This window comes from Vibrio sp. 10N.222.52.B7 (genome assembly GCF_041474275.1).
In the GTDB taxonomy this organism is placed as follows: domain Bacteria; phylum Pseudomonadota; class Gammaproteobacteria; order Enterobacterales; family Vibrionaceae; genus Vibrio; species Vibrio crassostreae_C.
Map to the genome: position 1 here is coordinate 1 of NZ_JBFRTU010000018.1, position 57,671 is coordinate 57,671.

The window sequence follows — 57,671 nt, forward strand, 5'->3', positions numbered from 1 at the left end:
AAAAAAGGGAAGCCATTGGCTTCCCTTTGCTGTTTGCTGATTATTTAGTCATTTTTTGTGTAGAAACGCTGTAGCTCTGTCAGGCCTTGCATCAACACAGGTAAGCGAGGGCTTACGTTTTTCAGGCGCTTGTAATTTTGGTCGTACAATTTGTAGTTACCAAATTTATCCAACACCGTTGTTTGCTGGTCAGTAACAAGAGCAAGTTCACGAGAGTCGCCCGCGAGAATCCACTTTCTGTTACGTTCATTAAACAGGCTGCGACCACTACTGAAATCTGTTGGGTTCGAAGATACACCCAATAGCTCTTGCATCAGTGTTACTGACACGTCTAGATGACTAGAACGGTGGGTGTATTCAGAAGCAGACTTGCCAGGCCAGCTGATAAACAGTGGTACTTGTAACTGATAACGACTGTAGTTGGAGTTTGCACCCCAGCTGTTGGTTTTGGTTTCGTTAAACTCAGTACCGTGGTTAGAGGTAATGATAACCACCGTGTTATCGGCAAGCTCTAAGCGTTCCAGTTCAGCGTAGATAGTTGCTAGCTGAGCATCGGCCGCTGTCGCCGACTTTTGATAGTCTGCTGCAAAACGCTCTGCTGTCGTTAGCGTAGAGTCCGACTCTGAACTTGAATCGTAGCTGGCGAAGTTATCCAGTGTGGTTAATTCAATAAAGTTAAACCAAGGGCGTTTAGCTTGCGGTGATTGAATCCAGTTAGACCAAGCTTTTATGGCACTCTGGTCATCATAAGTTGCTTGCTCTGGCATCACATCACGGCCTCGGAAGATGATATCCGAGTACAGTGCATCACTAAAGTTGTCGCCACTGAAAGCAGCGAACTTGTAATCGTGATTCTCTAAAACATCGAGCAATACTGCGCTTGACCCCTGAGCTTCAATGCTGCTTGCGTAGCTGCTCGGTAGGCCGTAGAACAAGCCAAAAATACCAAACATATCGTTACTTGAACTGTAGTGGTTGGTGAAGTTGATCGACTGTTGTGCGTAGGCATAGCTGTTTGGCATCGCTGTCGCATTAAGAGCGTCAGAGCGAAGGTTGTTCACACTCACCATCAGGATATTAAGATCATCACTGCGGCGGTTGTATTGAATTTTTTCTAGCGGGTAGCTAACTAGGTTTACATTCTCTTTGTTCGCTTCTAAACGCTCAAGGTACTCTTCACGGTCTAATAGGCCATGTTTTTCCATAAAGCTTTTCGCTGTCATTGGGTAAGACAGTGGGAAGTTCGCTTTCTGGCTAGTAATTGGGTTATAGAAGTACGCATCAGCCCACATGTAGGTCAAGTGGCTGCTGATGAAACACAAGAAGAAGACGGCAGTAATCGGACGGCCAATGTGTTTATGAGACAGTTTACGCTGCTTACGCCAAACCCACTCAGATAGACCGAGTTGCAGCAAGAAGATAAGCGGCATAACAATGAAGAGGTGCTGCAAATCAGACGTGAATGCAGATTCCTCTCCACTGAATAAAACCTCCCACACGACAGGCGTCAGGTGGAGGTTTATATTTTGATACGTTTGGGTATCAATCAGTAGGACAGTTAAACCTATGGTCGCGAAGATAACGGCAACCAAACGTAATAACTTCCTCGACGGAAGAATAAAAGTGAGCGGGAACAGCACTAATAGATAGAGCGCGAACACTAAAAAGCCAAAATGACCAACCCACGATGCAGCCAAATAGAATTGGCCTAGCAAGGTTTCTGGCCAAGCAGATTGAGTAATATAACGAGTACCAATCAACATCGCAGCAATGATGTTGAAAAATGCAAACCAGTGACCCCAACCAACCAGTCGAGATACACGATCGCTATATGAGTTTGCGCTGTCTACCATTTATAATTCTTTTATCCGTCAATCAAATTTAGTGAGACTTTTTATCTTCAAGAGAAGAAATTAAAGCCTCGGCAAATTTTTCAGCAATTCCTTTGCGTTGTGAAGCAGCAACATTCTGATTTAAGACATTGGTTGCGATATTTCCAGCGATCATCAGTGAAAGTTCTGGCGAAGCTTTGTGCTTAGTTAGTACAGCACCTACTTCAGCTAGGATTTTTTCAACTTGATCATCTGTGTATTTAGATATAATCGGCATAAGGACTCTAATAATGATAGTAAAAGCGGCTTATGATAACCTACTATGCACGACAACTGAAACCTGAACGGTAATATTTTCACTATGAGCCTTCACCTTTCCAACGTAATTTTACACCAGCTGAGCAAGAACGATCAGGATGAGCTGATTGTTAACTATCGTGCTGAATCTCTAGAAAACGATGCTTCATCTGAAAGCCTAGTTGCTGAACTTCACCGTGTTTTTAATTCAAAAGCAGGCAAAGGGTTTGGTTCTTTCAAATCTGACAGCGAATTCCAGCAGTGGTTGCATCAACTTCGTGCTGGTGAGACAAACTTTTACGATTTTTCTCAAAAGAGTGCGCAACATCTAAAAGACGAACTATCAAAGTACCCATTCGCTGACGAAGGTATCTTGGTAATGGCTGAATATCAGTCACTTGCAACAGATTACCTTTTCATTGGTTTATTGCCTTCAAACCAAAGCCTAAAGGTAACTGAAGGGCTTGATATTAGTGCGACTGACTACCTTGATATCTCAAAAATGGATATCGCGGCTCGCCTAGACCTTTCTACTTATGAGACTGATAAAGAGTCAAACCGTTACTTAACTTATATTAAAGGACGTGTTGGCCGTAAAGTCGCGGATTTCTTCTTAGATTTCTTACAAGCTGAAGTCGGTTTGGATGCGAAACAGCAGAACCAAGTACTGATGCAAGCGGTAGAAGACTTCGTTTCTGACTCTAAATTAGAGAAAGAAGAAGCGATCAGCTACAAAAAGCAGGTTGCGGATTACTGTAACGAGCAGCTTAAAGCGGGCGATGAAGTACAAGTTCGTGAACTTTCTGGTGAGTTGCCAGCAAGCACAGATGGCACAAGCTTCTTTGACTATACTAGTGAGCAAGGCTACGAGTTAGAAGACAGCTTCCCAGCCGATCGCGCAACTATGCGTAAACTAACAAAATTTGTTGGTGCTGGTGGCGGTTTGAATGTTAGTTTTGATAGTCTGCTTCTAGGCGAACGTATCTTTTACGATCCGGAGACAGACACGCTAACGATTAAAGGCACTCCACCGAACTTACGTGACCAACTGACTCGCAATAAGTCATAGTCCGAAGTTAACGGATAAAAGCGGCAGCAGGACGTTGTCGCTTATTTTGTGCTTAATCTTTTAGCTACGGTCATGGCTTCAAGTTAACACGCACAAGGAATATAGATGGAACAATCAGTAGCAAAGCCCAAACGCTTTAAAAAACCAGCCACCTTTTTGGTTGTGCTCTTGGCTCTGTGGTTACTTCCTTCATTGGCTCTTCTTAATCTAAGCCGTTCCTACACCAATTCTCTAGCTCAAATCGAAGAGCTCGGTATTCGAGTCAACGAATTGAGGCAATCGCTTTATTTCTCAGAACCGCTTCGAGTCTCTCGTATCAATGATCTCGCACTCGATGCTCAGTTGGTTTATTCGATCCGACTGCAGATTGAATCTGATTTCCAACACGCCTTGTTTCGTCCTGATGTCAACCAACTGTTGTACGTAGCTGATCAGTTCCTAGAAAAGTTCGATGAGTTCATTCCAATAGAAAGCCAAGTTCAAGACATCGTTGATAACATTAAGATCTTGCGTGCTGATAAAGAGCTTTCCCCTCAGCTAAAACCGCTCCTCAACGAATTCGGTGTTGTGGTATTTGAAGCCATGTATTCTGAAAATCAAAGTTCGTCAGCGACTTATCGCGCCTTTGATTCCATTCTAGAAAAATCTTATTCCTTAGAAAACGAAGAACAAGATGCACTCCAACAACTACTGGCTGATGCGTCAGCATTGTTGAGTGATTATGCTCAGCTTAACTATTTGGTTGATAAGATTAAGAAAAACTCAGTAAATGAACAGATCATAAAACTCGAAGCTGAGTTCCATGATCGTCAATTCAACCTATTGTTGGTGATGCTAGGCTTAAGTTTGGTGGCGATGAGCGGGATAGTGTTTTGGGGCGTTAGGTCCACAAAAACGATGAAAGAAGCAGACCAAGAACTCAGCTCTGAACTAGAAATTAATTCAAGTAAGGAAGACGCTTCTTATAGCGATGTTGTTTCCTCAGCAGTGAAACAAGCAGATAGTGACGCTTATGTATCCGAGAACAGGCCAACGCGCCAGTCTTCCGACTCTCAACCTCCGCAGAGCGTTAACGTTACAAGCCAACCCGTTGTACCGCAATACTCTATTCAGCAAGTCCCTGAACAGGCGCCAGTAGTAGAGAAACACGTTGCCAGTGTGACAGATTCAAAGCCTGCGATTGATATCGAAGACATGTTAGAAACGCTCGATGGTGATGCTGAGTCTGTCGAACTCTTGCTTGGTGTGTTTGTACAAGACCACGCAGGTGACTACGAGAAGTTTAAGTCTTTGTTGACCAAAGATGAAACCTCCGCGGCTCGCATTGTACATAGCTTAAAAGGCGTGGCTGGCAGTATTAAAGCGTCTCGGTTAGCCATCATTGCCGCAACCATTGAAATGACAATGAAGCAGTCCAGAGCGATCAGTGAACATGATTTAGCTGAACTAGAGCAGGCTATAAAAGCCTCTGTGGATTCTGCTCATGAATATTTAGACAGTCAGCGTTAACTTTTACAGGATTTTTGACAATACTCTGACGAAGCGCTCATACAATCAGCGCCCTTAGTCTTTGTCAGAGGTTTATATGTTACGAGTTTCGAGTCGAAGTTGGATGGTGTTGGTGCTTAGCATTGTGCTAAGTGGTTGTTCTCTCTTAGAAGTTAAGTTAGATAGTCAAACGACGCCTCTCACTCAACAAGAGTTAAATGCTCGGCTCATGACGCGTGAATACGCCAAGATGTTTTTTACACGAGTAGAAGACTCGGCTGATTTAATCGCGCAATTTTATCCTGCTGATGACACTTTACATCAATCTTATGTGTTGCTTTGGAAGATCCATGCAGAGCAGGGATTACAACAAGCGGCTTACCAAACTTCCCCAATGTCTGCGTTAATTGACTCGTGGGTTTTCACTGCCCAAATGAATCAGTTTTATAGCCAAGGCGATGGCGCGGACCTATTCGCGACGGATGATGCGGTAGAGGCTGCTCGTTTTCTTGATCAAGAAGCCGAGAAGCTGGCAAAGGGTGTATTGAGCTCGAGTGATTTCAAAAACAGCAAAGCGTTCGTTGCGCAGTTTGCTGCTAGCCACCCATTTAAAGACCTCACATTCAGAAGCACACCAGCTTACCGTGAATGGCTAAGTTACCTTGGTAAAGACGAATCGCAAATCGTTCAGAGCTTAGGCACCATGCCAGAAGCAATGAGTGACGCATCTGATCGTTTAAGCCTTATGGCTGACCAGACACCAAAACTGATGTCGTGGAAAGCGGAGTTGGTTGCATTGAATAGCTCACTAACGGGTGAAGACCTATCGATGACGCTGGAAAGCCTTCGTCAAACATCAGCAAGCATGCAAGACTTCATTGAGAACAATCCGGAGTACATGCAAACACTGGCTTCTATTATGTCGACAGAAATGCAACCATTGCTCAACGACCTCAGTGATAAAACCGACCAAAAATTAGCGATGCTGAGTGATGAACGTGTGGCATTAGAAAAAATGGTGACACGTGAGAGAGAAGCTCTAGTAGAGATGATTGCGAAAGAGCGCATCGAGATTGCCGGCATTGTGACTTCAGAAAGAGAACTGTTCACGCAAGACCTTGATCGCGTCTCTCAAGAGGTGGTGGTACTGGCGATTGATAAGCTAATGGAGTTAATCAAAGGTGTGATTATCTACTTCATCCTGTTTATCTTAGTAGTGTTCTTTGCACCGTTAGGCATCGGTTACTGGTTGGGTAAACGAACCGCCAATAAATAGATAAATAAGTAAATCAGCAGATCAAAAAAGAGCACTCTAGGGCGCTCTTTTTGCATTTATCCATTAACGTTTTGAGTTACGTTCGAAAGCGTTAGCTCCTGAACTTAAGCTTGTTGCTTGCTTAACTCGGTCGCTTCTTCAGCTTCAAACGTTGGTGCTGTTGGTTCACACTTATCAACGAACCAACCCATGTAAGATGTCACGATAGTCACGATGATACAGATGAAGCTTAACCACATGAACGGTGCGTAAGATAGCGTCGCAACACCAAGAATACTCGCCATGTAGATACCGTTATCACTCCACGGAACCATACCCGACGTTAACGTGCCACCAAACTCAGCATTACGCGATAGGTTCTTACGTTTGTAGCCTAAACGGTCGTAGTTTTTCGCACAGATTTTTGGTGTAAGGATTAACGATACGTACATTGCAGAACCGAATACGTTACCCATGAAAGCCGTACCAATTGTGCTAGTCGCTAGTGAACCTGCGCTGTTTACGCGGCGCTCAAACACCTTAGCGATTGTCTCTAGTACGCCCACTTTATCCAGTAAGCCACCGAAACCTAGACCAAATACGATAACCGCAACTGAACCTAGCATTGAAGACATGCCGCCACGGTTAAGAATCGAATCAATAAACTCTACGCCAGATGAGATTGAGAACGGTGCCCAAGCAGTGTTGAATGCCGTTAGGAAGTCGATATCTTGGATCATGACTGCCCAGATAATACCCAGCAGAGAACCAAAACTGATGACCGGGAATGAAGGCATACGGAAAGCCAACAGACCAAGCACGATAAGTACCGGAACGAATGAGTAAGGCGTGATGTAGAACTGAACTTCCATTGCTTTGATTACAGAGTCTACTTGGCTCATGTCAACGTTGCCCGCGTAGTGGAAACCAAACGCAGTAAACATGATGCCTGTAATCACGTAGCTGATTAACGCAACTGGAAGCATGCCCTTGATGTGTTCAACCACTTCAACACCAGACATTGAAGAAGCCAGAATCACTGAATCAGAAAGAGGAGACATCTTGTCACCGAAGTAACAGCCTGACAGCACGGCACCTGCAGTAATCGGTGCTGGAACACCTAGGCCTTGGCCGATACCCATCATCGCGATACCTGCTGTACCCGCAGCACCCCAAGAAGTACCGGTCGCCAATGCAGTTAGAGAACAGATGATCATGGTCGCTAAAAGGAAGATAGAAGGGTGGATAGCTTTCAGACCATAGTAAATGATAGTAGGTACGATCCCGCCTGAGATCCAAGTACCAACAAGAGCGCCAACGGCTAAAAGTATTAAAACCGCGCCTAAGCCATTGGATATTCCTTTGAGTGCTGCTTTTTCTAAGTCTTTGTATTGGTGTCCAAGACGAATACCAAGAACCATGATAATGAACCAGCCAATATACAAGGCAAGTTGAATTGGAAGGTCAAGCTTTGCAGTAAAGGAAAAAGCAAGGGATAGAAATAGTCCTAACGCGATGAATACCTGCAATAGGTTCGGTAGGCGAGTTTTACTCTGCTTCATAAAAGCCTCTTGTGATTTCGAGCATTTATAGCGCTTCGTTATAGTGTGTGGTGCAAAACGGACACTACAGTAATTAGTTTATTATATCGAAAAAATACGCCCAAGTTGTGATATTTGACTGTTAACTCAATCAATTGTGGTTTCATAATCTAAATTTTTGTTACATTCATGATTGTTACATGTTGAAATCTGTCGCACGTTGTTTTCGTTTTGTAAAATAAAACTCTGATTAACCTTGGTTTAAAAGAGGGATTTACTGTTTGTGATGAGCGTCGATTGAATCGACTTTGGCGATGTAAATGTTTGAATTTGACGATAATGGACGCTTAATCAATGAGGTGGAGATGGAATGTCGATACAGAGATAACTGCACGATTCATTACGTTCACTTAAAAGAAACGAAAAAGTTACACTTTTTGACAAAAAGCACTTGAGTTCTGTTTCTGAAAAACTTATAGATGGGGGAGAGCAATTTTTAATTTATACATGGAGAGTGAGCGATGAGAGTAGGTCTAGTTGGTTGGCGCGGTATGGTTGGTTCTGTACTGATGCAACGTATGGTTGAAGAGAAAGACTTCGACTTGATTGAGCCTGTTTATTACAGCACATCTCAGATTGGTATTCCTGCCCCTGTTTTAGGTGGTAAAGATGCGGGTCTACTTCAAGACGCTTTTGATATTGATAGCCTAAAACAGCTTGATGCTGTGATTACCTGTCAAGGCGGCGATTACACATCAAAAGTATACCCAGCACTGCGTCAAGCAGGTTGGAAAGGTTACTGGATTGATGCAGCATCTACTCTGCGTATGGATGCTGATTCAATCATCACTCTTGATCCTGTTAACTTGGCTCAAATCCAGCAAGGCATTCACAGCGGCACCAACACGTTCGTTGGCGGTAACTGTACTGTGAGCTTAATGCTTATGGCTCTAGGTGGTCTGTACGAGAAAGGCATGGTTGAGTGGATGAGTGCCATGACTTACCAAGCAGCTTCTGGTGCGGGTGCTAAGAACATGCGTGAGCTGATCTCACAAATGGGTGTGATCAACGACAGCGTAAGTTCTGAGTTAGCAAACCCTTCAAGCTCAATTCTTGATATCGATAAGAAAGTGGCTGATACGATTCGTTCATCTTCATTCCCAACAGACCAATTTGGTGCTCCGCTTGCAGGCTCACTGATTCCTTGGATCGATGTGAAGCGTGAAAACGGTCAGAGTAAAGAAGAGTGGAAAGCCGGTGTTGAAGCGAACAAGATTCTTGGTCTAGATGGTCAGCCAATCCCAATTGATGGTACTTGTGTACGAATCGGTGCAATGCGTTGTCACGCTCAAGCACTAACGATCAAGCTTAAGCAAGACGTGCCAATGGACGAGATCGAAGAGATCATCGCAACGCACAATGATTGGGTTAAAGTGATTCCTAATGACCGCGACATCACGGCACAGGAGCTAACACCAGCGAAAGTAACAGGCACAATGTCTGTACCTGTCGGTCGTCTGCGTAAGATGTCGATGGGTAACGACTTCCTAAACGCCTTCACGGTTGGTGACCAACTACTTTGGGGTGCTGCAGAACCACTACGTCGTACTCTGCGCATTATCCTTGCTGAGAAAGCGTAATAGGCAAGATTGCTTAAATTCTATTAGCTGATAAACCGAAAGGGTTGACGACAAACGTCAACCCTTTTTAGTTTATTGCTACCTCGTTATTCGGCCCTCGAAACTGCCCTTAAATCTCTTCGCATCTCGCTACTCGAATCTCGTGTCTGCTTTTATTTCTCGTCGGTGACGACACGCTTGTCTGGATCCGCTAATTCGCTAGCACAGTGCTTGCAATACATGGCGTCTGAATCATGACCCGCTCGGTTACAATTCGGGCACTTAACCAACTCTTTGTGCGAGTTCATCTCATTACTGAGTTCTGCAGTAATGATCCCGGTTGGCACTGCTAAGATAGAGTAACCCAATAGCATGGTCAGTGATGCTATGGCTTTACCAAGCGCGGTCTGCGGCACCATGTCACCATAACCTACCGTAGTGATAGTCACGATGGCCCAATAGATACTGTGAGGAATACTGGTGAAGCCATTGTCAGGACCTTCAATAACAAAGATCAAGGCGCCAAAGATAACCACCAAGATGCCGACGGTGCTAAAGAAGATCAGTATCTTTCGTCGTGCCATTAATAGTGAGCGCAACAGAATATTGGAATCTTGCAGGTAGCGAACCAGCTTTAGAATTCGGAAGATACGCATCACACGCAGCAGTCTCACCACACCCATAAATGAAGCGCCTGGGAAGATGATTGCTAGGTAGGTCGGAAGAATCGCCAATAGGTCAACGACACCATAAAAACTGGTGGCGTAAGATTTTGGCTTTGGGGAGCAATAGAGCCTTAACAAATACTCAAGAGTGAAGAGTGCAGTGAAGGTGTATTCGATATAACGCAGCTGTTGTGACCATTCGGTCATCACATTAGGGATGGATTCTAAGATCAGAACCAACAGCGAAGCCAAGATTGCAACGATCAGAGTTATATCAAATGCACGTCCGGCTGGCGTGTGAGTACCAAAGATAATGACGTACAAATGATGCTTGAGTGGCTTGCGTGACATAAGGAGAGGTTCGTCTTCTGTTAAATGCATTAACAGTCATTATACAAGCTTCATAATAACGAGGCGAGTGAAAGCCCAATTGCTTTACTCGCCTCATCTATATTTCAATATTGTTGCCCTTTATAGAGCAACCGAAATGTTGTTAAACGTTATGCCAAGCCTGGGAACAGATTACGTAGGCCATTGGCGATGAACTCGATGCCCAATGCGCCAAGAATCAGACCCATGATACGAGTGATCACGTTGATACCCGTTTGACCTAAAAAGCGAACGATAACCGGCGCTGAACGGAACAAAAGCCAAGAGCACGTTGCGAATGCGATGATGCTAATGCCGATGCCGACCGTATCAATAGCAGCAGGGTAGCGAGAACCATAAACAATGGTCGAGCTGATTGCACCTGGGCCTGCCATTAGCGGCATAGCAAGTGGAACAACGCCGATCTGCTCTTTGCTGATGTATTCAGACTTCTCTTGTTTGTTCTGCTTATCTTCACCGAGCTTACCGCTCATCATCGAAAATGCGATGCTCAATAACAGTAAGCCACCAGCAACGCGGAATGAATCCAACGAGATGCTAAACATATCAAGAAGCATTTGCCCTGCAACAAGTGACATAATCAAGATCACGGCAACAGCAATATTTGCTTGTAAGGCTGTCCTGTTCCTCTCTTCTGGCGGCATATGAGCAGTAAGAGAAACAAAAACAGGCATGATGCCGATTGGGTTTACGGCAGCAACAAGCCCAAGGAAGAATTGCATAAAAATTGCGAGTTCTAAGCCTTGCATGAGAGCGATCTCCAGTTAGCGTACTTAAGGTTGAAGGGTTGATCTGTGAATAGTTTAGGCGCGTAATGTAAGGGACAAAATCAATTTACGCGAATGAAAAAAACTAACTTGAAATGGGTGATTCTTTTTAGAAAAACTAATTGAATCTCACTTTTGTTTTAAGCCTGTTGCAAGCTAGTTGGTAGTGTTTCATTTTGTAATTTATTATTGAGTAACTGTTAACCGACGCACGAAATTAATAAAAATTATGTCAGAATCTAGCCCGTACAACGCTATGGATATACTCTCAGTAGCACGAATATAGCTGTATACATGTAATTTAACGGACTAAAAATGAAACTTTTTTACAGTTTATTACGCTATGTAGAAAAAAGTTGTCTGTTTGCTTGTTTTTTGCGCGAACGAAAAGTGTGAGTTTAATCTATATAAATCATGCTCTTAAGTTCATTTTTGCGATTGCCTTACTACTTTCTGGTTAATTCTTTTTGGGTAACTGATCTGGGTCAATTTTTTTCACACAGTGAAATAATATACTCAGCCCTGAAAGCAATTTACTAAGAACGCTGGTGTTTAAGGTTAACGGCAAGCAGCGAATTTAATAAAAAGTTTTTAATATTTATTATTTTAGGAGATCCACCATGCCTGTAACTAACTTAGCGGAACTTGATGCTCTAGTAGCTCGCGTTAAAGCAGCACAAGAAGAGTTTGCAACATTCTCTCAAGAGAAAGTAGACGCAATCTTCCGCGCAGCTTCTCTTGCTGCTAACCACGCTCGTATTCCACTTGCTCAACAAGCAGTTGCTGAATCTGGAATGGGTATTGTTGAAGATAAGGTTATCAAAAACCACTTTGCATCTGAATTTATCTACAACAAATACAAAGACGAAAAAACATGTGGCATCTTAGAAGAAGATGACAACCTAGGCACAATGACTATCGCTGAGCCTGTAGGTATCATCTGTGGTATCGTTCCAACAACGAACCCAACTTCTACAGCAATCTTCAAATCTCTAATTTCTCTTAAGACACGTAACGGCATCATCTTCTCGCCACACCCACGTGCAAAGAACTCAACTAACGACGCAGCGAAACTAGTTCTAGACGCAGCTGTTGCAGCGGGTGCTCCACGAGACATCATCGGTTGGATCGACCAACCATCTGTAGAGCTTTCTAACGCGCTTATGAAGCACGACGGTATCGCACTTATCCTTGCTACTGGTGGTCCAGGCATGGTTAAAGCAGCATACTCTTCTGGTAAGCCTGCTATCGGTGTTGGTGCTGGTAACGTTCCTGTCGTTATCGATGAAACAGCTGACATCAAACGTGCTGTAGCATCTATCCTTATGTCTAAGACTTTCGATAACGGCGTAGTATGTGCTTCTGAGCAAGCTGCAATCGTAGTTAGCGAAGTATATGACGAAGTTAAAGAGCGTTTCGCTTCTCACAAAGCTCACGTTCTATCTAAAGCTGACGCTGATAAAGTACGTAAAGTTCTGCTTATCGACGGCAACCTAAACGCTAAAATCGTAGGTCAACCTGCTCCAGCAATCGCTGAAATGGCTGGTGTTAAAGTTCCTGCTGATACAAAAGTACTTGTAGGTGAAGGTCTTGGTAAAGTTTCTTACGATGACGAATTCGCTCACGAGAAACTATCTCCAACTCTAGGTCTATTCCGCGCAGATGACTTCGAAGACGCAGTTGCTCAAGCGGTAACTATGGTTGAAATCGGTGGTATCGGTCACACATCTGGTCTTTACACTAACCAAGATACTAACGCAGACCGCATCCGTTACTTCGGTGACAAGATGAAGACTGCTCGTATCCTAATCAACATCCCGACTACTCACGGTGGTATCGGTGACCTGTACAACTTCAACGTTGCACCTTCTCTAACTCTAGGTTGTGGTTCATGGGGTGGTAACTCTATCTCTGAGAACGTAGGTCCTAAGCACCTTATCAACAAGAAAACTGTAGCGAAGCGAGCTGAAAACATGTTGTGGCACAAACTACCTAAGTCTATCTACTTCCGTCGTGGTAGCCTTCCAATCGCAATGAGCGACCTAGAAGGTAAGAAACGCGCATTCCTAGTAACTGACCGTTTCCTATTCAACAACGGTTACGCAGATGACGTAGTTAGCTTGCTTAAAGCACAAGGCATCGAAGTTCAAACTTTCTTCGACGTAGAAGCGGATCCAACGCTATCTGTTGTTGAGAAAGGCGCTGAAGCAATGAAGAGCTTCCAACCTGACGTAATCCTTGCTCTAGGTGGCGGTTCTCCAATGGATGCTGCTAAGATCATGTGGGTTATGTACGAGCACCCAGAAACTCACTTCGAAGAACTAGCAATGCGCTTTATGGACATCCGTAAACGTATCTACAAGTTCCCTAAAATGGGTCAAAAAGCTGAGCTTGTATGTATCACTACAACTTCAGGTACAGGTTCAGAGGTTACTCCATTCGCTGTTGTTACTGACGACAAGACTGGTGCTAAATACCCACTAGCTGATTACGAAATCACGCCAAACATGGCTATCGTTGATGCGAACCTAGTAATGAACATGCCTAAGTCTCTAACAGCGTTCGGTGGTTACGATGCAGTAACTCACGCTCTTGAAGCTTACGTATCTGTTCTAGCGAACGAGTACTCAGACGGTCAAGCTCTTCAAGCTCTTAAGATGCTTAAAGAATACCTACCATCAAGCTACAAAAATGGTGCGGCTGACCCAATAGCTCGTGAGAAAGTACACAACGCAGCAACTATCGCTGGTGTAGCATTTGCGAACGCATTCCTAGGTGTGTGTCACTCAATGGCTCACAAAATTGGTGCTGAGTTCCACCTACCACACGGTCTTGCTAACGCACTACTTATCTCAAACGTTGTACGTTACAACGCGAACGATAACCCAACTAAGCAGACTGCATTCTCTCAGTACGACCGTCCACAAGCACGTCGTCGTTACGCTGAAGTTGCTGACCACCTAGGCCTAAGCCAAGCTGGTGACCGTACAGCTCAGAAGATTGAACGTCTACTGACTTGGTTAGAAGAGCTTAAAGTTGACCTAGACATCCCACTATCTATCCAAGCTGCGGGTGTTAACGAGTCTGACTTCATCGCTAAACTAGACGAGCTAGCTGTTGAAGCGTTCGATGACCAGTGTACAGGTGCTAACCCACGTTACCCTCTAATCACTGAGCTAAAAGAAGTTCTAACAACTTCTTACTTCGGCCAACCATACGTTGAAGGCGAAACTTTCGAAGGTACTACAGTTATCCTTAAGAAAGCAGACCAAAAGCCAGCTGAAGCGAAAGCGCCAAAAGCTAAAAAAGAAAAAGCTAACGCATAATAAGTAAGCATTAGTTTTGAGATAAGTTTTCGCTAGCACGATACTTATCTATCGGGAAAAGATGAAAGCCCCAGTCGAGAGACTGGGGCTTTTTTTATGTTTGGTTCGTTTGTAAAACGGATTGAGAGGCAATAGCTCTGCTACTTAATATGAGCTGAGCCAGTCATGTTCAATTGGAATAGGGAGTTAAACCTCTGCCGCGACAACTCGCCCACTGAAGTAGTCATTCGAGACAATGTATTCGGTTGTTCTGGTCAGCTCGTCTTGCAGCTGCGCCCAGTGACATCGGTTGAGCTTGCCATCGGAGTTATGAACGGCGGGAACAACGCCACCGACTCGAATGCCAAAGGGAGTCAGCTCTTTCGCCCAACTATGGGTAAAGCCAGTGATCATTGAGTTTGCGCTCTCTAAGCCAGACACATCGTGAAAGTCATCATGAGATATCACATTCACAATCACGCCTTCCTTATCTTCCTCTCGCAATCTCTCAGCACTGATTTGCCCAAATGCGAACAGGGTCGATGCCATCGATGAGAGATCATTAATAAAGCTGCTCACAGGCTGATCGCCAATTAGGCTAGGCATTGGGGAGCTTATCCAGTTATTGACCAGCACATCGGGTGTCGTGTTGAAGGTGGTTTGAATAAAATCATATACGCTGAGAATCGCTTGGCTGTCATTGCCTTTGAGCGTGTAGTGGTAAACAGAGTCAGAAAACCGGGCACACTGTAGATACGTCGCTTTAAGTGCTTCCGTGTCTTTATCACAAAGGATGACGGTGGCTCCAAGGTTAACAAAGTGGTGAGCAATCGCCCCCCCCAGTCGCGAGCCGGCAGATGTCACCAATATGATTGAGCTTTTTATTTCCATCCCAGTACCTAAACAAATCGTCCATGTCGGATAAGGATGGGTTAAAATTTATACAACGGGTGTGAATTGGTTCAAACTAAGGTGTGCCAATTAATAAGTTTTTATGAACTTAGTGGCACGTCACATTTTGTAGTAACTTCAAGCGGTAACCGACATCAGGTGTTTTTAGGTTGCCTAAGGCTAGTGGTTCATATCATTCGTGTGAATACTTTGAAGTGTGCGAGTTAGTCGAAGAAGAGCTATGGATAGACAGCGAAAAAGGGAAAGGTAGGTGATCGCTATACTTGAGCTTGAATTTGATACCGACGTTGCGCGGTGGTTAGCTCATTGTAGAGCGTGGCATGTGGCAAATCAGGTAAATGCTTGTTTGCGAGTTTGCGTCGGTCATGACCAGAAAGGTTTTGGTAAACCTCTTCGGGTAAGTCGGCTGTATCTTCAGGCATGAAGGCAAGCGCTTCAGGTTTCAAGTAATGGCTGAGTTTGGCGCTGGCAAGGCTAGCTTGATGAAAATGATTAGATTGCTGAGCTGAAATCTCATATGAAGACTGGTTTGAACGCAGTTGTTGAGGTTCTGCTACGCCAAATTGTTTGCGCAGGTGATCTTCATTTGTCTCTGTGATTTCAATGGTGTCAATTGGCGTGCAATCACGGACATCATTAGAAAACATAGATAACAGCAACGCGAAATCTGCACGGCGACCTTGCTCAACCGCTTGGCTGATCCCGATGCCGAACTTCAGTTCGTTGATGATTCCTGCTTTGTCTAAAGTATGTATTTGCATGTCGCCTCTCATTGGATACACCTTTAACGGCATGGAGTCGGCAAACTTTAGTGTTTAATTACAGGCAAATAGAGAATTTATGTAGGGTTGGGAAGAAGGCTATCAATAGTTCGAGAAGTAAGCGCTATTGGCGGGTTTATTACGAAATGTTTAGATTTTGTGGAACACGACAGATACAAAAAAGCTCACGCCGAGGCATGAGCTTTCAATAGATAACTCGCTATAAATAGCGCAGCGTAAGCAATAATTACTTAGCTAGGTTCTCTTCTACGAAAGACCAGTTTACTAGGTTCCAGAATGCAGCCATGTAGTCAGGGCGAACATTGCGGAAATCGATGTAGTAAGCGTGTTCCCATAGGTCAACAGTTAGAAGTGGAGTAACACCTTCTTCTGTTAGAGGAGTAGCAGCGTTAGAAGTGTTAACGATGTCTAGAGAACCGTCAGCTTTCTTAACTAACCAAGTCCAAGAAGAACCGAAGTTGTTGATTGCTGAATCAGTGAATTTCGCTTTGAATTCTTCGAAAGAACCGAATGCAGCGTTGATAGCTTCTGCAACAGCGCCAGTTGGTTCGCCGCCCGCTTTAGGAGCAAGACAGTGCCAGTAGAACGTGTGGTTCCAGATTTGAGCAGCGTTATTGAAAACACCACCAGTAGAAGTCTTAACGATCTCTTCTAGTGTTTTGCCTTCAAACTCAGTACCTGGGATAAGGCCGTTTAGCTTAACAACGTAAGTGTTGTGGTGCTTACCGTGGTGGAAATCTAGCGTTTCTGCTGAGATGTGTGGTTCTAGCGCGTCTTTCGCGTAAGGAAGAGCCGGTAGTTCAAATGCCATTGCTCAATTCTCCATTGATATGAAAGAGTTAACTCTTTCGATTGCTTCCAGTGATATTATTATTCATGGCTCGCTATACTGCCAACCATGGTCAATTTGCTGACTTGCGATATAGTTTAGCAAGTTTTTACTTTATTAAAAGCTTATTTCATCACTTTTGTGTGAATTGTTAGCTTAGCTTGTTAACCGCTTTTTTTATATGGTTTTTATTCTTTTAGTTTGGGGTAGAATAAAGGCAATAAAAGCCGTAATCCATTAACGAGGAAGCAATGGAAACTATCGATAAAATCAAACAGCAAATTGAAGAAAACACTATTCTACTGTACATGAAAGGTTCTCCTAAGCTACCTAGCTGTGGTTTCTCTTCTCAAGCGTCTCAAGCTCTAATGGCATGTGGCGAAAAATTTGCTTACGTAGATATCCTACAAAACCCTGATATCCGTGCAGAGCTTCCTGCTTACGCACAGTGGCCAACTTTCCCACAACTTTGGGTTGAAGGTGAGCTAATCGGTGGTTGTGACATCATTCTTGAGATGTTCCAAAAAGGCGAACTTCAGCCAATCATCAAAGAAGCAGCGGCTAAAGTTGCTGGCGATGACGCTGAATAAGTTCTAGCCTTTGCGCTGAATAGTTAAATTGAGGGGCCTTAATCAGGCTCCTTTTTTGTTTGAATTGATCGAATCATTGACTCGATAAGGAATGAACAATGAACGTAAAACTTCATTATGTGCATGATCCAATGTGCAGCTGGTGTTGGGGTTACAAGCCAACACTTGAGTTATTGAAACAACAATTGCCTGCGAGCATTGAGTTTAACTATGTAGTGGGTGGTTTGGCCCCGGATTCTGATGAGCCAATGTCAGAAGAGATGAAAGGCAAGCTGCAAGCGATTTGGAAGCAGATCGAAGCTAAGTTGGGTACTGAGTTTAACCATGATTTTTGGACAGAGTGCCAACCTGTTCGCAGTACTTACCCTGCGTGCCGTGCCGTGATTGCTGCAGGTTTTCAAGACCACTACGAAGCGATGCTTGAAGCGATTCAACATGCTTACTACCTTCGTGCGATGTTGCCACATAGCCAAGACACACATTTGCAGTTGGCTGAAGAGCTAGGTATGAATGTTCAACAGTTTGAAAATGACCTTTCTAGCAAGTTATTGGAAAGTGAGTTAGATGACCAGCTAGGCTTTAAAGAAGCGATGGGTGTATTTTCTTACCCGACCTTAATGCTTGAAGTGAACGGCATCTTTAGTGAAGTTGAATTGGATTATCATTCAACGGAAGCGACGCTTAAGTCTATTCGCGAAATTTTAGTGAGTAATGCTCCCGCTGCGTAATTCAGCGAGAGTCATCTGTATTCGCAATGATTTCTAAGGCTTACTCATCAGAGTAAGCCTTTTTTGTTTGGTGTCGCTAGTTCAATGAGAGTGAGCGGAAGGAAGAGTAGAATGAATCTCAGAGACAAAAAAGACCGCACGAGGCGGTCTTTATAAAAGTGAGTGTAGGGCTCTTTAACTACAAACCTAATTACAGAACCATGGCTGCAATCCAACCGAATACGATCAGTGGGATGTTGTAGTGCAGGAATGTTGGAACTACGGTTTCCCATACGTGCTCGTGTTGACCATCAGCATTTAGACCAGACGTTGGACCTAATGTTGAGTCAGAAGCCGGAGAGCCCGCATCACCAAGTGCTGCAGCTGTACCTACTAGAGCGATTGTTGCCATAGGCGAGAAGCCAAATGCTGCTGCTAGTGGAACGTAGATGGTAGCAAGGATCGGAATCGTAGAGAACGAAGAACCGATCCCCATTGTTACTAATAGACCAACGATGAGCATAAGCAGTGCTGCTAGAGGCTTGTTGTCGCCGATGCTTGTTGAAAGTGCTTCAACCAGAGATTCAACGCCACCTGTTTGCTTCATAACTGCAGCGAAACCTGCCGCTGCAATCATGATGAAACCGATCATTGCCATCATGTGAACGCCCTTGGTGAAGACATCTTGTGTCTCTTTCCAAGCAATGACGCCACCGAAGGTAAATACCATGAAACCCGCTAGAGCACCGATGATCATAGAGCCCGTCGACAGTTGAACTGTTAGCGCAGCTACGATACCCGCCGCTGCAACTAAGATGTGCTTCTTGTTGATCTCTTTCACTTCTGTTGAAACAACAGTGTGAGAGGTTTCTTTGTATTGGCGAGGCTTACGGTAAGTAAAGAATACTGCAGTAAGGAGACCGAAGATCATGCCTGCTGCTGGTAACAACATTGCCATAGGTACTTGGCTTGCTACAACGTTTTCAAGACCATTGTCGTGAAGGTTTTTAAGCAGGATGTTGTTTAGGAAGATGCCACCAAAACCAATCGGTAACACCATGTAAGGTGTAATCAGACCAAAAGTCAGCACACACGCAACTAGACGACGGTCTAGGTTCATTTTTGCGAATACGCCTAGTAGAGGTGGGATTAAGATTGGGATGAAGGCGATATGTACCGGAATCACGTTTTGCGAAGACATGGTCACTAAGATCAACGACGCAAGCATGCCGTATTTAAGACCAGTCGATGCTGCACTGTTCTCTTTGCCGTGAATGCGTTTGATAACACTTTGAGCAAGGAGATCTGTGATACCAGAACGTGAGATAGCTACAGCGAATGTACCAAGCATAGCGTAGCTAAGTGCAATCGTTGCACCGCCGCCTAATCCACTTTCGAAAGCCGCGACTGCGTCGTTCAAGCTCATACCAGAGGCTACGCCACCGATAATTGCACTGAACGTCAGAGCAACGACTACGTTTACACGCATCAAAGCTAAAACAAGCATGATGCAAACTGAAATTACAACAGGATTCATATTATTCTCGGGATGTTGTGTTTTTATGAAGGCAATACGAAAAAACGTTTACCGACTCTATTTTTTATTCTTCGTCAACAAGAGGCCAACCACCAAGGGCTTTCCATTTGTTTACAATGCCGCAAAATAACTCTGTGGTTTTTTGCGTATCATACAAAGCAGAGTGTGCTTCTTTGTTGTCAAATTCCATCCCTGCAGTGCGGCAAGCTTTAGCCAAAACGGTTTGACCGTAGGCAAGACCACTAAGAGCTGCAGTGTCAAAAGTAGCAAATGGATGGAAAGGGACGCGTTTAAGCTTACAGCGCTCACTTGCCGCATTAACGAAGTTCAAATCGAATGTAGCGTTGTGAGCAACCATGATTGCGCGACTGCAATCTGAAGCTTTTTGTTCTTTTCTCACTAGCTTGTAGATTTCTTTAAGGGCTTCTTGTTCCGACACAGCACCACGTAATGGGCTAAATGGGTCTTTAATTCCGTTAAAGTCTAATGCTGCCTGCTCTATATTTGCGCCTTCAAAAGGCTCAATGTGAAAATGAAGCGTTGATGCAGGGTGCAGATCTCCGTTCTCATCCATTTTTAATGTAATGGCACAGATTTCTAATAATGCATCGGTTTCAGCGTTAAACCCTGCGGTTTCCACGTCGATGACCACTGGAAAATAGCCGCGAAAGCGTTTTTTTAGGGTCAGAGCTTCGTTTTCTACAGTCATGTTAGCCCAAATAAGTGTGATTAAGGCTGCATTATTGCAGATAATAGCAGTGATAAAAACTAGGGAAGGGCAATAAATCATAAATTACCTAACCCATTACGGCTTGATAATTGCATATTTAAACGTGAGAGAAAAATGCGGCAATTGGCTGCATTGTTAAACGAATTGCTTAAGAGATACTCCACTTTATGAAGAAACAACTCATAACAGGTTCAATGCTATTTTCGCTACTTGTGTCGTCATCGGTCATGGCACAAGAAAAGCGTTACGGAGCATCTCCTCAACAGTCGACATGGGAGATGGTGGCCAACACGCCACTAGAATGTCGCTTGGTTCACCCAATTCCAAACTTTGGTGATGCTGAGTTCTCATCTCGCGCGAGTAAAAAAATCATTTTGGACTTTGAGCTTAAAATGCGTCGCCCAATGGGTGCTACGCGTAATGTCAGCTTGATTTCGATGCCGCCACCTTGGCGTCCGGGTGAAAGTGCTGATCGCATGACAACCATTAAGTTCTTCCAACAATTTGATGGCTATGTCGGTGGTCAAACAGCTTGGGGCATCTTGAGTGAGTTGGAGAAAGGGCGTTATCCGACATTCAGCTACCAAGAGTGGCAGAGCCGAGATCAACGTATCGAAGTGTCGTTGTCGTCAGTGCTATTCCAAGAAAAATACAATGTGTTCAGTGACTGTGTTGCTAATCTGCTGCCTTACAGCTTTGAAGATATCTCTTTCACTATTTTGCATTACGACCGCAACAGCGATCAGCTGAATAAATCGTCGCGTAAAAGGCTGAGCCAGATTGCTGATTACGTTCGCTATAATCAAGACATCGACCTTGTGCTGGTGGCAACGTACACCGACTCTGTCGACAGCAAAGGGATTAGCCAAAACCTTTCAGAGCGCAGAGCGGAATCGTTAAGAGAGTACTTCAAATCTCTAGGCTTGCCAGAAGATCGTATTCAAGTACAAGGCTATGGTAAGCGTCGTCCGATTGCAGACAATAACTCGCCAATTGGTAAAGATAAGAACCGACGTGTTGTGATCTCTTTAGGTCGTACACAGGTTTAAGCTAAACAATAGCTTGTTTTGAAATGACAAAGCCCGTCTTGATGACGGGCTTTTTTATGTTTTAGATTTGGAGTCGTTGTTTGGACGTAACTTGTTTAGTTCAAGCGGAAGCGGGCGATCATTTCACAGTTGGTCGCGGTATCGATCTTCTCCACCATAGAGGCAATTTTAGGGTTTGGGTGGCGTTTCATGAAATCGATCAGCGCTTTCTTACAGCAACCAATAGAATCGATAAAGCTTGAACATTGAGTATTAGGGCACTGAGGGATCAGTGTGAGTACCTTTTCGGAAGCCAGTTGAAGATACTTGAGCTCGTATTCAGTGTCGCCAGCCCAACGCCAGAATTGAGCAAGATTGTGGCAAGAAATCACCGAGATCAGTAACCGCTCATCGGCTTGAATATCGGTGCGTTCTGTAATTTCTTCACTTAAGTTCAAAGCCTGCTGATAATGAAGAATACTTCGTACAGGATCGTCGAGCTGCAATGCAGTATCGGCAAGTAACGTGTGTTTTTCCCATTCGCTAATCATTGTATTACCTCATTAATCAATAGGTGGTTAATTTAAATAATAATTATTATCATGTAAAGTTTCATCAATGAGATTGTTAAGAATAATTGGTGAAGCATATCGATTATGGGGAGAGTGATAAAAAAGAAGCGAGCATAGTGCTCGCTTCTTTTTTATTTCATCAGGCGTTCAAACTCAACTTCTCAAAGAGGTTAAGGAATTAACCTTCTAGACCTGCGCTTGCTTGTTTGTTCTGAATCAGCTCAATCATGTAGCCATCAGGATCTTTAACGAACGCAATGTGTGTAGAGCCGCCTTTAACCGGACCCGCTTCTCGCGTTACGTTGCCGCCAGCTGCTTTAATCGCATCACACGTTGTGTAGATGTCATCAACACCGATAGCAACGTGACCAAAAGCAGAGCCAAGATCGTATTCCGTGGTGCCCCAGTTGTAAGTCAGCTCAATCACTGCGCCTTGAGATTCGTCGCCAAAGCCAACGAAAGCCAGTGTGTATTCGTACTCTTTGTTTTCGTTCTTACGTAATAGCTGCATGCCCATTACATTGGTGTAGAACTCGATAGACTTGTCTAGATCACCCACGCGTAGCATGGTGTGTAAAATACGACCGTTTGACATGATTTGCTCCTAGCTTGTTATTGGTTGTTTCTTTTATAGCACTATATATGAGCAAGCTCATAAGCAACACCAAAGAGATGATGAGTTTGGTCATATTTTCTTATTCTCATCATCTATCTTACTCTCCCTCTCTAGATTTTTCTTATTTGTATTACAAGAAAATGAAAGTAGACGGCCTTCTTGATTTGTCAGTCACTATTGATTAATTCGAAGTTTTGCATAAATAGTAAGTTTGAGTATTGGTCTTTTTTGTAATGGCCTTGGTTATTGAATTGTGATTTATATCTCCATCTTGTTGCTGATTTCCTTTCGTTTTTACAATTGGCATCTAACTTTCCATTTTATCAATTTATGATTACGCCAACATCTCCCTGTTTATAGAAAGGTTATTCCGATGTTTTACTTCGTTATTAAGGAATTTTCGATAAAATACGCCGATAACCAATGGTTTTTACGAAAGTGCAAAGGGTGTCTATTTTTTGTGCTTATCTTTTTTAAACAATAGTTTGGGCTTGTATTGTTTGTTTTATGTTTGATGTTTGATGTGGTTGTGTTTTCAAAGTAGTTGTCAAGTGTGTATCAAGTGTATCTTTTGCGATCTTTGCTAAATAGACAATCCTTACTATATAGTTTTTCAAGCGCACTAAATCGACTAAATATTCACTTTTGATTTGTGCGATTTTTCTATCACATAAGAATAAGTATTATTTTATTACATTAGCCTCGGCGTGAGGCATTGATGTGGAGTACTCAAATGACGAGTAAATGGTTTACACAACAAAGTTCAGATGTTTTAAACGAACTGAACGCAGATCAAACGACAGGTTTATCAACTTCTGAAGCGGATGCACGCTTAGAGAAGCACGGCACTAACGAACTGACTGCACAAGAGTCAGCTTCTGCGTGGGAACTGTATATTCATCAATATAAAAACCCACTGATTTTTATTCTAGCTGTTGGTGCAATCGTTTCTTGGTCTACTGGCCACGCGATTGATGCTATTGCTATTGCAGTGATTATCCTTATCAATACTGGTATCGCGTTCTGGCAAGAATTTAAAGCTCAGAAAGGGATGGAAGCGCTAAAAGAAATGGCAGCTCCAGAAGCCGAAGTGATGCGCGATGGTAAATGGATCAGTGTTCCAGCTAAAACCCTCGTTCCTGGTGACATCATCAAAATTAATACTGGCGATATTCTGCCTGCTGATGTTCGTATTCTTGAGTCAAACCGTCTGACGGTAGATGAGGCTGCACTGACCGGTGAATCTGAGCCAGTGAATAAGCAGTCTGAACGCCTTGAAGATGAGACCCTTGGTCTTGGCGATCAGAAGAACATGGGCTTCATGACAACAATCGTGACTACAGGTACAGGCCTTGCTGTGGTAACAAGCACAGGTATGCAAACTGAAGTTGGTCACATCGCTGATATGATGAACCAAACGGAAGAGACTAAAACACCAATGCAAGAGCGTATGGACACCATCGCACTCGCATTATTGGTTGTTGCTCTTGTGGTTGTTGCTATTGTTTGTGCTATCGGTGTTTACCACGGTATGCCATGGTTAGAAATCCTAACAACAGGTATCTCTTTATCGGTTGCCGCTATTCCTGAAGGTTTACCAACGGTGGTTACTATCGTATTAACGATGGGCTCGACTAAGATGGTTAAGAATAATGCTTTGGCTAAACAGCTAGCAGCAATCGAAACGCTTGGTTCTACAACCGTTATCTGTTCAGATAAAACCGGTACGCTAACACAAAACCAAATGCAGGTGATGAAAGCGTACGATGTGTCTGGTCGTTACTGGGATGTGTCAGGTAAAGGTTTTGATCCTAAGGGTGAATTCATTACCAAAGGTCACAATGTCGAAGCGACAAACAGCCCTGCAATGATGAAAGGTCTTGTTGTTGCAACGCTTTGTAACGATGCTGAATATGTAAATGCTGATGGTAAATGGACGGTTCGTGGCAACCCGACAGAAGGTGCACTAATTGTTGCAGCTGCAAAAGCAGGTCTTAAACAAGATGAAATGCTATCAACGGGTGGCTACTCAATCGTTAAGAAGTTCCCGTTCGATTCTGGTCGTAAGATGGCTTCTGTTATCGTTCGTGACCCACAAGGTAAGCACTTCCTAGCATTGAAAGGTGCGCCAGATGTTGTTCTTGGTAAATCAACCAGCTTCATGGTTGACGGTGGTTTCGTACCAACGGTTGGCTGTGAAGTTTCAGGCAACTTGGCTCTCGATACCGCACCGTCTCAAGAGCTTCATTTAAACTTTGAAGCGGCAATCCAAACCTTTGGTGGTGATGCTCTGCGTACACTTGCCGTTGGTTTCCGTGAATTAAAAGAAGAAGAGCTTGAGTTAGATTTCCCTGAGCTTGAAAAAGACGTCAGCATCCTGGGTATCTATGGCATCATGGATCCACCACGCCCAGAAGTACGCGATGCAGTAAATAGCTGTTATAGCGCTGGTGTTCGTACGGTAATGATTACCGGTGACCACGCAGTCACGGCAGCAGCTATTGCTCGTGAAATCGGAATCATCCGTAGCGAAGACGATCTAGTGGTAACGGGTGCTGAGCTTGACCAAATGGATGACGGGAAGCTGTTGTCTATCTGTTCTCAGGTTGCAGTATTTGCCCGTGTTACTCCAGAGCACAAGCTGCGTATCGTAAAAGCGCAGCAAGAGAACAATGAAGTTGCCTCTATGACCGGTGACGGCGTGAACGATGCGCCAGCACTGCGTCGTGCAGACATTGGTGTTGCGATGGGTATTACAGGTACGTCTGTTGCGAAAGACTCAGGTGACCTTATCCTGTTGGATGACAACTTCAGTACTATCGTGAAGGCGGTACGCCAGGGTCGTCAAATTTTCGATAACCTACGTAAGTTTATCCGCCAAGCACTTACAGCGAACGTGGGTGAGGTTTCGGTAATCCTATTTGCATTCCTACTCATGGGACCAGATGTAGTACTTCCGCTAACTCCACTAATGATTTTATGGGTTAACCTCGTTTCTGATGGTCTACCAGCACTCGCACTCGGTGTTGAGCCAGAAGAGAAAGATCTCATGGAGCGTAAGCCAGGCAAACGTGACCAAGGCTTCTTCTCTAATGGTCTAGGCGCTCGTATCCTAACTCGTGGTCTCGCATTAGGTGGTCTAAGCTTTGTGACATTCTCTTACGCACTCGACGGTGGTTACAGTGCTCAATACGCACAAACCGTTGCGTTTTTAACACTGATCTTTGCTCAACTTTGGAGCTTGTTCGATGCACGTACGTTTACAACGATTTATCGTAAGAATCCGTTCACTAACCACTACCTACTTGGTGCGGTGGCAGTATCGGCTATCTTGTCTTTAAGCGTTGTTTACACAAGCTTCGGTCAGCTGGTATTCAGCACAGAAGCACTAGAGTTTAATCACTTAATATCGTTAATCTTCATTGCAGCAGTACCAACATTTGTTCTATCTGCTATCAAAGAAGTGACTAAAGTGAAGTTTATCTAAGACAGACTTCTTAGCTAAATAATTGAATCCCGCCATAAAGGCGGGATTTTTATGCCTGTTATCTTGGGAACGCAGAATTAGAAATGAAAACTGATGTAGAGGCGGATTCTAGAGAGTGGCAATAAAAAAGCAGCGCTTTAAGCGCTGCCGTATTGATTAATCGTTGTGAACGGAAAGACTAATCTTCGCTCTTTTCTTTGAATTCACAGAGGTCTTCAATGATACAGCTGCCACAGCGTGGTTTACGTGCGACACAGGTGTAACGTCCATGAAGAATGAGCCAATGGTGGACATCCAGTTTGAATTCTTTTGGGATAACTTTAAGTAGTTTTGCTTCGACATCGTCGACGGTTTTACCCATCGCTAGCTTAGTGCGGTTTGATACACGATAGATGTGAGTATCAACGGCAATGGTTGGCCAACCGAATGCGGTATTTAACACTACGTTTGCTGTTTTACGACCGACACCTGGAAGGGCTTCTAATGCAGCGCGATCTTCCGGTACTTCACCATTATGTAGGTCAAGCAGCATACGACACGTTTTGATGGTGTTTTCTGCTTTTGAGTTAAATAGGCCGATGGTCTTGATATACTCTTTTAAGCCATCAACACCTAGGTCGAAAATTGCTTGCGGAGTGTTGGCTAAAGGGTACAGCTTATCCGTCGCCTTGTTCACGCTGACATCGGTTGCTTGTGCAGACAATAGAACGGCAATCAGCAGCTCGAATGGGCTGTTCCAGTTAAGCTCAGTCTCTGGCTTTGGATTGTTTTCTCTTAAACGCTCAAGTATTTCTACTCGTTTTACATTGTTCATAGCGACATTACTTTCAAATAGTTAGGGCATGAAGCTTGGATTGCTTCTGCTTTATCATCGGTTACGCGCTCTTATGAGCGTCATTATTATATGTACTGTTTAGATCTGATTTCCCCCGCTGAGTGGTTGAGCTAACTCAGCGAGGTTTAAGCTAATTTAACTTATTAGGCATTGGTAACGCGAGCGCGTTCAATGACTGGTTTTTCTTGTTTTGGTTGTCTAGATTTTGCTTGGTTATCGATGATATTTTTCAAAGCAATTAAGAAACCAACACCAATGAAGGCACCCGGTGGAAGCAGGGCTAACAAGAAGCTGTTATCAAATTGGAATATCTGGATTCGTAACACCGAAGCCCAGTCACCAAGCAGCAGGTCTGCGCCATCAAATAGGGTCCCGTTACCAATAATCTCACGCATCGCACCTAACACGACCAATACTGATGTCATGCCTAGACCCATCCAGAAACCATCTTGAGCCGCTGGTAGCACTTCATTTTTTGAAGCGAAGGCTTCCGCACGACCAATGATGATGCAGTTGGTTACGATCAGCGGGATGAAGATACCCAAAGAGAGGTAAAGCCCATAGGCGTAAGCGTTCATCAGCAATTGAACACAGGTTACTAGCGAGGCAATGATCATTACGAATACTGGGATACGTACTTCTTTTGGCACATGATTACGAACCAAAGAAACAGAAACGTTTGAGCCGACCAGTACAAGCAAGGTAGCAATGCCTAGCCCAAGTGCGTTAGTGACTGTTGACGATACAGCCAGCAGCGGACATAACCCAAGAAGTTGCACTAGGGCAGGGTTATTGGCCCACATGCCATTTTTGATCAATGTTTTATGGTCACTCATTATTCACCACCACAATTTAGAGGTTGAGCAAGCAATGCTTGGTTGTTTTGGTTAACGTACTGGACCGCTTGTTTGACTGACTTCACGACTGCTCTTGGCGTGATAGTAGCGCCAGTAAACTGGTCAAAATCACCACCGTCTTTACGAACCTTCCAACGGTCTAGATTAGAATCCGTCACTTGCTTACCTGCAAACGAAAGAATCCAATCACTCACACGCAGATCAATCTTATCACCCAAGCCCGGAGTCTCTTGGTGAGAAAGCACGCGAGTACCTAAAATAGTACCGTCAGTTTTCATTCCAACAATGACTTTAATCGCGCCATTGTAGCCGTCTGGTGCAATCGCTTCGATCGCAATCGCGCTTGGCTCACCATTAAGCTTAGCAATGTAAGCCGGCATCGCTTGCTCAGTACCAAGCTCTTCTGCTTGAACCAAAGTACAAGACGAAAACAGCTCGTTGTCGTGCTGATCGTGTGGGATCACTTGGTTAAGAACAGACAGTAACTGAGCCTGTTCTTGTTGTTTGATCTGATCTTTGGTCAGGTAGTGAGTTACCGCGACCAAACCCGTCGAAGCACACGCAAAAATCGCGAGTACAAGGCCGTTTTTCTTAATTGCATTTAGCATGGTATCCGCTCCCTTAGTGACCGTATGTGCGAGGTTTGGTGTAGTAGTCAATCAGTGGAACACACATGTTGGCTAACAATACAGCAAACGCCACGCCATCAGGGAAACCACCCCAACTGCGGATGATAAAGACTAAACCGCCGATCAGAGCGCCAAACACTAAGCGACCTTTGACTGTCGTGGATGCTGAAACTGGGTCGGTTGCAATAAAGAATGCACCAAGCATAGTCGCGCCAGACAGAAGGTGAATGGTTGGAGAAGCGGTTTCACCAGGAGTGAGCACTAAGAACACTAAGCTAAACAGAGTAAGACTGCCGATGAAAGCCACAGGGATATACCATTGAATAACACGTTGCTTAATCAGCACTAAACCGCCGATTAGGTAAGCAAGGTTTACCCACTCCCAGCCTACGCCAGCTAACCAACTAAATTGAGGTTGAGATAGTGCTTCTGAGGCAGTATTGCCTGCCGTTAATGCCGTTTTGAATGCATCAAGCGGCGTCGCCATTGTGGTGCCATCAATGCCAAGGCGTGCTTGTTGCAGAGACAAACCTTCGTTATTGAAGCCAGTAAAGATCATCAAGAATGAGTCAATAAAGCTTGTTGCTTCTGCTGTCAGGCTCGCGGGAGCATTCCAACTGGTCATTTGAACTGGGAATGAAATCAGCAAAACAACGTAAGCGACCATCGCAGGGTTAAATGGGTTCTGCCCTAGGCCGCCGTATAAGTGTTTCGCGATAATAATAGCGAAGAACATACCAATGACGAGGATCCACCACGGAGAGTGTGGGGGAATCGCGACACTCAGTAGCCAAGCGGTTACAACAGCACTGTAATCACGCAGTGCCATTACTGGCGGGCGTTTTCTCAATAGCATGACGGCTGCTTCAAAGGTAACAGCAAGTGCAATAGCAAATACTAACTGGATGAGGGTACCCCATCCAAAGAAGTAGGTTTGAGCTAGTAGACCTGGCAATGCACAAATAGCCACCCATTTCATTAGATCTGGGGTGCTTCTACGGCTATGCGCGTGCGGTGAGCTGGCGATAAAGAAGGCCACTACTCTTTCTCCTCATTGTTCTTTTTATCTAGCTCTTGCTGTGCTTTTCTTGCTTTAGCACGAGCAATAGCGGCAGCAACGGCTGCTTTTTTAGGGTCAACAGCTTCAGATTGAGTTTCAGCTGCCACTTCGAGCACTGGCTCTGGCGTTTCTACTGTTTCGTCTTGTTTCGCTTGCTGGGCTTTTTTCGCTTTAGCACGAGCGATAGCTGCAGCAACAGCAGCTTTCTTCGGATCGACCTGTTCAGATTGAGTATCAGTTTCTACTTCAACTACTGGTTCAGATGTTTCTGCTTGCTTAGCTTGCTGTGCTTTTTTTGCTTTAGCACGGGCTATAGCGGCAGCAACGGCGTCTTTCTTAGCATCGCCAGAACTTCCAGCTTCAGTTTCAACTGCAGGTTCAGGAGCTTCGGTTGTTTCTTGTGTCGCTTGCTGTGCTTTCTTAGCCTTAGCGCGAGCGATGGCCGCAGCAACAGCAGCTTTCTTAGGGTCGACTTGCTCCGATTGAGTCTCGGTTTCAACTTCAACCACTGGTTCAGATGTTTCTGCTTGCTTCGCTTGCTGGGCTTTTTTGGCTTTAGCACGAGCGATAGCGGCAGTAACAGCATCTTTCTTGGCATCGCCGGATTTTTCAGCAGGAGCTTCAGCAGCAGATTCAGCTTGTTGAGCTTTCTTGGCTTTAGCACGAGCAATGGCCGCAGCGACAGCATCTTTCTTAGCATCGCCAGAGCTTTCAACAGGAGCATCCGAAGCAGATTCCGCTTGCTGTGCTTTCTTCGCTTTAGCGCGAGCAATCGCAGCAGCAACGGCGTCTTTCTTCGTATCGCCTGAGCTTTCTGCAGGAGTATCGGCTGCTGCTTGTTGTGCCTTGCGCTCTCTCGCTTGACGCTTGCGCTCTTCACGCAGTTTAGACATTTCAGAGTTGTCTGGTTCAGCGCCTTCCGCTTTTTGAGCTGCATCTTGTTTCGCTTTTGCCTTCGCAATAGCGGCAGCAACCGCAGGTTTCACTGCTGGTTCTTCATTCGGAGCCTGATCCGCAGCGGCTTTTTGTGCTTTAACACGAGCAATCGCAGCAGCAATAGCATCATCACCGCCGGATGTTTTCATATCTTTACGGCGGTTATCTGCGGCTTTTTTAAAGCGGTTTTCACGTTCGGCTTTATCACGCTCCATACGAGCGTTCTTCTCTTCAAAACGAATCTTGGCGCGTTCTGCAGCAGCGGCTTCATCTTTTCGAGTTTTGATTTCAGCTTTTGCTTGGCGATAGTACTGAACAAGAGGGATTTCGCTTGGGCAGACAAATGCACATGCACCACATTCAATACAGTCTTTAATATTTAGCTCTTCACACTTATCCAACTCGTTGGCTTTGGCGTGCCATTGCAGTTGTTGAGGAAGTAGAGACGCAGGGCAAGCTTCAGCACATGCGCTGCAACGGATACATTCCATCTCGTAAGTGCTTGGTGAGATCTCACGACGCGTTGGCGCCAAAATACAGTTCGACGTTTTGGTGATTGGCACATTGGCATGCGGCAAGGTAAAGCCCATCATCGGGCCGCCCAAAATTAAACGCGGCAGTTTTTTATCTGCTTTGTAGCCAAACTCTTCAAGTAACTCATGTACTGGTGTGCCTAATAGCGCCCAAACGTTACGAGGTTGCTTAAAGGTTTTACCGGTTAATGTCACAACGCGGTTAACCACAGGTTCGCCGTCAATTACCGCTCGCTTAATCGAGTAAAGAGAGCCGACGTTCTGAACCAAAACACCAATGTCTGCAGGAATGCCGCCAGCTGGAACCTCTTTGTTGGTGAGGATCTTGATAAGTTGCTTCTCACCACCAGAAGGGTATTTGGTTGGGATAACGCGAATGACGATATCTTTGTCTTTCGCTGCAATCTCAAGTGCTTTTATCGCATCTGGTTTGTTGTCTTCAATGCCGATAACCGTCAGCTTTGGTTGAAGAATGTGTTCAACCACTTCGATGCCGTTTAATACTTCGTCGGCATGTTCTTGAAGCAACTTGTCATCAGAGGTGATGTAAGGTTCACATTCCGCAGCGTTGACGATCAAAATGTCGGTACGACCTAAGCCTGATTGAAGCTTCTTAGCCGTAGGGAAACCTGCGCCGCCCATGCCTGAAATACCAGCTTGGCGAATCACATCAAGCAGTTCGTCAGAAGTCTTTGTCGAAAAATCTTCAACTGGATTTTTTTCAATCCAAGTGTCTAGGCCATCAGGTTTAATAACCACGCATATTTCGCTCAAGCCTGAAGGGTGAGCGGTAGTTCGCGGTTCGATAGCGGTAATCACACCCGATGTTGGTGCGTGTACTGGCAAAGTAAAACCTGTGTCTAAGGCCGTAAGTTGCTGACCTTTTAACACAGTGTCGCCAGCAGCAACCAATAGGTTCCCCGGCTTACCGATGTGCTGTTTCACAGGAAGAACGATTTCTTCTGGAAGCCTTGCATGGACGATATCAGTAGTATTCGACTGTTTCTTGTTTTCAGCAGGGTGCACGCCACCAGGGAAGTTCCAAATAGAGCCCGTGCGAATTTGTTCAATTAAAGAGATCATACTAACCCTATGCTTTAGGCTCTGACGCAGTCGCATCAGTCGCTTGGTTAGTGATATCAGTAACAGGGATGATGTTCATCTGCCATTTCCAATTTTCAGTCGTTGTTGCCACTGGAATCATTTCAATACAGTCAGTAGGGCACGGTGCGACACATAGATCACAACCTGTACATTCATCTTTAATTACTGTGTGCAGTGCCTTGGTGCCACCAACAATGGCGTCAACAGGGCAGGCTTGAATACACTTGGTACAGCCGATACACATATCTTCGTGAATGAAGGCAACGGTTTTTACTTTGTTATCTAAGTCATGAGCGGAGTCTTCAACTTCTACGCCCATTAAATCTGCTAGCTTCTCAATGGTTGCTTGGCCGCCCGGAGGACATTTGTTGATCTTGTCTCCGTTAGCGATCGCCTCTGCGTATGGGCGACAGCCAGGGTAGCCACACTGGCCACATTGAGTTTGCGGTAAAATGGTGTCGATTTGATCGACGATAGGATCAGCTTCAACTTTAAAACGGATAGAAGCAAAGCCCAAAATAGCGCCAAAAACAGCGGCTAAAACGGCTAGCGCAATGATCGCAATTAAAATGGTACTCATGTTTATTTCACCAACCCAGTAAAGCCCATGAATGCCAGAGACATTAGGCCTGCTGTGATCATCGCAATCGATGCGCCTTTGAATGGCATTGGAACATCAGCAACCGCAATACGTTCACGCATTGCAGCAAATAAGATCAATACAAGAGAGAAACCCACCGCTGCGCCGAAACCATAGATGATCGACTGAATGAAGTTGTGGTTTTCATTGATGTTCAGAAGTGCCACACCTAATACCGCACAGTTGGTGGTGATAAGAGGCAGAAAGATACCCAGCAGGCGATAAAGAGTCGGGCTGGTTTTGTGAACGACCATTTCCGTAAATTGAACAACCACCGCGATAACCAAGATGAAACTCATGGTACGCAGGTATTCAATACCCAGAGGGGTAAGGATGTAGGTTTCTACTAGGTATGCAGAGACCGACGCTAACGTTAGAACGAAAGTCGTCGCGAGGCCCATGCCAATCGCAGTCTCCAGTTTCTTGGAGACTCCCATAAATGGACATAGTCCTAAAAACTTCACTAGCACAAAGTTATTGACCAGCACTGTGCCAACCAACAACAAAAGGTATTCGGTCATAATGGATTAATTCTTGAGATTCCGATCCCGATATTATCCTGCTTTGCTCACCTAATAACAACCAAGGATCACTAGGGATTTAGACACTTGGTGAAAAAATCAACGGGTAACCGTTTGATTAAGATGGATCAGGTTAAGTATAGGTGGGTATTTGCGGGGAATGAAAAATAAGATTAACTCAATGATAACTCATCGAATCAATCCTATTTTCTTTGTTGTAAAAAGTGTCGAGGAACGAAATGACTTAGTCTTTATGAACCTGAGCTTTCTCAATTAATGTTTCGAACAGAGGCTCTGCGCACCAAAATTGGCATAAATAGCTTATGTTCCGTGTGTTCTTTTGGCTCGTCACTTGCGAGTTGCAGAGAGAGCTTAACCGCTTGATTAGCCATGACTTGAATTGGGTAACGAATGGTGGTCAATCGAGGGTAGATGAAGCGAGCAATGTGGCCGTCATCAAACCCAATAACTGATATATCTTCTGGAATACGAACGCCATTTTCTTGTAATAACGCCAAACAGCCTGCTGCCATGTAGTCGTTATACGTGGCAATGGCTGTGATATCTGTGTTTTTTGCCATTAAGTTAACCATGGCTTGCTCACCGCCTAGCTCGTCAGGTTCACCATATTCGATGTACTCATCGTTCGATTCAATACCGTGATCTTTCAATGCATCCAAATAGCCACCTAAGCGGTCGTGAGCATCTTCAATATCGTGACTCGAGCAGATGTAGCCAATGTGCTTGTGGCCGTTTTTAATCAAATACTCAGTCGCGATGTAAGAGCCGCGGCGGTTGTCGAGAGCAATACAGCGGTGTTCGATATCGGGAACAATTCGGTTGATGAGAACTAAGCCGGGCACTTCATTGGCTAGCTTAACCAATTCTTCGTCGCTAATGCCTTTGCTATGAACCACGAGTGATTCGCAGCGGCTGTTGATCAGCAAGTTAATCGCATTACGCTCTTTGGTCGCGTCATGGTAGCCGCTGCCAATCAGTAGCTGCTTTTCTTGCTCACTTGCCACGGTATCAATGGCTTTGATCATCGAGCCGAAGAACGGGGCAGAAACATCATTAACCAGTACACCAATCGCGTTTGAAGATTTGCTGACCAATGCACGGGCGTTGGCATTTGGGCGATAGCCGAGTTTTTCCATAGCGGCTTTTACCGCCGCAATTGCGGTTTCACTGGTGTGAGGTGCATTGTTGATTACTCGAGAGGTGGTCGCGATTGATACGCCTGCTTCCTTCGCAACATCTTTAATGGTAGCCATTCCGCTCTCTTATTCTGAATATAATGCTGTGTGCTGGTGGTTGGACATTTAACAACGGATAGTTAGGCAATTCAAATATTAAACATCAAATATGACGAGGTTTGATGGTTTATTTTTGATTGGCTGACTAGTTTGAAAATAATAAGCCAAGCTCTAGATTTGAGCTTGGCTTTTGAGTCACATTGGCGTGTGGACTGCTGTCGTGTGAGCTGTTGTCGCGTGAAGTAAGGTAATCACAGGTAACCCAAAGTAATAGGGGAACCAAGTGGCTTAGAGCAAGCCGCTTGGTCCGAATCTACTTACGATGCGCTTGTTAGCGTAACCTGATAACGATATTGATTGTCGGTGAGTTGAAACTCTTGGTGAACACTTGGACTCCAAGAATCATCACCACCAACACCCATATGTTGGTGATCTACGCGTACATAGATTTTCTCTTCACGAGTCAGGTCATTGGTATGCTTAGCATCCGTTAATTGTTGCTGGCTGTACTGACTCACACTGAATGAAAAATCGCCTTCGATCCCGATATTTCCTACATTCAAGTTTTTGGTTCCGCAACGTAACCCGCTATCGGTTGGGAATATATACGGCGTATGCATCTGATCCAGTGTCTGTTTGTGTAAACCGAATCGAGCAGCAGCCAAACGGTCTGGATAGTTTTCAAAAGGACCTAATCCCAGCCACGATACTGGAGTTTCATTGGCAGTTTCGAGTGGTAAAGGTAGCTCCATCTCAAGACCAATGCGTGGCATCGGTGGTAAGTGATCGGCTAAGTTGACATCAACCGCGATATTCATTTCGCCTAGGTTATTTAAGGTGTATTGCCATTTGGTAATCGCTTGGATTTGGCCATTAAATTGGTAGGCGAATACTGACGCCACTTGTACTGAGTCTGCGAGCGCTTGCACGACACAACTTGTACACTGACGCTCCCATTGACCAATGCCTGCAAGTTCCCAGCGACAAGCCCATGCATTTGGGTCGATGTTGTCTATCTCACTGATACCAATGTCGTTATCAAGTGGCGCGCGATAGAAGTTATCGACAGGTGCCTTGATAACTTGCGGTTGCCCATCAACGATCCAGTGGGTCAACAATCCACTCTCTGTATCCCATTGCCATTGATGTGTTTCATCTAGGCTAGACACGACCACTTTATTGTCTTGCTGATGTAACTGAGGAGCCAAAGCATTTGCCGTGATCGGGAGTTGCAAGCCAGCATGGTTACGTAAAGCAAATTGCTCCGTCGCACAAACATGGCCTTCTTCTGCCCACTTGGTTGAATGAGTCAGAGTAATATCGGTGTTGAGATGATATTCGGCTTGTGCTTTTGGTGTGAAAGCGAGGTCAATTACCAGCTCTTGTTTACTATCTTCAGCAACGGATAAGACTTGTTGCCCTGATTGAATCACGATGCCATTTTCGAGCAATTGCCAGCGTAAGATTTCATTGTCAGTCGCTCGGAACAGGTTTTCATTGGTTACCGTTAGGCGGCATTGATCTTCAGTTTGCTCTGCTAACGTCACATTGATCATTCTCTGGCAGTATTTCGCCTCTTCCAAGGTCGGGTGTACGCTGCGATCTGGGAAGATCAAACCGTTGATGCAGAACTGACGGTCGTTGATGACATCGCCAAAGTCTCCACCGTAGGCCCAGAAGTGTTCACCGTTTTCATCCCATTGGCTTAGTCCTTGGTCAACCCAATCCCAGATGAAACCGCCTTGTAGGCGAGGATATTCTCGGAATGCATCCCAGTAATCATTAAAGCTACCCAAACTGTTACCCATTGCGTGTGCGTATTCACAAAGAATAAGCGGGCGTTGCTCGTTAGGCAGAGAAACCCATTTCTTGATAGACCATTTTGGAACGGCATCGTCTTCGATAGTGCTGTTAACGCGTGCGTACATTGGCGCAATGATATCGGTCGCTGTGGTATTTGAACCACCGCCTTCATACTGTACCGGGCGAGAAGGATCGTACTGTTTCGACCAAGCATACATCGCATTGTGGCTGCTGCCGTGCCCTGACTCGTTGCCCAAAGACCAGATGATGATAGAAGGGTGGTTCTTATCACGCATGACCATTTGCGTATAGCGACTCATATAAGCGTGTGCCCATTGCGGATCCGCAGACAAGCGATTCATAGGCTGCATGCCATGGGTCTCGATGTTCGCTTCATCACACACATATAAACCGTATTCGTCACACAGCTCGTACCATCGTGGGTGGTTAGGGTAGTGAGCGGTGCGCACAGCATTGAAGTTGTACTGCTTCATTAGACAGATATCGCGGATCATGTCTTCTTCTGTCATCACATGCCCCAACTCTGGGTGATGCTCATGACGGTTGACGCCGCGAATCAATAGCGGTTTGCCGTTTAGCTTTAGCTGACCGTCTGTCATTTCGACTTTACGGAATCCAACTTGATAAGCTTCACTTTCTATGTGGTTACCTTGCCTATCAAGCAATGACACGACAATTCGGTAAAGGTTAGGAACTTCTGCGCTCCATTTCTTCGGATCTCGAACATGAAGAGTTTGGAATACCACATCATCGTAGGTGCCACGCTCGTCAATTCGTCGATTATGAGGGCGATCGATAAGCGGTTCAGTCACCGCGTTTTCACCGTCAAACAGTTGAACCTGAACTTGGTAAGTGTCTGGTGCCGTAATTTTGGTGACAATAGACAGTGAACCATCGCGATAGCATGCGTCTAAATTAGGCGTAACGAACACATCTTCAATGCACTGCTTTGGTTTAGCTAGCAAGGTCACATCACGGAAAATACCGCTTAGCCACCACATATCTTGGTCTTCTAAATAGCTACCATCACACCAACGTATCACCATGACAGAAAGCGTATTGTCGCCAACAGTTAGATACTGAGTTAAGTCGAACTCGGCAGGTAAGCGGCTATCTTGGCTGTAACCAACCCAATTGCCATTACACCAAAGATGAAAAGCGGAATTGACGCCATCAAAGATAATACGTTGGGTGTTCTTTAGGTCATTTTTAGTCAACGTAATTTGAGTGCGGTAACAACCGGTTGGGTTTTCTGCCGGTACAAACGGTGGGTTCACTTCAAATGGGTATTTTACGTTGGCGTAGATAGGTTTATCGTAGCCTTGCATTTGCCAGTTCGATGGTACGGTAATCTCGTCCCATTGTGAGTCATTGAAACTTGTTTCGATAAATTCACCGTCAACTTGTTCAGGTGCATCAAAGTATTTGAACTTCCATTGTCCATTAAGAGATTTACGTTGTGACTCAATGCCGTCTCGAGCGTGCTTAAGGTTGCGGTAGCTTGATAATGGGCTGTGCGCATTAAGGCAGTGGATATTCACAGACTGTGGGTTTTCCCAATCGCGTCTTTGGATGATGTTTGAAAATGCCTTCATGGTATTCCTACTCTTAAAGTGTTCAATATTGGTAATAATTCTATTAAGTCATCGGTCTTTTAAGCCGTGATGACCGTTATCAAATCGTTGGTTTTGCGTATTGTTCTGCGTATTGTTTTGTTTGCTTATTGAGCTATTGAGCTATTGAGCTATTCAGCGAGCTGTTTTAATAAATAATCTTTTGCTTCGGGCATACCCTGTTCGGCCGCTTGATTAGCAATAAATGCGGCTTGTTTGATGTCATTGTTGTTTAGGGCTTGGTCAATGTCCTTTTGGATATTCAGCCATTGCGCCTTTTGATTGGTTTCAACTGTCTGAGTTGATGGTTGAGAAACTTGCTTTGAACCTAAGGTTTCGGGTTCATTGTCGGATGAAACGCCAAGCTCTGCCAATAGGGTCAAAACCGCACTGTTTGTTGATTTGCTCGCCGTAATATCAATGACACCTACGCTGCTCAACGTCGCTGTCTGTGGCAGTTGCTTATTGCCAATAATCTGCTGAGATTCTGAATACAGATCTTCAGGGTGAATTCGATTGATGGCGCTACCTAACTTAGTGCTGTCGGCGCTGACCACAATAAATTGCGCGTTGTCTCGTTGAGGTTCTAGTGCAATTGATGCTTCAATTCTTTCTAACCCTTGCATGGCTGTCGGGTAGTAAGTGAAGTCGTTAGTGCTGTATTGACCAAGCAGTCGCCATTGTTTGTCAAAGACATAAATAGACGGTGCGAATAGCGCATCATTTTTAATGTATGAACGAATGAGCAAGGACAGCGATTCTGTCGTGTCACTGATTTGGTACGCGATGGTCGGAAAGCGTTGGCTATCCGCTTGTGTATTGTCATTTAACAATGAAGAGGAAAGGGTCGGTAAATCACCGTCCATGATGACTTGCTGGTGGAATGGAATAGATAATTGAGTGATAGGTAGCGCGCTGAGTTGAGAACAACATGCACTGCTATTGAAATCAGTATTGAGTTTTTGTTCTGGTATGCCGCTGCATGCGCTTACAGTTAATGCCGCGACAATGACTACCAATGATTTTAATTTCATCTGATTACTACCTTTGTAAAGGGGGGAACCATTGGCTTCCCCATTAAATTTGCTATTCCAGTTTCAAGCGCCAACTCAATGGTTGAATTGACGCTTTGTTTCTGTGTTTACCACCAAGTTTCTACGTTGAAACCAAAGGTAATTTCATCGACGGTCTCTGCATTGATGCTCGTCGCCGTGCCATACACTTCGTTACCACGGTCCCATTCGTTGTTGGATTCAGAGTACGTCGCAAAAATACGAATAGATGGACGAGCCCATACCCCTTTTCCAGCTTGGAACATTTGAGCCACGGTCACTTTATACATATCGTTGGTGCCCGAGCCGTTTTGAGCTTCTACCGTTTCGTAACCCACCTCTAATGCTGTCGACATGTAATCTGTCCAAGCATATTGAGGACGAGCTCCGACACTGAACCACTTCTCACCATCGTTGTTATCTAGGTTTTTGTCTTGATAAGCGATGGAGTACATCACTTGAACATCTTCACTGATATTCAAGTCACCGTGGTTAAATAGGCGCCAGCTAGAACCATCGTGTTCCACACCCGTGCTGTATTTTCTGTTTGATCCACCTTCAGCACTCATTAATCCACCTGCCAACGCATCGGTACCATATTGGAAGGCCAAGGTGTTTGAACCGTAGTTCCAAGCTTGACGGTAAAGAGCAGAGAGCATTGCGCCAGAAGTAGTAATGTCTTTATCGTCGTAGCTTGAGTTCTGCGTGGTTACGTAGTTTAGGCCGAGTGTTAGGTCTGCTGTTTCACTTAGCTCAATGCCACTTAAGCGGGCATCGATGTTATGAAGGCTGCGTCCATCGTCACTTGAAGAGTTTGGTGCCATCCAAGCTAAGTGAGCATCAGCAAAGCCGAGATCCCAATCTTCAATACCAAGACCGGTGCTGGATGTATCCCAGTACTTCACATCTATCATGTGGACTTCGTGGCGACGGTAAAAACGTTCACCTGCCCAAATTTTTGCGTTGGGTTGGCCGTCGATAAGCCCATGGCCTGCTGACCAAAGCTGAATCGTACTCACGTCTCCCCAGCTATCTCCACTGCCTAGATAAATCGTGGTGTCAAAATAGGCGTCATTGTCACGCCATACATCGGCTTTCACTCCCGCTTCCCACCAATTTAGTTCATTACCTAAACGGTAGTTACCGTAACCTTGGCCCGCTCGAATAACGTCGTTGCGTTCTCCTTTGCCGTCGTTATGTTGGTCATTATCGGTGTAGATGTTGCCCCATTTTGCATAACCAAAATACGTTACGTTCTCCACTGCAGCGAAGCTGACTAATGGGGCGAGGGACAGAGTGAATCCTAATGCTTTGACTAGCATTTTTTGTTTCATGAAGTGTCTCCATTATTTTTTATTTATGGATATTTTTATGTTTGAGTCCTAACTCGAGCGAGAGTGTAAATAAACTATGGAAACGTTTTCATGATGAGGTTGGCATTTTTACGCTATTGATGGGTTTGTGATTATTTTGTGTGATTTTGATCTGGTTATTGAGCTTGTATTGGCGGTTTTATAGCGGTTTCTGTGGGTTTTTTATGGAATCGTTTTCTATTTCAGAGGTGTTGAGGGGGTTGATAGTGCGTTAGAACTGAAGTAGCTCGTTGTGTTCGAACATAGGTAATTGTGATGTAAGGCTAGATCTAGCAAGGGTTTGGGGCTTTTTTGAGGGGAAAAGCAGCCCAGTCAATGATAACTGGGCATGTGAGACAAGGAAGCAAGTATCAAATTCAATGTCGAAGCTAGGCTACAGGCATTGCGTTCTATACCGTCAAGCTGGAATGTAAAAGTTAGGACCCAGGGAGACACTTCATAGTTGTACTCTAAAGGTTAAGAATACGAGTGTGGTGTGGTGAGTTCAAGAGGAAATGTGTGTGAGCCAATTTTCAAATTACAGATCCACCATAACATAATGAATTTTAAGGGCTTAATTGTTGTTAACCTCCTGTTTATTTTAACGTTATAGCACTTTATTTAATGTGGAATATCCCTATTCTTTGGGATCAGGAGTATATGCGTTGAGATGGTGGTTGGCATAAATCTTTGAATTAGGGAGCATTATTTGAATCTATTAATCTCAAAATATTTAATGGAAACGTTTTCATGATTTTGGGTTTGATCACAGAAACTCTCAGCTCAATAATTATGATACGGGGTAATTAAACGCGTTAAGGTTAAATAAAATGACGAATAAATCCCTAGTAGAAATTACGGGTAAAGACTCGCAACTGATCGTTGAACTTGGTGATTTCGCCGAAATTCTGCATTGGGGAGTTCCAGTTCGTGGCGATCTAACGAACTTTCGTGTTTCTCTTCAAAGGCCAGTTCCTTACGGTCGCCTTGATAATGATGTCGCTATGTCGTTGAGCCCTGAACTCGGGCGCGGTGTTTTCAGCAGTCCGGCATTAGAAGGACACCGAGATGGGTTGGACTGGGCGCCTGTTTTCTCTATTACGGATATTCAACAAACACCATCTAGCTTAATCATTGAGAGTGAAGATGTGCGTGCAGGCTTACGTTTAACAACCGAGTTATGCCTTGATAAACATGATGTTGTGAAATCTCGTCACACCTTAACCAACGTTAAAGCTGGCTTTTATCAGGTGAATCGTCTCGCCAATACTTTACCATTACCAGCAAGAGCTAATGAGTTGATGACGTACTACGGCCGCTGGGTACATGAGTTCCAAACGGTGCGTCAACCCTTACAGCAAGGGGGCTATCAGCAAGAAAATCGTCGCGGAAGAACGTCTCATGAACATTATCCAGCGATGGTTGTCGGTACCGCTAACTTTAATGAAATGGCAGGTGATGTGTGGGGAATTCACTTCGCTTGGAGTGGTAACCACAGACTGCGCGCGGATGTAAAAGCAGACGGTCGTCGCTACGTGCAAGCTGAAGTTATTTATCTACCGGGCGAGATTGCATTGGATGAAGGTGAAAGCTTAACGACACCTTGGTTGTATGCAAGTTTCAGTTCGGAAGGCTTAAATGGAATGAGCCATCAGTTCCACTCCCATGTGCGTGGTTCGATCTTGCCGGAGTCTTTCGTACAAAAGCCTCGACCCATCCATCTAAATACATGGGAAGGCATCTATTTTGACCATGATCCTGATTATATTATGTCGATGGCTAGCCAAGCCGTGGATATGGGAGTAGAGCGTTTTATCATTGACGATGGCTGGTTCAAAGGGCGCTGCGGAGACAAGGCTGCGCTAGGGGATTGGTTCTTAGATGAAGAAAAGTACCCAAATGGTTTAGAGCCGATAGTTGAACACGTTAATCAGTTGGGTATGGAGTTTGGATTGTGGTTCGAACCTGAGATGATCAATAAGGATTCTGACTTATACCGAGCCCATCCAGACTGGTTGCTCGCCGTAGACGGCTATGACCAACCAACGGGTCGCAATCAATATGTTGTCGATCTTCAGAATCAACAAGCATTCGACTTTCTGTTTGAGCGCCTTGATCACTTCTTAAGTAAGTACAACATTGCTTACATTAAGTGGGATATGAACCGAGAAGTTGTACAACCTGCGCATCTAGGCAGGGCTGCGGCCCATCAACAAACCGCTCGTTATTATGAGTTGGTCGATAAAGTCCGAGAGAAGCACCCTATGGTTGATATTGAATCTTGTGCGGCTGGTGGTGGTCGTATCGATTTTGAAGTTCTTAAGCGTACGCAACGTTTTTGGGCTTCTGATAATAACGATGCCTTAGAAAGACAAACGATTCAGCGCGGGATGAGTTACTTCTTCCCTCCTGAGGTAATGGGAAGCCATATTGGCGCGAGCCACTGCCACAGCACTCGTCGTCGTCATAGTATTGAGTTTCGTGGCCTAACAGCACTGTTTGGTCATATGGGGATTGAATTAGACCCTGTGAAAGAAGTTCAAGAAGAGAAGCAGGGCTTTGAACACTATATTAAGTTACATAAGATGCTGCGTCCGTTACTGCATAGCGGGAGAACTTGGCGAGTTCCAACGGACGATAGTGCCCATCAGATCCATGCGGTCGTTTCCGAAGATGTGTCAGAAGCGGTGGTGATGATTGCACAGCTGGCGATGCCAACCAATTCGTTGAGTGGTCATTTGCGCATACCTGGGCTAGATCCACAAAGCCTATACAAGGTCTCCGTGATTGATAAACCGTCAAATTACGATGATATTGTGAATTATCAACCGCCATGGACAGAGTCTGGCTGTGAATTATCAGGTGCTTGGTGTGCCGAGGTGGGGTTGACGATGCCAATACTCGATGCAGAAACAGCGATGCTGATTAAGTTTGAACGTATCGAGTAAGTTTTAGCATAGGCCTTATATTTGATGAACCGCGTAGGTGAAATTACGCGGTTTTTTATTGCCTTTAATAAGCCGTCATGAACTATCAAATCAATTTGATGTGCCCGTATAGATTGGAGATCTGTAGGTATTCCCACCGTGATACTGCATCTATGTAATCGTTCTCATGCGTCACTTCACACTACGAACTGTTTTGAGCACTTTAATTAGCGATATTCTCTATCAATTCGAGTGTTTTATTGTTCGATCTCTCACTTTAGATATTTGACTGAAAACGTTTCCATGGAGTGGTTGTTGATCACAGTATCTGTTCGTTGGAATGGTTACATTAGCGTCGGACTTGATACTTGAGTGTTTTAAGAAGCGACCATAGAGTGGCTCTAAAACAGAACTTGAGTGGATAAATTATTATAAATAAAAGGTAAGCGTTTCAACGTCTGTTAGGAGATGAAGTTACGCGCCTGAAGGAAATACTATGTCTGATCAAATTACTCTACAAACCAAATTATCGTATGGACTTGGGGCTTTAGGTAAAGACTTTGCTTGTGCTCCGATCTACATCTTTTTAATGTTTTACTTCACTGATGTTGCTGGGCTGTCAGCGGCATTTGTGGGTACTATCTTTTTGGCCGCGCGCATTGTCGACGCGGTGACCGACCCAATGATGGGCGTTATCGTTGATAACACGCGCTCTAAGTTTGGTAAATTCCGTCCTTGGATAGTGATTGGAACCCTGTTAAATGCTGTAGTGCTTGTTGGCCTTTTTAGTACGCATATGTTTGAAGGCACTACGTTATACATTTATGCAGCGGCTGCTTATATTCTGTGGGGCCTTACGTACACTATTATGGATATTCCATACTGGTCTTTGATTCCTGCACTATCGAGCTCTCGTCAAGAACGTGAAAAGCTGGTTGTTTGGCCACGATTGTTTGCTAGCTTGGCTTGGTTTATTACGGGTACTTACGGGCTACATATTGTCGGTAAACTGGGTGATGGTGACCAAGGACAAGGTTTCTTCAACGTTGCTATGTTGATTGCTGTGCTGTTCGTGATGAGTGCATTCTTGATTGCTCGCAACGTAAAAGAAAAATCGGCACCAGCAAATGCGAAACCAGCTGAGCGTTTCAGCTTTAAAGATGTAATGGTTATCATTGGTAAGAATGACCAACTAAAAGCACTTATTGGTACCGTATTGTCGTTCCAAATAGCAAACTTGTTGGTGGGTGGTTTTGCGATTTACTACTTCTCTTACGCTTTAGGCAACGCTGACTTGTTCCCCGTTTATATGATGGTGGCAGGTATCGCTGAAGTTGCAGGCGTATTCTTGTTCCCTCGTATTGCATCAGTGTTACCACGCAAACACCTATGGGTTATCGCTTGTGGCTTCCCAGTGCTGTCTTGTACCACTCTACTTATCATGGGCTTTATCGCTCCAGGTAACGCGATTCTAATCGGTATCGCAGGTGCTGCTATCAAGTTTGGTGTGGGTATCGCTAACGCACTGCAAACTGTAATGCTTGCCGATGTTGTTGATTACGGTGAACACAAAACGGGTCGTCGCAGTGAGAGTGTTATCTTCTCTGTTCAAACGATGCTTGTTAAGTTTGCAGGCGCGGCTGGTGGTTTTATTGTTGGTATGGGCTTGTCTGTGGTGGGTTATGTACCAAACGTGGAACAGTCTGACAGCACTATCATGGGACTGCAGTTTATGATGGTAGGTTTACCAGCGATTCTAATGACGGTAAGTGCTCTTGTTTATAAGCGCTACTACCACCTGCATGAAGGATTTGATCAAGACCAAGCCGGTAAAGAGACTCAGACAAATGTTGTTACAGCAGAAGCATAACCGCTAAACGACGTCTAATCTAGAATAAAGCTCAGTTTAGTCACTAAGCCCAAACGCCTCCTTGTGAGGCGTTTTTTTATGGATGTGAGTTAATCAAAGCTGTGCCTGTAGGGCTTTTGTTTCGACTAAAACGCAAAAAGCCGCATCGAATGATGCGGCTTCTTTAAATTTGGCCCCCTTGTCGAGACTTGAACGCGGGCGGCTAGGTTTGTGACATTAACTTGGAACAAGTTAGTCGCAGTTATATACGAAAAAAGCCCAATCTTTCGATTGAGCTTTTTTCTGAATTTGGCTCCCCTTGCAAGACTTGAACTTGCGACATACGGATTAACAGTCCGCCGTTCTACCAACTGAACTAAAGGGGAATTGCTTGTTAGCGACGCGAATTCTAATAATTGTCCGGATTTCTGTCAATAAAAAATATCAGAAAAAAGTAAGATAAAAAACTTTACTTTCTTGAACGCCTTATAGGATTTAGCTTTGCTTTAGTTATCCACCAAAATTGTGGATAAGTGTGTGTGTGAAACTTTAACAACAATAATCGGGATAAATCGAAAAATGTAAAAACCTTATATAAGGTAATGTATTTAAAAGATTTATAGCAAAATATCGCAATTGTATAACTTTTGTAGATTATAAAACGAACAGTAAAACAAGCGGTATTTTTAGGTTTTTTGGGGAAAAGTAGTGGATTAAAATTCGAGTAATTTAGCTGGGGAAACTTTGCAGGGCACGGATAATACCAAGTTCTAAAAATAAAAGCTATAACTGATCTCTGATCTTAAGATGCATTTCTCTAGATAATTGTTGCAACGACACTCCTCCTAGAGTGACAATGACCTGATTAAAAAAACAGTATGGAAATGGCGACCTATGAGTAAACTCTTTGACTTGGTATCGGACTACAGCCCGTCCGGTGATCAGCCGACAGCGATAACCAAATTACTAGACGGATTAGATTCTGGTTTGGCACATCAAACTCTACTAGGGGTAACGGGCTCAGGTAAAACCTTTACCCTTGCCAACGTCATTTCCCAATCTCAAAGACCTGCGATTCTGTTAGCGCCTAACAAGACATTGGCGGCTCAACTTTACGGTGAGATGAAATCTTTCTTTCCAAACAATGCCGTTGAGTATTTCGTTTCTTACTACGATTACTACCAACCTGAAGCCTACGTTCCAACCACGGACACGTTCATCGAGAAAGATGCGTCTGTGAACGCTCATATCGAACAAATGAGGCTTTCGGCAACCAAAGCCTTATTAGAACGAAAAGACGCCATCATTGTGGCTTCTGTGTCGGCTATCTACGGTCTGGGTGATCCTAAGTCTTATTTGAAGATGATGCTTCATTTGAGTCGTGGCGAGGTGATGGATCAGCGAGACATCCTGCGTCGATTGGCTGAGCTGCAATATTCAAGAAACGATGTCGCCTTTGAACGTGGTCAGTTCCGTGTTCGTGGTGAGGTGATTGATATCTTTCCGGCTGAATCTGACCAAGATGCGGTTCGAATTGAGATGTTCGATGACGAAGTGGACTGCATTAGTATTTTTGATCCTCTGACTGGTGCGGTGAAACAAAGAGACTTGCCGCGCTTTACGGTTTATCCAAAAACTCACTATGTAACGCCAAGAGAAAAAATCCTTGAGGCGATTGAGAACATCAAGGACGAACTGCGCGATCGTGCTCAATACTTAAAAGACAACAATAAGCTTTTGGAAGAGCAGCGTATCTCTCAAAGAACTCAGTTTGATATTGAGATGATGACTGAGCTTGGCTTCTGTTCCGGTATCGAAAACTATTCACGATACTTGAGCGGCCGTGCGGAAGGGGAAGCGCCGCCAACGTTATTTGACTACCTGCCTGATGATGGTTTGCTGATCATCGATGAGTCACACGTGACTGTGCCGCAAATTGGTGCGATGTATAAAGGTGACCGTTCTCGTAAAGAAACCTTGGTCGAGTTTGGTTTTAGACTGCCTTCTGCATTGGATAACCGTCCAATGAAGTTTGAAGAATTTGAGTCTATAGCCCCACAAACGATTTTTGTGTCGGCAACACCAGGTAATTACGAGATTGAAAAATCAGATGGCGAGATTGCTGATCAAGTGGTACGTCCTACTGGTCTGTTAGACCCAATCATCGAAGTAAGACCTGTCGCGACGCAGGTGGATGACTTGCTGTCTGAAATCAGAATCCGTTCAGTGAAAGAAGAGCGTGTTTTGGTTACCACGTTGACCAAGAGAATGGCAGAAGACTTAACCGAATACCTAAGTGAGCACGGCGTTAAAGTGCGTTACTTGCACTCGGATATCGATACCGTTGAGCGTGTAGAGATCATCCGAGACCTACGTTTGGGCAAGTTCGATGTGTTAGTGGGCATTAACTTACTTCGTGAAGGTTTGGATATGCCTGAAGTGTCGCTGGTGGCGATTCTTGATGCAGATAAAGAGGGCTTCTTGCGTTCTGAGCGTTCTCTGATTCAAACCATTGGTCGTGCTGCTCGTAACTTGGAAGGTCGAGCAATCCTTTATGGTGATTCGATTACTAAGTCGATGAGAAAAGCGATTGATGAAACCGATCGTCGTCGCGAGAAACAGCAAGCCTACAACGAAGAGCAAGGCATCACACCGCAAGCGTTGAAACGCAATATCAAAGACATTATGGAACTGGGTGATCTAACCAAGTCGAAGCAGCAGCGCCAATCGAAACAAGTTCCACTATCTAAGGTGGCAGAGCCTTCTGAAAGTTATGCAGTACTTACGCCGCAACAGCTTGATAAAGAGATCAGCAAGCTAGAATCTGCGATGTATCAGCATGCTCAGAATCTGGAATTTGAATTGGCCGCACAGAAGCGTGATGAAATTGATCAGTTAAGAAAGCAGTTTATTACCAACAGCTAATCTCACTTTTCGCTCGAGAATTGATCCCCCTCAACACAAGAATTGAGAGTGTTTCAGACAAAAAAACAGCCAGTAGTAAATGTTCTACTGGCTTACGTTTGTGAACAATCGGTCCACTAACAACGTCAGTTGGCTAGGTGACCCGAAGGTCATTTATACCGTTGCATCGTTCGTGCCAGATAGATAAAACATTGATTGTTTGAAGCAAGTAAAAAAACACACTACAAATACTGTGGCTAATTTGCATAATGCAAAGCGGAATGCGACTATAATAAGAAATGCAAATTATAAATGGCTAGGATATGCAATCAAAAACGCTAGATAACAAATCGAAGTATTTGTTGATGGTAGAGGATACCGCTTCGGTAGCAGCTTTATATCGCTCGTATCTTACACCGCTCGAAATTGATATCAACATTGTCGGCACTGGCCGCGATGCAATCGAGAGTTTGAATCATCGAATCCCAGACCTTATTTTATTAGATCTACGTCTGCCTGATATGACGGGTATGGACGTACTATTTGCTGTAAAACAAAAATACCCTGAAGTTCCAGTTATCTTCATGACGGCTCACGGCTCTATCGATACCGCTGTAGAAGCGATGCGTCATGGCTCTCAAGATTTCCTTATCAAACCGTGTGAAGCCGACCGACTCCGTATTACGGTGAATAATGCGATCCGCAAAGCCACCAAACTTAAAAATAGCTCGGAACACCCGGGAAACCAGAACTACCAAGGTTTTATCGGCAGCAGCCAAACCATGCAGCAGGTTTACCGAACTATCGATTCTGCTGCATCGAGTAAGGCGAGCATTTTCATTACTGGTGAAAGTGGTACCGGTAAAGAGGTATGTGCAGAAGCCATTCATGCGGCGAGTAAGCGTGGCGATAAGCCGTTCATCGCGATTAACTGTGCCGCTATCCCTAAAGACCTGATTGAAAGTGAGCTGTTTGGCCACGTTAAAGGTGCCTTTACCGGTGCTGCGACCGATCGCCAAGGTGCTGCTGAGCTTGCTGATGGTGGAACACTGTTCCTTGATGAACTGTGCGAAATGGACTTAGAGCTGCAAACCAAGCTGCTGCGCTTTATCCAAACCGGTACTTTCCAAAAAGTCGGCTCTTCGAAGATGAAGAGTGTCGACGTTCGTTTTGTGTGTGCGACCAACCGTGACCCTTGGAAAGAAGTACAAGAAGGTCGCTTTAGAGAAGATTTATACTATCGTTTATACGTGATTCCATTGCACTTGCCGCCATTGCGTGAGCGTGGTGAAGATGTCATCGAGATCGCGTATTCTCTGCTAGGCTATATGTCGGTCGAGGAGGGGAAGGCGTTTGTACGTTTTGCTCAGGAAGTACTTGATCGCTTTAATCAATATGAGTGGCCGGGTAACGTTCGTCAGCTACAAAACGTGTTGCGGAACGTGGTGGTTTTGAATAACGGCAAAGAGATTACTCTCAACATGCTTCCACCACCGTTGAACCAACCGATTGAAAACAGTCTGCGATTGAAAGAGAAGCAGAATGAAGACATCACGGTAAAAGATATTTTCCCATTGTGGATCACTGAGAAAACGGCTATCGAGCAGGCCATTAAAGCGTGTGATGGCAACATCCCTCGTGCGGCAGGTTTCTTAGATGTCAGTCCATCGACGATATACCGTAAGTTGCAAACGTGGAATGCGAAGCAGTAATCAACAAACAATAAGAAAATAATAATGACGAAAGTATTAAATCAGCAAAAAGTTGATGAGCTTGCCGGCGAAATAGGCCAAGAGAATGTCCCGGTTTTACTGGAAATCTTCTTAGGTGAGTTGAAAGGCTACTACGAACATCTAGAGATAAATAAAGCGTCGGATACGTCTAAGTACTTGGCTGATATAAGCCATGCACTTAAGAGCAGCGCAGCAAGTTTTGGTGCGGATTCTTTGTGTAGTTTTGCGATTAGCTTAGACGCAAAAGTGAAGCAAGCATTGCCTGTAACCGAGATTGATTTCCAAGATATGCAAGAGCTCCTGTTATCAACGTACACTGAATATCAGCAGTTGATGACGGATCTCTAAAGCGGCTAGTTATTAAAAAAGGAGCATGATGCTCCTTTTTTGTTTTTACTGGTCTCTGTCGTATAGCCTAAGCGACAAGCATTAAGCCAGTTGACCCCTAATCGCTTGTTGGAGTTTTAAACGGTCGTGTCGCCAATCTCGGTTAGGAGAGGCAAGATCAGTGGTCACACAATTCCATTGCCCTTCTAATTCAGGGTGTGGTTCATTGCCCAGTACAATGTCTATCTTTCTTGCCTTACAGGTACGTTCACACCACTCCAATTGTTCTTGAAGCGTCATTTTTCCTGCAGGGCCGTGTTCTGGCGAAAGGTTTTCAACAAAGATAACTTTTGCCTTGGTATTTTCCGCGATTGCTTTGCCAATTTCTGGCAGTAGCAGCGGGGGCATCACACTGGTTAAAAAGCTTCCTGGTCCAAGGACAATGCAGTCTGCTTGCTCAACTGCAGCAACAGCTTCTTTGGTTGCCGGTACTTCTGGAGATAAGTCCATCATGCGCAGCTTTTCTGTCATGTCATCAACGTTGGTTTCGCCAGTTACCCAACGACCGTCCATTGATAAAGCCGTTAGATCAGAAGGGTGCTCGGTCATTGGGACGATATTGACATCGACTTTGAGCATATTTCGAATTAGGTTAATTGCTTCCAATGGGCGAACGGAAAGGTTGTCTAACGCCGTTAGCATTAGGTTACCTAAGTTGTGACCATCGAGTTCACCTTGGCCGCGAAAGCGGTATTCGAACATCATCGAACTGATTGAAGGTTCTGTGATTAATTGGTTGATACAGTTACGAGTATCTCCCCAAGCGATACCACCTTGGCAGTCTCGAATTCGTCCGGTGGAACCACCATTATCTGTCGTTGCAACAATGCCAGTTGCGTTGTTACCAAAGTCTTTTAATGCAGCTAACATGCGACCTAAGCCATGGCCACCGCCGATTGCTACGACTTTCTTTGAAGAGTAAATATTCATTTATTGTTCTTGTTAGGTTATTACCAACTATAATTTAGGTTAAATGCTTCTCGCTATATACTCAACAAGAGTTATTTTGAGCGTTTGATACGTTTTTTTTGCCGATGTGACCCGTTTTTTACCATCAGAGCTAGATTCACGTACAAATATTAAGTATTTTATTACTCAGCTACTGCGCGTGTGAATATAACGCTCAGTTGCCATAACTCCGAGCTCTCGCATGCTAAGTCGCACAGTGGTATTTGCTGTACCGATACGCATCAAGAGCCAGTGACATGTTGTCACAAGGGCTTAATTGGAAATGATTATGCCTCCCGTGTTTGGAAAGGTGTTCCGTGGCGCAACAATTCGAAGATAGATTCCATCGCAAGTTTTATTACTTGCGCTTGTCGGTTACAGACGTCTGTAACTTTAAATGTACTTACTGCTTGCCAGATGGTTACAAACCGTCAGGGCAAAAAAACTCGTCTTTTTTAAGTGTTCCCGAGATCAAACGCGTTGTTAAAGCGTTTGCAGATTGTGGTACCTCAAAGATCCGCATTACAGGCGGAGAGCCGAGTCTGCGTAAAGACTTTCCTGAAATCATACATACCGTTGCTTCTACTCCAGGCATCGAAAAAGTAGCCACCACAACGAATGGCTACCGCATGGAGAAACAAGTAGGGCAATGGCGTGATGCTGGTTTAACCCATATAAACGTGAGCGTGGATAGTTTAGATTCGCGCATGTTCCATCAGATCACTGGTGAGAATAAGTTTACTGAGGTTATGCGAGGCATTGATAAAGCGTTTGAGGTTGGCTTTGAACAAGTCAAAGTCAACGTCGTATTAATGAAAGACCTCAATAGTCAGGAATTACCAGCCTTCCTTAATTGGATCAAAGACAAACCTATTCAATTACGTTTTATCGAGCTGATGAAAACCGGCGAGATGGACGAGTTGTTCGATAAACATCATGTGTCTGGCGTTGCGATTCGCAACCAGCTTATTGCTAATGGTTGGCTGTTAAAAGTCAAAGCCGTTAACGATGGCCCGGCGCAAGTGTTTGTCCACCCAGACTACAAGGGTGAAATCGGTTTGATCATGCCTTACGAGAAAGACTTTTGTGAGAGTTGTAACCGACTGCGCGTTTCTGCGACCGGTAAACTTCACTTATGTCTGTTTGGCGACCATGGTGTTGAACTGAGAGATCTGATTCAAGAAGATCAACAAGAGCAAGAACTCATTGATCGAATTCAGGCTCAGCTTCAAACCAAGTCCGTTAGCCACTTCTTACACGATGGCAACAGCGGCATGACTCCAAACTTGGCGTCAATCGGCGGTTAACCCGCTACACACTCTAAAGCATTTTATCACTCAGCTTCTTCAGGCTGGGCGAATCAGTCTAATGAAAAATTTATATAGGTGAACAAATGGGTCACGCAGAAAGCAAATTCCAAGCAGCAAACATCGCAGTACTAACGGTTTCAGATACTCGTACAGAAGAAAACGACACTTCAGGCGGTTACCTAGCAGAGCATGCTAAAGAAGCGGGTCACAACGTGGTTGATAAGCAAATCGTTATTGATGACATGTACAAGATCCGTGCGATCGTATCTAAATGGATCGCTGATGAAAGCGTACAAGCTATCATGATCACGGGTGGTACTGGTTTCACTTCTCGTGACAGCACGCCTGAAGCGCTTAAGCCACTGTTCGACAAAGAAGTAGAAGGCTTTGGTGAGCTATTCCGTCAAGTATCTTACGAAGAGATCGGTACTTCGACAATTCAATCTCGTGCGATTGCGGGTTTTGCTAACCACACGGTTATCTTTGCGATGCCAGGTTCTACAGGCGCTTGCCGCACCGGTTGGACTAAGATCATCAAGCAACAGATGGATGCTAGCCACCGTCCTTGTAACTTCATGCCACACCTTTCTGTATAAGGCGGTTTGAGTATGAGCCAATTTACACACATTAACGCGTCTGGCGAAGCAAACATGGTCGATGTATCGGCTAAAGCGGAAACAGTACGTGAAGCGAGAGCGGAAGCCTTCGTTCAAATGTCGGCAGAAACGCTAGAGCTGATTGTCTCTGGTAGCCACCATAAAGGTGATGTTTTCGCAACGGCACGTATTGCGGGTATTCAAGCGGCGAAGAAGACGTGGGATCTGATTCCCCTGTGTCACCCTCTGCTATTAACTAAAGTAGAAGTGCAGCTTGAAGCTATCGAGTCTGAAAACAAGGTTCGCATCGAATCTGTTTGTAAGCTTGCGGGTAAGACGGGCGTAGAGATGGAAGCGCTAACGGCTGCTTCTGTGGCTGCGTTAACGATTTACGATATGTGTAAAGCTGTTCAGAAAGACATTGTTATCGAAAACGTGCGCCTGCTAGAGAAGACAGGTGGTAAATCTGGTCACTTTAAGGTGGAGTCATGATTACAGTACTTTTCTTTGCTCAAACTCGTGAACTTGTTGGTGTGGACAGCGTTGAAGTTGATGCACAATTTAAGACGATTGAAGCGATTCGTAGTCATCTTGTGACACAAGAAGGCAAATGGGATATCGCATTGGAAGAGGGGAAGCTTCTGGCTGCACTTAACCAATCAATCGTACCTCTGACAGCTGAAGTGAAAGACGGCGACGAAGTGGCTTTCTTCCCACCAGTGACTGGAGGCTAAGCATGGATCCAAGAGTATTAGTGACAGCTGAGGACTTCTCGGTAGGCGACGAATACGACTACTTGGCTCAAGGTACAGCTGCCGGAGCGATTGTGACGTTCGTTGGTAAAGTTCGCGACATGAACCTTGGCGACAATGTGATTGGTTTGTCTCTGGAGCACTATCCGGGTATGACAGAAAAATCACTGAGCGAGATCTGTGATCAAGCTGAGGCACGCTGGCCAATCCAAAAGATGCGAGTTATCCATCGTGTTGGTGACCTAGATATCGGTGACCAGATTGTTTACGTTGGTGTATCCAGTGCACACCGCGGTGCGGCCTTTGAAGCCTGTGAATTCGTTATGGACTTCCTGAAAACCAAGGCTCCCTTTTGGAAAAAGGAACGCACGACCGAAACGACGCGTTGGGTTGATTCTCGTGATTCAGACACGAAAGCAGCGGAACGCTGGGAGAAGTAATTTCTCTTAAAGTGATGTTGCTTCAGCATTTACTCATTTGTATATGAGACAGTCAAAAACCGACCACTTAGGTCGGTTTTTTTGTACCTGCTATAAATCTATTTATAGATAATCATTGATTTGATAAATGATAATTCATTGTGGTTGCATATAAATTCAGCGCGTAATTTTGTCTTAATTGGTGCATTGGATAACCCGGTTTGGTGCAGAGCATTATGCTGTCTTGTATAAAGTGATTATCCTCACAAATAGTGTAGACGGTTTAGGTGATATGTGATGTGCAATTAGATTTCATGTGGCATTAATGTTAATTTGCGCTCAGTGTTCTAGCATAAGATGCTAAAAAAAAGTATCAACACAGATACATCAACACTAAAGGCTGTTTTTTAATTAATCCCTCTACGCAAGTCACTACTGATTTGGGGTTTTTTAGATATTTACACTGATACCTTAAGTATTTCGGAGAATTATCCGATTTTTTGCGACTTGTTTGTGGCAAATTACTTCAATGGTTGATAGTGTGTGCCTCAATCTTTGTAAGGTTTTAGATTTTTATGCTTAAATTTTGAGCTAAATAAATCTAAATCACTGCCGTTCAGTGAACCAAGCAAAGAAGTCATGGATGCAATACATAAAACTTGGAGTTTATTAAATGTACAAGAATAAAATCACTCAGGCCCTTCTTCTAGGTGCTGGTTTGGCAGTGGCTGCCTCTTCTACTCTTTCTATCGCTGCTGAAGTTCCAGCAGGCACAGAACTGGCAAAAGTTCAGGAACTGGTTCGCGGTAACGGTACTGAAGTTGCAACTATCGACCCACACAAATCTCAAGGTGTACCAGAATCTCACGTAATTCGTGATCTTCTAGAAGGTCTAGTGAACCAAGACGGCGACGGCAACACTATCCCTGGTGTTGCGGAAAGCTGGGAAACGACAGACAACAAAACATTCACTTTCCACCTACGCAAAGACGCAAAATGGTCTAACGGCGATCCTGTAACAGCTCAAGATTTTGTATACAGCTGGCAACGTGCAGTTGATCCTGCAACGGCTTCTCCATACGCTTGGTACATGGAATACACCAAGATGGCGAATGCGAAAGATATCGTAGCGGGTAAGAGAGACAAGAGTGAACTAGGCGTTAAAGCAGTGGATGCAAACACTCTAGTTGTTGAATTAGAAACAGCGGTACCATACTTCGTAATGATGATGGGCCACACAACAATGAAGCCAGTACACCAGGCAACTGTTGAAAAATACGGTGACCAGTGGACTAAGCCAGAGCACTTTGTTGGCAACGGTGCATTCTCTGTTGATAAATGGGTTGTTAACGAGCGTCTAGTACTCAAGCGTAACGAACAGTACTGGGACAACGATAAAACAGTTCTTAACAAAGTAACGTTCCTACCAATCGAAAACCAAGTAGCGGAAATGAACCGTTTCCTATCTGGTGAAATCGATTTCACAAACGAACTTCCAACTGAGCACTTCAAGCGTCTTCAAAAAGAGTACGCAGAAGATGTATCTGTAGCGGGTAACCTATGTACTTACTACTACATCTTCAATACGAAGAAAGCACCATTTGATGATGTTCGTGTTCGTCAAGCAATCTCTTACGCGATCGACCGTGATATCGTAACAGGTGCTATCCTAGCGCAAGGTCAAAAACCTGCGTATTTCCTAACGCCTGAAATCACAGCTGGCTTCGATCCTGAGCTACCTGCTTACGGCAAGATGTCTCAGAAAGAGCGTAACGCAGAAGCGGAACGTCTTCTTGAAGAAGCGGGTTACGGTAAAGACAACCCACTTAAATTCAACCTGCTTTACAACACTTCAGAGAACCACAAGAAGATTGCTGTAGCGCTAGGTTCTATGTGGAAGAAAACACTGGGTCTTTCTGTAACACTTGAGAACCAAGAGTGGAAAACGTACCTATCTTCTAAAGATTCTGGTGACTTCGAAGTAGCACGTGCTGGTTGGTGTGGTGACTACAATGAAGCGTCTTCGTTCCTAACGCTAATGAAGAGTAACAACACTACCGGTGGTGTTCACTACGACAGCGCGGCTTACGACCAGATCATCGATAAAGCACTTAACTCAACTTCAGAAGAAGAGCGTAAAGCACTTTACCTAGAAGCTGAGGCGCTAATGGCAAACGACATGCCAATCGCTCCTATCTACCAATACGTTAAATCTCGTCTACTTAACCCGCATGTTGGTGGTTTCCCAATCAACAACGCGGAAGACAAGATCTTCTCGAAAGACCTATACATCAAAGCTCAATAATAAGCTTCGATTCTAAAAAGTTAATATAACTATAACGATACAGGCACTACATGCGCAGGGCGCGCATGTAGCGTCTTTCTAATTTTAATTGTCACAGACTGAAAGAGTGAGTTTATGCTTAAATTCATTATGAAACGGATATTTGAAGCGATTCCAACCATGTTGGTGTTGATCACTATATCTTTCTTTCTCATGCGTTTCGCACCGGGTAACCCGTTTTCAAGCGAACGTCCATTACCGCCAGAAGTTATGGCTAACATCGAAGCTAAATACGGCTTAGATAAACCAGTATTTGAACAATACACCACGTATTTGACAAATATCTTACAAGGTGACTTCGGCCCCTCGTTTAAGTACCAAGATTACACAGTAAATGAGCTGATCGCGGTTGCACTTCCAGTATCTGCGAAGGTAGGTTTCGTTGCCTTTATCTTCACACTATTGATGGGGGTCACTGTCGGGACGATTGCTGCCTTGAAGCACAACACCTGGGTCGACTACACCATAATGTCGACCGCCATGCTCGGGGTGGTAATGCCATCTTTCGTGTTGGCACCGGCGCTTATTTACCTTTTCTCCCTGCACTGGAACATATTCCCAGCAGGTGGTTGGCATGGCGGTACATTCATGTACATCGTGCTGCCTGTTATCGCGATGTCTCTTCTTTACGTAGCAACCTTTGCTCGTATTACTCGCGGTAGCATGATTGAAACGCTAAACAGTAACTTTATCCGAACTGCGCGTGCAAAAGGTCTAAGCTACCGTTATATCATTCTAAAACATGCACTTAAGCCAGCAATGCTACCTGTTGTTTCTTACATGGGACCTGCGTTCGTAGGTATCATCACAGGTTCAGTTGTTGTTGAAACCATCTTCGGCCTACCAGGTATCGGTAAGCTGTTTGTTAACGCCGCGTTTAACCGTGACTACTCGCTAGTAATGGGTGTAACCATCTTGATTGGTTTCCTATTCATCTTGTTCAACGCAATCGTTGATATTTTGCTAGCGCTTATTGACCCGAAAATTCGCTACTAACAGGGACGCATGGTTATGTTGAAGAAAAAAGAAAATTTAGAAGCGATCGAAAAGTTCTCTGAGAGCTTAGAGATTGAAGGTCGTAGTTTGTGGCAGGACGCGCGCATTCGTTTCATGCGAAACAAAGCTGCGATGGTGAGTCTGTTCATTCTTACGCTTATGGTACTGGCAGTTATCTTCTTACCAATGCTGGCTCAGTACACTTATGATGATACTGACTGGTACGCAATGCACGTTGGTCCGAATGCGGATCACTGGTTTGGTACCGATAGCTTA

Annotated in this window: 46 protein-coding genes, 1 tRNA gene and 1 riboswitch (1 of these 48 running past the window's edge); of the genes, 22 read left to right on the top strand and 25 right to left on the bottom strand. The window is 44.5% G+C overall.

What is annotated here, in order from left to right; translation table 11 throughout:
* Positions 1 to 44: 44 nt before the first annotated feature.
* Positions 45 to 1,853 (bottom strand): DUF3413 domain-containing protein, encoded by a 1,809-nt coding sequence (locus AB4512_RS06920; protein WP_017065981.1) that lies wholly within the window; start codon positions 1,851 to 1,853, stop codon positions 45 to 47.
* A 28-nt stretch (positions 1,854 to 1,881) separates the two neighbouring features.
* A complete protein-coding gene (locus AB4512_RS06925) occupies positions 1,882 to 2,109 on the bottom strand; it encodes a YejL family protein (RefSeq protein ID WP_004734063.1) in 228 nt (75 codons plus the stop codon).
* Between the two features lie 84 nt (positions 2,110 to 2,193).
* Here AB4512_RS06925 and yejK point away from each other — a divergent pair, with 84 nt between their 5' ends.
* From yejK to AB4512_RS06940, 3 genes are all read left to right on the top strand, one after another.
* Complete coding sequence (gene yejK, locus AB4512_RS06930) at positions 2,194 to 3,198, top strand: nucleoid-associated protein YejK (protein WP_372174668.1); 1,005 nt, start codon at positions 2,194 to 2,196, stop codon at positions 3,196 to 3,198.
* A gap of 105 nt (positions 3,199 to 3,303) precedes the next feature.
* Complete coding sequence (locus AB4512_RS06935) at positions 3,304 to 4,707, top strand: Hpt domain-containing protein (RefSeq protein ID WP_102398080.1); 1,404 nt, start codon at positions 3,304 to 3,306, stop codon at positions 4,705 to 4,707.
* 76 nt (positions 4,708 to 4,783) lie between these two features.
* A complete protein-coding gene (locus tag AB4512_RS06940) occupies positions 4,784 to 5,962 on the top strand; it encodes a chemotaxis protein (RefSeq protein WP_372174670.1) in 1,179 nt (392 codons plus the stop codon).
* Positions 5,963 to 6,066: 104 nt separating this feature from the next.
* Here the strand turns inward: AB4512_RS06940 and nhaC are convergent, their stop codons facing one another.
* On the bottom strand, positions 6,067 to 7,503 hold the full coding sequence (gene nhaC / locus AB4512_RS06945) for a Na+/H+ antiporter NhaC (protein WP_372174672.1): 1,437 nt from the start codon (positions 7,501 to 7,503) through the stop codon (positions 6,067 to 6,069).
* Between the two features lie 500 nt (positions 7,504 to 8,003).
* Here nhaC and asd point away from each other — a divergent pair, with 500 nt between their 5' ends.
* Positions 8,004 to 9,122: an aspartate-semialdehyde dehydrogenase gene (gene asd, locus AB4512_RS06950; protein WP_017629874.1), complete on the top strand. Its 1,119-nt coding sequence runs from the start codon at positions 8,004 to 8,006 to the stop codon at positions 9,120 to 9,122.
* 152 nt (positions 9,123 to 9,274) lie between these two features.
* On the opposite strand, the gene AB4512_RS06955 is transcribed toward asd, so the two are convergent.
* Entirely contained in the window at positions 9,275 to 10,117 is an 843-nt protein-coding gene (locus AB4512_RS06955; RefSeq protein WP_029235134.1) for an ion transporter, read from the bottom strand.
* A gap of 149 nt (positions 10,118 to 10,266) precedes the next feature.
* Positions 10,267 to 10,905, bottom strand: a complete 639-nt coding sequence (locus AB4512_RS06960; RefSeq protein WP_017061184.1) for a YchE family NAAT transporter — start codon at positions 10,903 to 10,905, stop codon at positions 10,267 to 10,269.
* Positions 10,906 to 11,543: 638 nt separating this feature from the next.
* On the opposite strand from AB4512_RS06960, the gene adhE reads away from it, so the two are divergent.
* A complete protein-coding gene (gene adhE / locus AB4512_RS06965) occupies positions 11,544 to 14,249 on the top strand; it encodes a bifunctional acetaldehyde-CoA/alcohol dehydrogenase (protein ID WP_017061183.1) in 2,706 nt (901 codons plus the stop codon).
* Between the two features lie 186 nt (positions 14,250 to 14,435).
* Here the strand turns inward: adhE and AB4512_RS06970 are convergent, their stop codons facing one another.
* The 3 genes from AB4512_RS06970 to sodB form a co-directional block, all read right to left on the bottom strand.
* Positions 14,436 to 15,119, bottom strand: coding sequence for an SDR family oxidoreductase (locus AB4512_RS06970; RefSeq protein WP_372174673.1), 684 nt, complete (start codon positions 15,117 to 15,119; stop codon positions 14,436 to 14,438).
* Positions 15,120 to 15,397: 278 nt separating this feature from the next.
* Entirely contained in the window at positions 15,398 to 15,901 is a 504-nt protein-coding gene (locus AB4512_RS06975) for a VC2046/SO_2500 family protein (RefSeq protein WP_372174675.1), read from the bottom strand.
* Positions 15,902 to 16,148: 247 nt separating this feature from the next.
* Positions 16,149 to 16,733 carry a superoxide dismutase [Fe] gene (gene sodB / locus AB4512_RS06980; protein ID WP_004734050.1) on the bottom strand — a complete coding sequence of 195 codons (585 nt, stop codon included), beginning with the start codon at positions 16,731 to 16,733 and terminating at the stop codon, positions 16,149 to 16,151.
* 269 nt (positions 16,734 to 17,002) lie between these two features.
* Here sodB and AB4512_RS06985 point away from each other — a divergent pair, with 269 nt between their 5' ends.
* Both AB4512_RS06985 and AB4512_RS06990 read left to right on the top strand, forming a co-directional pair.
* Positions 17,003 to 17,341: a Grx4 family monothiol glutaredoxin gene (locus tag AB4512_RS06985; RefSeq protein WP_004741702.1), complete on the top strand. Its 339-nt coding sequence runs from the start codon at positions 17,003 to 17,005 to the stop codon at positions 17,339 to 17,341.
* Positions 17,342 to 17,439: 98 nt separating this feature from the next.
* On the top strand, positions 17,440 to 18,069 hold the full coding sequence (locus AB4512_RS06990; RefSeq protein ID WP_017061180.1) for a DsbA family protein: 630 nt from the start codon (positions 17,440 to 17,442) through the stop codon (positions 18,067 to 18,069).
* Positions 18,070 to 18,259: 190 nt separating this feature from the next.
* Here the strand turns inward: AB4512_RS06990 and AB4512_RS06995 are convergent, their stop codons facing one another.
* Positions 18,260 to 19,585 carry a Na+/H+ antiporter family protein gene (locus AB4512_RS06995; protein WP_029235135.1) on the bottom strand — a complete coding sequence of 442 codons (1,326 nt, stop codon included), beginning with the start codon at positions 19,583 to 19,585 and terminating at the stop codon, positions 18,260 to 18,262.
* A 64-nt stretch (positions 19,586 to 19,649) separates the two neighbouring features.
* Positions 19,650 to 20,294, bottom strand: coding sequence for a ribonuclease T (rnt, locus tag AB4512_RS07000; protein WP_017061178.1), 645 nt, complete (start codon positions 20,292 to 20,294; stop codon positions 19,650 to 19,652).
* Positions 20,295 to 20,482: 188 nt separating this feature from the next.
* On the opposite strand from rnt, the gene motY reads away from it, so the two are divergent.
* A complete protein-coding gene (gene motY / locus AB4512_RS07005) occupies positions 20,483 to 21,364 on the top strand; it encodes a flagellar protein MotY (RefSeq protein ID WP_017063457.1) in 882 nt (293 codons plus the stop codon).
* A gap of 95 nt (positions 21,365 to 21,459) precedes the next feature.
* On the opposite strand, the gene AB4512_RS07010 is transcribed toward motY, so the two are convergent.
* Entirely contained in the window at positions 21,460 to 21,894 is a 435-nt protein-coding gene (locus tag AB4512_RS07010) for a DUF2753 domain-containing protein (protein ID WP_004734047.1), read from the bottom strand.
* Between the two features lie 199 nt (positions 21,895 to 22,093).
* On the bottom strand, positions 22,094 to 22,510 hold the full coding sequence (gene gloA / locus AB4512_RS07015) for a lactoylglutathione lyase (RefSeq protein ID WP_004734046.1): 417 nt from the start codon (positions 22,508 to 22,510) through the stop codon (positions 22,094 to 22,096).
* A gap of 754 nt (positions 22,511 to 23,264) precedes the next feature.
* Between gloA and AB4512_RS07020 the strand changes: the two genes are divergently transcribed.
* On the top strand, positions 23,265 to 26,018 hold the full coding sequence (locus tag AB4512_RS07020; RefSeq protein WP_372174676.1) for a cation-translocating P-type ATPase: 2,754 nt from the start codon (positions 23,265 to 23,267) through the stop codon (positions 26,016 to 26,018).
* Positions 26,019 to 26,196: 178 nt separating this feature from the next.
* Here AB4512_RS07020 and nth read toward each other — a convergent pair whose 3' ends face one another.
* From nth to AB4512_RS07075, 11 genes are all read right to left on the bottom strand, one after another.
* Positions 26,197 to 26,832, bottom strand: coding sequence for an endonuclease III (gene nth, locus AB4512_RS07025; protein WP_017061172.1), 636 nt, complete (start codon positions 26,830 to 26,832; stop codon positions 26,197 to 26,199).
* A 164-nt stretch (positions 26,833 to 26,996) separates the two neighbouring features.
* Complete coding sequence (locus AB4512_RS07030; protein WP_012603531.1) at positions 26,997 to 27,689, bottom strand: electron transport complex subunit E; 693 nt, start codon at positions 27,687 to 27,689, stop codon at positions 26,997 to 26,999.
* Positions 27,689 to 28,318 carry an electron transport complex subunit RsxG gene (gene rsxG / locus AB4512_RS07035; protein ID WP_017061171.1) on the bottom strand — a complete coding sequence of 210 codons (630 nt, stop codon included), beginning with the start codon at positions 28,316 to 28,318 and terminating at the stop codon, positions 27,689 to 27,691. The genes AB4512_RS07030 and rsxG overlap by 1 nt, the downstream gene beginning before the upstream one ends.
* 13 nt (positions 28,319 to 28,331) lie before the next feature.
* Positions 28,332 to 29,378 carry an electron transport complex subunit RsxD gene (gene rsxD / locus AB4512_RS07040; RefSeq protein WP_017063459.1) on the bottom strand — a complete coding sequence of 349 codons (1,047 nt, stop codon included), beginning with the start codon at positions 29,376 to 29,378 and terminating at the stop codon, positions 28,332 to 28,334.
* Positions 29,378 to 31,951: an electron transport complex subunit RsxC gene (gene rsxC, locus AB4512_RS07045; protein WP_372174678.1), complete on the bottom strand. Its 2,574-nt coding sequence runs from the start codon at positions 31,949 to 31,951 to the stop codon at positions 29,378 to 29,380. The genes rsxD and rsxC overlap by 1 nt, the downstream gene beginning before the upstream one ends.
* Positions 31,952 to 31,958: 7 nt before the next feature.
* A complete protein-coding gene (gene rsxB / locus AB4512_RS07050) occupies positions 31,959 to 32,552 on the bottom strand; it encodes an electron transport complex subunit RsxB (RefSeq protein ID WP_004734040.1) in 594 nt (197 codons plus the stop codon).
* 2 nt (positions 32,553 to 32,554) lie between these two features.
* Positions 32,555 to 33,133 carry an electron transport complex subunit RsxA gene (gene rsxA, locus AB4512_RS07055; RefSeq protein WP_004734039.1) on the bottom strand — a complete coding sequence of 193 codons (579 nt, stop codon included), beginning with the start codon at positions 33,131 to 33,133 and terminating at the stop codon, positions 32,555 to 32,557.
* A gap of 269 nt (positions 33,134 to 33,402) precedes the next feature.
* Complete coding sequence (locus AB4512_RS07060; protein ID WP_136973536.1) at positions 33,403 to 34,407, bottom strand: substrate-binding domain-containing protein; 1,005 nt, start codon at positions 34,405 to 34,407, stop codon at positions 33,403 to 33,405.
* A gap of 299 nt (positions 34,408 to 34,706) precedes the next feature.
* A complete protein-coding gene (locus AB4512_RS07065; protein WP_372174680.1) occupies positions 34,707 to 37,808 on the bottom strand; it encodes a beta-galactosidase in 3,102 nt (1,033 codons plus the stop codon).
* Between the two features lie 149 nt (positions 37,809 to 37,957).
* Entirely contained in the window at positions 37,958 to 38,860 is a 903-nt protein-coding gene (locus tag AB4512_RS07070) for a MalM family protein (protein ID WP_372174682.1), read from the bottom strand.
* Positions 38,861 to 38,967: 107 nt separating this feature from the next.
* Positions 38,968 to 40,212 carry a carbohydrate porin gene (locus tag AB4512_RS07075; protein ID WP_136973539.1) on the bottom strand — a complete coding sequence of 415 codons (1,245 nt, stop codon included), beginning with the start codon at positions 40,210 to 40,212 and terminating at the stop codon, positions 38,968 to 38,970.
* Positions 40,213 to 41,060: 848 nt separating this feature from the next.
* On the opposite strand from AB4512_RS07075, the gene AB4512_RS07080 reads away from it, so the two are divergent.
* Complete coding sequence (locus AB4512_RS07080; protein ID WP_372174684.1) at positions 41,061 to 43,178, top strand: alpha-galactosidase; 2,118 nt, start codon at positions 41,061 to 41,063, stop codon at positions 43,176 to 43,178.
* Positions 43,179 to 43,653: 475 nt separating this feature from the next.
* Entirely contained in the window at positions 43,654 to 45,027 is a 1,374-nt protein-coding gene (melB, locus tag AB4512_RS07085; RefSeq protein WP_102394332.1) for a melibiose:sodium transporter MelB, read from the top strand.
* 289 nt (positions 45,028 to 45,316) lie between these two features.
* Here melB and AB4512_RS07090 read toward each other — a convergent pair.
* Positions 45,317 to 45,392, bottom strand: a tRNA-Asn gene (locus AB4512_RS07090).
* Between the two features lie 508 nt (positions 45,393 to 45,900).
* Between AB4512_RS07090 and uvrB the strand changes: the two genes are divergently transcribed.
* The 3 genes from uvrB (at position 45,901) to luxU (ending at position 49,991) form a co-directional block, all read left to right on the top strand.
* On the top strand, positions 45,901 to 47,931 hold the full coding sequence (gene uvrB, locus AB4512_RS07095) for an excinuclease ABC subunit UvrB (RefSeq protein WP_017066592.1): 2,031 nt from the start codon (positions 45,901 to 45,903) through the stop codon (positions 47,929 to 47,931).
* Positions 47,932 to 48,233: 302 nt separating this feature from the next.
* Complete coding sequence (luxO, locus tag AB4512_RS07100) at positions 48,234 to 49,622, top strand: quorum-sensing sigma-54 dependent transcriptional regulator LuxO (RefSeq protein WP_004734031.1); 1,389 nt, start codon at positions 48,234 to 48,236, stop codon at positions 49,620 to 49,622.
* A 24-nt stretch (positions 49,623 to 49,646) separates the two neighbouring features.
* Positions 49,647 to 49,991, top strand: coding sequence for a quorum-sensing phosphorelay protein LuxU (luxU, locus tag AB4512_RS07105; protein ID WP_017063462.1), 345 nt, complete (start codon positions 49,647 to 49,649; stop codon positions 49,989 to 49,991).
* Between the two features lie 81 nt (positions 49,992 to 50,072).
* Here the strand turns inward: luxU and AB4512_RS07110 are convergent, their stop codons facing one another.
* Entirely contained in the window at positions 50,073 to 50,960 is an 888-nt protein-coding gene (locus tag AB4512_RS07110) for a YvcK family protein (RefSeq protein ID WP_017079312.1), read from the bottom strand.
* 194 nt (positions 50,961 to 51,154) lie between these two features.
* Positions 51,155 to 51,307: riboswitch (molybdenum cofactor riboswitch) on the top strand.
* Between AB4512_RS07110 and moaA the strand changes: the two genes are divergently transcribed.
* From moaA to oppC, 8 genes are all read left to right on the top strand, one after another.
* Entirely contained in the window at positions 51,296 to 52,285 is a 990-nt protein-coding gene (gene moaA, locus AB4512_RS07115; RefSeq protein ID WP_009848642.1) for a GTP 3',8-cyclase MoaA, read from the top strand. It overlaps the preceding riboswitch by 12 nt.
* An 86-nt stretch (positions 52,286 to 52,371) precedes the next feature.
* Complete coding sequence (moaB, locus tag AB4512_RS07120) at positions 52,372 to 52,884, top strand: molybdenum cofactor biosynthesis protein B (protein WP_004734027.1); 513 nt, start codon at positions 52,372 to 52,374, stop codon at positions 52,882 to 52,884.
* 12 nt (positions 52,885 to 52,896) lie between these two features.
* Positions 52,897 to 53,376 (top strand): cyclic pyranopterin monophosphate synthase MoaC, encoded by a 480-nt coding sequence (moaC, locus tag AB4512_RS07125; RefSeq protein ID WP_004734026.1) that lies wholly within the window; start codon positions 52,897 to 52,899, stop codon positions 53,374 to 53,376.
* Positions 53,373 to 53,618: a molybdopterin synthase sulfur carrier subunit gene (gene moaD / locus AB4512_RS07130; protein ID WP_017063465.1), complete on the top strand. Its 246-nt coding sequence runs from the start codon at positions 53,373 to 53,375 to the stop codon at positions 53,616 to 53,618. Before moaC ends, moaD begins: the two co-directional genes overlap by 4 nt.
* Before the next feature lie 2 nt (positions 53,619 to 53,620).
* A complete protein-coding gene (moaE, locus tag AB4512_RS07135) occupies positions 53,621 to 54,076 on the top strand; it encodes a molybdopterin synthase catalytic subunit MoaE (protein ID WP_017062176.1) in 456 nt (151 codons plus the stop codon).
* A gap of 652 nt (positions 54,077 to 54,728) precedes the next feature.
* On the top strand, positions 54,729 to 56,360 hold the full coding sequence (locus tag AB4512_RS07140) for an ABC transporter substrate-binding protein (RefSeq protein ID WP_372174686.1): 1,632 nt from the start codon (positions 54,729 to 54,731) through the stop codon (positions 56,358 to 56,360).
* 114 nt (positions 56,361 to 56,474) lie between these two features.
* Positions 56,475 to 57,395, top strand: a complete 921-nt coding sequence (gene oppB / locus AB4512_RS07145; protein WP_017062174.1) for an oligopeptide ABC transporter permease OppB — start codon at positions 56,475 to 56,477, stop codon at positions 57,393 to 57,395.
* Positions 57,396 to 57,410: 15 nt separating this feature from the next.
* Positions 57,411 to 57,671, top strand: partial view of an oligopeptide ABC transporter permease OppC gene (gene oppC / locus AB4512_RS07150; protein WP_017062173.1) — the beginning only. The gene runs 642 nt beyond the window's last position; only the first 261 of its 903 coding nucleotides appear in the window; the start codon lies at positions 57,411 to 57,413; the stop codon falls past the right edge of the window.

What these genes read in the sequence shown, in the direction of transcription:
- AB4512_RS06920 (WP_017065981.1), bottom strand. Translation starts at nt 1,853, where the DNA reads ATGGTAGACAGCGCAAACTCATATAGCGATCGTGTATCTCGACTGGTT.
- AB4512_RS06925 (WP_004734063.1), bottom strand. Translation starts at nt 2,109, where the DNA reads ATGCCGATTATATCTAAATACACAGATGATCAAGTTGAAAAAATCCTA.
- yejK (WP_372174668.1), top strand. Translation starts at nt 2,194, where the DNA reads ATGAGCCTTCACCTTTCCAACGTAATTTTACACCAGCTGAGCAAGAAC.
- AB4512_RS06935 (WP_102398080.1), top strand. Translation starts at nt 3,304, where the DNA reads ATGGAACAATCAGTAGCAAAGCCCAAACGCTTTAAAAAACCAGCCACC.
- AB4512_RS06940 (WP_372174670.1), top strand. Translation starts at nt 4,784, where the DNA reads ATGTTACGAGTTTCGAGTCGAAGTTGGATGGTGTTGGTGCTTAGCATT.
- nhaC (WP_372174672.1), bottom strand. Translation starts at nt 7,503, where the DNA reads ATGAAGCAGAGTAAAACTCGCCTACCGAACCTATTGCAGGTATTCATC.
- asd (WP_017629874.1), top strand. Translation starts at nt 8,004, where the DNA reads ATGAGAGTAGGTCTAGTTGGTTGGCGCGGTATGGTTGGTTCTGTACTG.
- AB4512_RS06955 (WP_029235134.1), bottom strand. Translation starts at nt 10,117, where the DNA reads ATGTCACGCAAGCCACTCAAGCATCATTTGTACGTCATTATCTTTGGT.
- AB4512_RS06960 (WP_017061184.1), bottom strand. Translation starts at nt 10,905, where the DNA reads ATGCAAGGCTTAGAACTCGCAATTTTTATGCAATTCTTCCTTGGGCTT.
- adhE (WP_017061183.1), top strand. Translation starts at nt 11,544, where the DNA reads ATGCCTGTAACTAACTTAGCGGAACTTGATGCTCTAGTAGCTCGCGTT.
- AB4512_RS06970 (WP_372174673.1), bottom strand. Translation starts at nt 15,119, where the DNA reads ATGGAAATAAAAAGCTCAATCATATTGGTGACATCTGCCGGCTCGCGA.
- AB4512_RS06975 (WP_372174675.1), bottom strand. Translation starts at nt 15,901, where the DNA reads ATGCAAATACATACTTTAGACAAAGCAGGAATCATCAACGAACTGAAG.
- sodB (WP_004734050.1), bottom strand. Translation starts at nt 16,733, where the DNA reads ATGGCATTTGAACTACCGGCTCTTCCTTACGCGAAAGACGCGCTAGAA.
- AB4512_RS06985 (WP_004741702.1), top strand. Translation starts at nt 17,003, where the DNA reads ATGGAAACTATCGATAAAATCAAACAGCAAATTGAAGAAAACACTATT.
- AB4512_RS06990 (WP_017061180.1), top strand. Translation starts at nt 17,440, where the DNA reads ATGAACGTAAAACTTCATTATGTGCATGATCCAATGTGCAGCTGGTGT.
- AB4512_RS06995 (WP_029235135.1), bottom strand. Translation starts at nt 19,585, where the DNA reads ATGAATCCTGTTGTAATTTCAGTTTGCATCATGCTTGTTTTAGCTTTG.
- rnt (WP_017061178.1), bottom strand. Translation starts at nt 20,294, where the DNA reads ATGACTGTAGAAAACGAAGCTCTGACCCTAAAAAAACGCTTTCGCGGC.
- motY (WP_017063457.1), top strand. Translation starts at nt 20,483, where the DNA reads ATGAAGAAACAACTCATAACAGGTTCAATGCTATTTTCGCTACTTGTG.
- AB4512_RS07010 (WP_004734047.1), bottom strand. Translation starts at nt 21,894, where the DNA reads ATGATTAGCGAATGGGAAAAACACACGTTACTTGCCGATACTGCATTG.
- gloA (WP_004734046.1), bottom strand. Translation starts at nt 22,510, where the DNA reads ATGTCAAACGGTCGTATTTTACACACCATGCTACGCGTGGGTGATCTA.
- AB4512_RS07020 (WP_372174676.1), top strand. Translation starts at nt 23,265, where the DNA reads ATGACGAGTAAATGGTTTACACAACAAAGTTCAGATGTTTTAAACGAA.
- nth (WP_017061172.1), bottom strand. Translation starts at nt 26,832, where the DNA reads ATGAACAATGTAAAACGAGTAGAAATACTTGAGCGTTTAAGAGAAAAC.
- AB4512_RS07030 (WP_012603531.1), bottom strand. Translation starts at nt 27,689, where the DNA reads ATGAGTGACCATAAAACATTGATCAAAAATGGCATGTGGGCCAATAAC.
- rsxG (WP_017061171.1), bottom strand. Translation starts at nt 28,318, where the DNA reads ATGCTAAATGCAATTAAGAAAAACGGCCTTGTACTCGCGATTTTTGCG.
- rsxC (WP_372174678.1), bottom strand. Translation starts at nt 31,951, where the DNA reads ATGATCTCTTTAATTGAACAAATTCGCACGGGCTCTATTTGGAACTTC.
- rsxB (WP_004734040.1), bottom strand. Translation starts at nt 32,552, where the DNA reads ATGAGTACCATTTTAATTGCGATCATTGCGCTAGCCGTTTTAGCCGCT.
- rsxA (WP_004734039.1), bottom strand. Translation starts at nt 33,133, where the DNA reads ATGACCGAATACCTTTTGTTGTTGGTTGGCACAGTGCTGGTCAATAAC.
- AB4512_RS07060 (WP_136973536.1), bottom strand. Translation starts at nt 34,407, where the DNA reads ATGGCTACCATTAAAGATGTTGCGAAGGAAGCAGGCGTATCAATCGCG.
- AB4512_RS07065 (WP_372174680.1), bottom strand. Translation starts at nt 37,808, where the DNA reads ATGAAGGCATTTTCAAACATCATCCAAAGACGCGATTGGGAAAACCCA.
- AB4512_RS07070 (WP_372174682.1), bottom strand. Translation starts at nt 38,860, where the DNA reads ATGAAATTAAAATCATTGGTAGTCATTGTCGCGGCATTAACTGTAAGC.
- AB4512_RS07075 (WP_136973539.1), bottom strand. Translation starts at nt 40,212, where the DNA reads ATGAAACAAAAAATGCTAGTCAAAGCATTAGGATTCACTCTGTCCCTC.
- AB4512_RS07080 (WP_372174684.1), top strand. Translation starts at nt 41,061, where the DNA reads ATGACGAATAAATCCCTAGTAGAAATTACGGGTAAAGACTCGCAACTG.
- melB (WP_102394332.1), top strand. Translation starts at nt 43,654, where the DNA reads ATGTCTGATCAAATTACTCTACAAACCAAATTATCGTATGGACTTGGG.
- uvrB (WP_017066592.1), top strand. Translation starts at nt 45,901, where the DNA reads ATGAGTAAACTCTTTGACTTGGTATCGGACTACAGCCCGTCCGGTGAT.
- luxO (WP_004734031.1), top strand. Translation starts at nt 48,234, where the DNA reads ATGCAATCAAAAACGCTAGATAACAAATCGAAGTATTTGTTGATGGTA.
- luxU (WP_017063462.1), top strand. Translation starts at nt 49,647, where the DNA reads ATGACGAAAGTATTAAATCAGCAAAAAGTTGATGAGCTTGCCGGCGAA.
- AB4512_RS07110 (WP_017079312.1), bottom strand. Translation starts at nt 50,960, where the DNA reads ATGAATATTTACTCTTCAAAGAAAGTCGTAGCAATCGGCGGTGGCCAT.
- moaB (WP_004734027.1), top strand. Translation starts at nt 52,372, where the DNA reads ATGGGTCACGCAGAAAGCAAATTCCAAGCAGCAAACATCGCAGTACTA.
- moaC (WP_004734026.1), top strand. Translation starts at nt 52,897, where the DNA reads ATGAGCCAATTTACACACATTAACGCGTCTGGCGAAGCAAACATGGTC.
- moaD (WP_017063465.1), top strand. Translation starts at nt 53,373, where the DNA reads ATGATTACAGTACTTTTCTTTGCTCAAACTCGTGAACTTGTTGGTGTG.
- moaE (WP_017062176.1), top strand. Translation starts at nt 53,621, where the DNA reads ATGGATCCAAGAGTATTAGTGACAGCTGAGGACTTCTCGGTAGGCGAC.
- AB4512_RS07140 (WP_372174686.1), top strand. Translation starts at nt 54,729, where the DNA reads ATGTACAAGAATAAAATCACTCAGGCCCTTCTTCTAGGTGCTGGTTTG.
- oppB (WP_017062174.1), top strand. Translation starts at nt 56,475, where the DNA reads ATGCTTAAATTCATTATGAAACGGATATTTGAAGCGATTCCAACCATG.